The 57,671-nt window shown below is 56.3% G+C and carries 57 protein-coding genes and 1 riboswitch (1 of these 58 running past the window's edge); of the genes, 44 read left to right on the forward strand and 13 right to left on the reverse strand.

Going from position 1 to position 57,671, the window contains the following annotated elements; translation table 11 throughout:
- Positions 1–239 precede the first annotated feature (239 nt).
- The gene (gene hemQ / locus EL26_RS12285) at positions 240–1,046 is read right to left on the reverse strand and encodes a hydrogen peroxide-dependent heme synthase (RefSeq protein ID WP_081857159.1); all 807 of its coding nucleotides are present in this window, start codon (positions 1,044–1,046) and stop codon (positions 240–242) included.
- 167 nt (positions 1,047–1,213) lie between these two features.
- Between hemQ and EL26_RS12290 the strand changes: the two genes are divergently transcribed.
- The 15 genes from EL26_RS12290 (at position 1,214) to EL26_RS12360 (ending at position 20,697) form a co-directional block, all read left to right on the forward strand.
- Positions 1,214–2,971, forward strand: coding sequence for an aromatic amino acid hydroxylase (locus EL26_RS12290; protein ID WP_038089082.1), 1,758 nt, complete (start codon positions 1,214–1,216; stop codon positions 2,969–2,971).
- 244 nt (positions 2,972–3,215) lie between these two features.
- Entirely contained in the window at positions 3,216–4,388 is a 1,173-nt protein-coding gene (locus tag EL26_RS12295) for a THUMP domain-containing class I SAM-dependent RNA methyltransferase (protein WP_038089273.1), read from the forward strand.
- Between the two features lie 387 nt (positions 4,389–4,775).
- Positions 4,776–5,711: a cytochrome c oxidase subunit II gene (gene coxB / locus EL26_RS12300; protein ID WP_038089084.1), complete on the forward strand. Its 936-nt coding sequence runs from the start codon at positions 4,776–4,778 to the stop codon at positions 5,709–5,711.
- A gap of 35 nt (positions 5,712–5,746) precedes the next feature.
- Complete coding sequence (gene ctaD, locus EL26_RS12305; protein ID WP_038089087.1) at positions 5,747–7,378, forward strand: cytochrome c oxidase subunit I; 1,632 nt, start codon at positions 5,747–5,749, stop codon at positions 7,376–7,378.
- 74 nt (positions 7,379–7,452) lie between these two features.
- Positions 7,453–8,418, forward strand: a complete 966-nt coding sequence (locus EL26_RS12310; RefSeq protein WP_038089090.1) for a COX15/CtaA family protein — start codon at positions 7,453–7,455, stop codon at positions 8,416–8,418.
- Between the two features lie 32 nt (positions 8,419–8,450).
- Positions 8,451–9,386: a heme o synthase gene (gene cyoE, locus EL26_RS12315; protein ID WP_038089093.1), complete on the forward strand. Its 936-nt coding sequence runs from the start codon at positions 8,451–8,453 to the stop codon at positions 9,384–9,386.
- Positions 9,387–9,410: 24 nt separating this feature from the next.
- On the forward strand, positions 9,411–10,043 hold the full coding sequence (locus tag EL26_RS12320; RefSeq protein ID WP_038089096.1) for a hypothetical protein: 633 nt from the start codon (positions 9,411–9,413) through the stop codon (positions 10,041–10,043).
- A 267-nt stretch (positions 10,044–10,310) separates the two neighbouring features.
- Positions 10,311–12,050, forward strand: coding sequence for an ABC transporter ATP-binding protein (locus EL26_RS12325; protein WP_038089099.1), 1,740 nt, complete (start codon positions 10,311–10,313; stop codon positions 12,048–12,050).
- Positions 12,047–13,810 (forward strand): ABC transporter ATP-binding protein, encoded by a 1,764-nt coding sequence (locus EL26_RS12330; protein WP_038089100.1) that lies wholly within the window; start codon positions 12,047–12,049, stop codon positions 13,808–13,810. The genes EL26_RS12325 and EL26_RS12330 overlap by 4 nt, the downstream gene beginning before the upstream one ends.
- A 158-nt stretch (positions 13,811–13,968) precedes the next feature.
- Positions 13,969–14,934 carry a hypothetical protein gene (locus EL26_RS12335; protein WP_038089103.1) on the forward strand — a complete coding sequence of 322 codons (966 nt, stop codon included), beginning with the start codon at positions 13,969–13,971 and terminating at the stop codon, positions 14,932–14,934.
- The gene (locus EL26_RS12340; protein ID WP_038089105.1) at positions 14,931–15,914 is read left to right on the forward strand and encodes a hypothetical protein; all 984 of its coding nucleotides are present in this window, start codon (positions 14,931–14,933) and stop codon (positions 15,912–15,914) included. The genes EL26_RS12335 and EL26_RS12340 overlap by 4 nt, the downstream gene beginning before the upstream one ends.
- 57 nt (positions 15,915–15,971) lie before the next feature.
- Entirely contained in the window at positions 15,972–17,015 is a 1,044-nt protein-coding gene (locus tag EL26_RS26020; RefSeq protein ID WP_038089107.1) for a phosphatase PAP2 family protein, read from the forward strand.
- Between the two features lie 94 nt (positions 17,016–17,109).
- Positions 17,110–18,546 (forward strand): cardiolipin synthase, encoded by a 1,437-nt coding sequence (cls, locus tag EL26_RS12350; protein ID WP_202962857.1) that lies wholly within the window; start codon positions 17,110–17,112, stop codon positions 18,544–18,546.
- A 100-nt stretch (positions 18,547–18,646) separates the two neighbouring features.
- Complete coding sequence (locus EL26_RS23780) at positions 18,647–19,729, forward strand: DUF4397 domain-containing protein (protein ID WP_052036304.1); 1,083 nt, start codon at positions 18,647–18,649, stop codon at positions 19,727–19,729.
- Positions 19,730–19,827: 98 nt separating this feature from the next.
- A complete protein-coding gene (locus tag EL26_RS12360; RefSeq protein WP_238546102.1) occupies positions 19,828–20,697 on the forward strand; it encodes an aldo/keto reductase in 870 nt (289 codons plus the stop codon).
- A gap of 115 nt (positions 20,698–20,812) precedes the next feature.
- Here the strand turns inward: EL26_RS12360 and EL26_RS12365 are convergent, their stop codons facing one another.
- Positions 20,813–21,259, reverse strand: a complete 447-nt coding sequence (locus EL26_RS12365) for a YlbF/YmcA family competence regulator (protein ID WP_038089109.1) — start codon at positions 21,257–21,259, stop codon at positions 20,813–20,815.
- Between the two features lie 85 nt (positions 21,260–21,344).
- Between EL26_RS12365 and EL26_RS12370 the strand changes: the two genes are divergently transcribed.
- Positions 21,345–21,596, forward strand: a complete 252-nt coding sequence (locus EL26_RS12370; RefSeq protein ID WP_038089113.1) for a hypothetical protein — start codon at positions 21,345–21,347, stop codon at positions 21,594–21,596.
- A 162-nt stretch (positions 21,597–21,758) separates the two neighbouring features.
- Here the strand turns inward: EL26_RS12370 and EL26_RS12375 are convergent, their stop codons facing one another.
- Positions 21,759–22,055, reverse strand: a complete 297-nt coding sequence (locus tag EL26_RS12375) for a hypothetical protein (protein ID WP_038089115.1) — start codon at positions 22,053–22,055, stop codon at positions 21,759–21,761.
- A 186-nt stretch (positions 22,056–22,241) separates the two neighbouring features.
- Between EL26_RS12375 and EL26_RS12380 the strand changes: the two genes are divergently transcribed.
- The 9 genes from EL26_RS12380 to EL26_RS12420 all read left to right on the forward strand — a co-directional run bounded on the left by EL26_RS12380 (position 22,242) and on the right by EL26_RS12420 (position 31,147).
- Positions 22,242–23,597, forward strand: a complete 1,356-nt coding sequence (locus tag EL26_RS12380) for an AAA family ATPase (protein ID WP_038089118.1) — start codon at positions 22,242–22,244, stop codon at positions 23,595–23,597.
- Positions 23,598–23,603: 6 nt separating this feature from the next.
- Positions 23,604–24,083: a PIN domain-containing protein gene (locus tag EL26_RS12385; RefSeq protein ID WP_038089122.1), complete on the forward strand. Its 480-nt coding sequence runs from the start codon at positions 23,604–23,606 to the stop codon at positions 24,081–24,083.
- A 16-nt stretch (positions 24,084–24,099) separates the two neighbouring features.
- Positions 24,100–24,360 (forward strand): glutaredoxin family protein, encoded by a 261-nt coding sequence (locus EL26_RS12390; protein WP_038089125.1) that lies wholly within the window; start codon positions 24,100–24,102, stop codon positions 24,358–24,360.
- Between the two features lie 55 nt (positions 24,361–24,415).
- On the forward strand, positions 24,416–25,363 hold the full coding sequence (gene uvsE / locus EL26_RS12395; protein ID WP_038089127.1) for a UV DNA damage repair endonuclease UvsE: 948 nt from the start codon (positions 24,416–24,418) through the stop codon (positions 25,361–25,363).
- A 105-nt stretch (positions 25,364–25,468) separates the two neighbouring features.
- Positions 25,469–26,803 (forward strand): copper amine oxidase N-terminal domain-containing protein, encoded by a 1,335-nt coding sequence (locus EL26_RS12400; RefSeq protein ID WP_038089130.1) that lies wholly within the window; start codon positions 25,469–25,471, stop codon positions 26,801–26,803.
- 110 nt (positions 26,804–26,913) lie between these two features.
- Positions 26,914–27,020: riboswitch (TPP riboswitch) on the forward strand.
- Between the two features lie 140 nt (positions 27,021–27,160).
- On the forward strand, positions 27,161–27,748 hold the full coding sequence (locus tag EL26_RS12405) for an ECF transporter S component (RefSeq protein WP_038089134.1): 588 nt from the start codon (positions 27,161–27,163) through the stop codon (positions 27,746–27,748).
- Positions 27,749–27,793: 45 nt separating this feature from the next.
- Positions 27,794–29,380 carry an ABC transporter ATP-binding protein gene (locus tag EL26_RS12410; RefSeq protein ID WP_238546103.1) on the forward strand — a complete coding sequence of 529 codons (1,587 nt, stop codon included), beginning with the start codon at positions 27,794–27,796 and terminating at the stop codon, positions 29,378–29,380.
- Positions 29,373–30,158 (forward strand): energy-coupling factor transporter transmembrane component T family protein, encoded by a 786-nt coding sequence (locus tag EL26_RS12415; RefSeq protein WP_052036305.1) that lies wholly within the window; start codon positions 29,373–29,375, stop codon positions 30,156–30,158. Before EL26_RS12410 ends, EL26_RS12415 begins: the two co-directional genes overlap by 8 nt.
- Positions 30,159–30,262: 104 nt before the next feature.
- On the forward strand, positions 30,263–31,147 hold the full coding sequence (locus tag EL26_RS12420) for a DMT family transporter (RefSeq protein ID WP_038089137.1): 885 nt from the start codon (positions 30,263–30,265) through the stop codon (positions 31,145–31,147).
- Between the two features lie 96 nt (positions 31,148–31,243).
- On the opposite strand, the gene EL26_RS12425 is transcribed toward EL26_RS12420, so the two are convergent.
- Together EL26_RS12425 and EL26_RS12430 are read right to left on the reverse strand one after the other, a co-directional pair.
- Positions 31,244–31,852, reverse strand: coding sequence for a superoxide dismutase (locus EL26_RS12425; RefSeq protein WP_038089139.1), 609 nt, complete (start codon positions 31,850–31,852; stop codon positions 31,244–31,246).
- Between the two features lie 135 nt (positions 31,853–31,987).
- The gene (locus EL26_RS12430) at positions 31,988–32,575 is read right to left on the reverse strand and encodes a TetR/AcrR family transcriptional regulator (RefSeq protein ID WP_038089142.1); all 588 of its coding nucleotides are present in this window, start codon (positions 32,573–32,575) and stop codon (positions 31,988–31,990) included.
- 186 nt (positions 32,576–32,761) lie between these two features.
- Here EL26_RS12430 and EL26_RS12435 point away from each other — a divergent pair, with 186 nt between their 5' ends.
- Entirely contained in the window at positions 32,762–34,063 is a 1,302-nt protein-coding gene (locus EL26_RS12435) for a phytoene desaturase family protein (RefSeq protein WP_081857163.1), read from the forward strand.
- 209 nt (positions 34,064–34,272) lie between these two features.
- The gene (mnmL, locus tag EL26_RS12440) at positions 34,273–35,256 is read left to right on the forward strand and encodes a tRNA modification radical SAM protein MnmL/YtqA (RefSeq protein ID WP_038089148.1); all 984 of its coding nucleotides are present in this window, start codon (positions 34,273–34,275) and stop codon (positions 35,254–35,256) included.
- Positions 35,257–35,310: 54 nt separating this feature from the next.
- Here mnmL and EL26_RS12445 read toward each other — a convergent pair whose 3' ends face one another.
- Both EL26_RS12445 and EL26_RS12450 read right to left on the reverse strand, forming a co-directional pair.
- Positions 35,311–36,045, reverse strand: a complete 735-nt coding sequence (locus EL26_RS12445; protein WP_052036306.1) for a DUF3600 domain-containing protein — start codon at positions 36,043–36,045, stop codon at positions 35,311–35,313.
- Entirely contained in the window at positions 36,035–36,643 is a 609-nt protein-coding gene (locus tag EL26_RS12450; RefSeq protein WP_052036307.1) for a sigma-70 family RNA polymerase sigma factor, read from the reverse strand. Before EL26_RS12450 ends, EL26_RS12445 begins: the two co-directional genes overlap by 11 nt.
- A gap of 110 nt (positions 36,644–36,753) precedes the next feature.
- Between EL26_RS12450 and mnmM the strand changes: the two genes are divergently transcribed.
- From mnmM to EL26_RS12465, 3 genes are all read left to right on the forward strand, one after another.
- A complete protein-coding gene (gene mnmM / locus EL26_RS12455; protein ID WP_038089150.1) occupies positions 36,754–37,317 on the forward strand; it encodes a tRNA 5-(aminomethyl)-2-thiouridylate-methyltransferase MnmM in 564 nt (187 codons plus the stop codon).
- 75 nt (positions 37,318–37,392) lie between these two features.
- Positions 37,393–37,941, forward strand: a complete 549-nt coding sequence (locus tag EL26_RS12460; RefSeq protein WP_052036308.1) for an RNA polymerase sigma factor — start codon at positions 37,393–37,395, stop codon at positions 37,939–37,941.
- Positions 37,938–39,389 carry a hypothetical protein gene (locus EL26_RS12465; protein WP_038089153.1) on the forward strand — a complete coding sequence of 484 codons (1,452 nt, stop codon included), beginning with the start codon at positions 37,938–37,940 and terminating at the stop codon, positions 39,387–39,389. The genes EL26_RS12460 and EL26_RS12465 overlap by 4 nt, the downstream gene beginning before the upstream one ends.
- Positions 39,390–40,579: 1,190 nt before the next feature.
- On the opposite strand, the gene EL26_RS12470 is transcribed toward EL26_RS12465, so the two are convergent.
- Positions 40,580–41,227 (reverse strand): YcnI family protein, encoded by a 648-nt coding sequence (locus EL26_RS12470; RefSeq protein ID WP_038089156.1) that lies wholly within the window; start codon positions 41,225–41,227, stop codon positions 40,580–40,582.
- Positions 41,228–41,412: 185 nt separating this feature from the next.
- Here EL26_RS12470 and EL26_RS26205 point away from each other — a divergent pair, with 185 nt between their 5' ends.
- Entirely contained in the window at positions 41,413–42,180 is a 768-nt protein-coding gene (locus EL26_RS26205; RefSeq protein WP_052036309.1) for an ATP-binding cassette domain-containing protein, read from the forward strand.
- Positions 42,134–42,301, forward strand: a complete 168-nt coding sequence (locus tag EL26_RS26210) for a hypothetical protein (RefSeq protein WP_238546104.1) — start codon at positions 42,134–42,136, stop codon at positions 42,299–42,301. The genes EL26_RS26205 and EL26_RS26210 overlap by 47 nt, the downstream gene beginning before the upstream one ends.
- A 21-nt stretch (positions 42,302–42,322) precedes the next feature.
- Here EL26_RS26210 and EL26_RS12480 read toward each other — a convergent pair whose 3' ends face one another.
- The gene (locus EL26_RS12480) at positions 42,323–43,321 is read right to left on the reverse strand and encodes a hypothetical protein (protein WP_038089159.1); all 999 of its coding nucleotides are present in this window, start codon (positions 43,319–43,321) and stop codon (positions 42,323–42,325) included.
- Positions 43,314–44,663, reverse strand: a complete 1,350-nt coding sequence (locus EL26_RS12485; protein ID WP_038089162.1) for a c-type cytochrome — start codon at positions 44,661–44,663, stop codon at positions 43,314–43,316. Before EL26_RS12485 ends, EL26_RS12480 begins: the two co-directional genes overlap by 8 nt.
- Positions 44,664–44,881: 218 nt before the next feature.
- Between EL26_RS12485 and EL26_RS12490 the strand changes: the two genes are divergently transcribed.
- The 3 genes from EL26_RS12490 to EL26_RS23785 are packed head-to-tail and all read left to right on the forward strand — an operon-like array spanning position 44,882 to position 46,792.
- Entirely contained in the window at positions 44,882–45,748 is an 867-nt protein-coding gene (locus EL26_RS12490) for a sensor histidine kinase (protein ID WP_081857170.1), read from the forward strand.
- Positions 45,714–46,361 carry a response regulator gene (locus EL26_RS12495; protein WP_038089164.1) on the forward strand — a complete coding sequence of 216 codons (648 nt, stop codon included), beginning with the start codon at positions 45,714–45,716 and terminating at the stop codon, positions 46,359–46,361. The genes EL26_RS12490 and EL26_RS12495 overlap by 35 nt, the downstream gene beginning before the upstream one ends.
- A gap of 23 nt (positions 46,362–46,384) precedes the next feature.
- Positions 46,385–46,792 carry a FixH family protein gene (locus EL26_RS23785; RefSeq protein WP_161780717.1) on the forward strand — a complete coding sequence of 136 codons (408 nt, stop codon included), beginning with the start codon at positions 46,385–46,387 and terminating at the stop codon, positions 46,790–46,792.
- Between the two features lie 58 nt (positions 46,793–46,850).
- Here EL26_RS23785 and EL26_RS12505 read toward each other — a convergent pair whose 3' ends face one another.
- On the reverse strand, positions 46,851–47,390 hold the full coding sequence (locus EL26_RS12505) for a hypothetical protein (RefSeq protein WP_038089166.1): 540 nt from the start codon (positions 47,388–47,390) through the stop codon (positions 46,851–46,853).
- Between the two features lie 100 nt (positions 47,391–47,490).
- Between EL26_RS12505 and EL26_RS12510 the strand changes: the two genes are divergently transcribed.
- From EL26_RS12510 to EL26_RS12550, 9 genes are all read left to right on the forward strand, one after another.
- On the forward strand, positions 47,491–47,958 hold the full coding sequence (locus tag EL26_RS12510; RefSeq protein ID WP_052036312.1) for a cupredoxin domain-containing protein: 468 nt from the start codon (positions 47,491–47,493) through the stop codon (positions 47,956–47,958).
- A 233-nt stretch (positions 47,959–48,191) separates the two neighbouring features.
- Positions 48,192–49,793 carry a nickel ABC transporter substrate-binding protein gene (gene nikA / locus EL26_RS12515; protein ID WP_038089169.1) on the forward strand — a complete coding sequence of 534 codons (1,602 nt, stop codon included), beginning with the start codon at positions 48,192–48,194 and terminating at the stop codon, positions 49,791–49,793.
- A 7-nt stretch (positions 49,794–49,800) separates the two neighbouring features.
- Complete coding sequence (nikB, locus tag EL26_RS12520) at positions 49,801–50,748, forward strand: nickel ABC transporter permease (RefSeq protein ID WP_052036314.1); 948 nt, start codon at positions 49,801–49,803, stop codon at positions 50,746–50,748.
- Complete coding sequence (nikC, locus tag EL26_RS12525) at positions 50,745–51,593, forward strand: nickel transporter permease (protein WP_038089170.1); 849 nt, start codon at positions 50,745–50,747, stop codon at positions 51,591–51,593. Before nikB ends, nikC begins: the two co-directional genes overlap by 4 nt.
- 52 nt (positions 51,594–51,645) lie before the next feature.
- Entirely contained in the window at positions 51,646–52,380 is a 735-nt protein-coding gene (locus tag EL26_RS12530) for an ABC transporter ATP-binding protein (RefSeq protein WP_274518882.1), read from the forward strand.
- A 94-nt stretch (positions 52,381–52,474) separates the two neighbouring features.
- Complete coding sequence (locus EL26_RS12535) at positions 52,475–53,113, forward strand: ATP-binding cassette domain-containing protein (protein WP_161780719.1); 639 nt, start codon at positions 52,475–52,477, stop codon at positions 53,111–53,113.
- Positions 53,110–54,207 carry a cysteine synthase family protein gene (locus EL26_RS12540; protein WP_038089176.1) on the forward strand — a complete coding sequence of 366 codons (1,098 nt, stop codon included), beginning with the start codon at positions 53,110–53,112 and terminating at the stop codon, positions 54,205–54,207. The genes EL26_RS12535 and EL26_RS12540 overlap by 4 nt, the downstream gene beginning before the upstream one ends.
- Positions 54,204–55,409, forward strand: a complete 1,206-nt coding sequence (cntE, locus tag EL26_RS12545) for a staphylopine family metallophore export MFS transporter CntE (protein ID WP_052036316.1) — start codon at positions 54,204–54,206, stop codon at positions 55,407–55,409. Before EL26_RS12540 ends, cntE begins: the two co-directional genes overlap by 4 nt.
- Positions 55,410–55,572: 163 nt before the next feature.
- Entirely contained in the window at positions 55,573–56,718 is a 1,146-nt protein-coding gene (locus tag EL26_RS12550; protein WP_038089178.1) for a glycerate kinase, read from the forward strand.
- A gap of 146 nt (positions 56,719–56,864) precedes the next feature.
- Here EL26_RS12550 and EL26_RS12555 read toward each other — a convergent pair whose 3' ends face one another.
- A complete protein-coding gene (locus tag EL26_RS12555) occupies positions 56,865–57,539 on the reverse strand; it encodes a restriction endonuclease subunit S domain-containing protein (RefSeq protein WP_038089181.1) in 675 nt (224 codons plus the stop codon).
- On the reverse strand, positions 57,539–57,671 hold the 3' portion of the coding sequence (locus EL26_RS12560) for an HsdM family class I SAM-dependent methyltransferase (RefSeq protein WP_038089185.1). It continues 1,133 nt past the right edge of the window; only the last 133 of its 1,266 coding nucleotides appear in the window; its start codon lies beyond the right edge, outside the window; the stop codon is at positions 57,539–57,541. The genes EL26_RS12555 and EL26_RS12560 overlap by 1 nt, the downstream gene beginning before the upstream one ends.

The raw sequence follows: 57,671 nt of genomic DNA on the forward strand, positions 1-57,671 counted from the left end.
CACTTGAACGTCGAGGTCGAACATGATTTCCATTAGAATCATTCCTCCTTTACATAAAATGTACTAGGAAGTATGTCTAGGAAGTATTGTAAGTGAAGTTTGGCAAGAGCTGTTGAGAAAATCAGCTCCATGTATTAATGATATCACGATTAATTTTAATATTCAATATTTATGTTATACGAAAAATAGAAAAACCCCTCCGACAGTTTATCCATCGAGGGGGTTGCCATTGCTCTACCTTACACTTGCAGCATCTTGACCAGTGCTTCGTCGTCGAGCAGGTTGCCCACGAGGAAGTCGCCGAACTCGCCGTACTTCGCGGAGACTTCGTCGAAACGCATTTCATAGACGATGTGCTTGAAGTTCACCGGATCGTTGGAGAACAGCGTGACGCCCCATTCCCATTCGTCGAAGCCGACGGAGCCGGTGATAATCTGCTTGATTTTGCCCGCGTATTTGCGGCCGGTCATGCCGTGGGAGCGCATCAGGTTGCGGCGCTCGTCCATCGTCAGGGTGTACCAGTTGTCCGCACCGGAGCGTTTTTTGTTCATTGGGTAGAAGCAGATGTGCTTGTACGGCGCGAGTTCCGGGTACAGGCGTTCGCGAACTTGCGGGTTTTGGTACGGGTCTTCGCCCGGCGCATGCACGTAGTTGGAAAGCTCCACCACCGACACATAGGAATAGGTCGGAATCGTGAAGTCCGCAAATTTGCTCTTGTTAAACGCAAGCTCCACTTCTTGCAGCTCTTCAAAGGTCGGGCGCAGGAACATGAACACCATGTCCGCTTTGTGACCGATGATGCTGTAATGCGCGGTGCTGCCGTTTTTGTCCGCTTGGTTTTGCGCCCAAGACGCGCGCAGGCTTTGGAGTTCGTCCAGCGCCGCTTGGCGGTCTTCTTCGCTTGCCAGTTTCCACGCTTCCCAGTCAATTTTGCGGAAGTCGTGCAGTACGTACCAGCCCTCCAGAGTCAACAGGGCTTCATTTTTCGGCTGCTCCGCTTGGGCCGGAGCACCGTGTCCGTGTCCTTGGGTCGGATGCGTCGTCATGTCTAACATCTCCCTTGTTATGTAAAATCACACCGATTAGTATACCACAAAAAGCCCCTTGCCACATCGAGCAGGTCGTGCTAGGATAGCTTTAACGCTGTTAGGCTTTTATGCTTTTGGGCAATAAAGCGTTCAGCCAAAACCCACGTAATGAGGAGGAAAGTGCGATGACATCCAGTACCTTACCGAACACGAAACACATCCCCGCGCATCTGCGCCCGTTTGTGGTGGAACAGGATTATCCGCGCTATACGCCGGTTGACCAGGCGGTGTGGCGCTATGTTCTGCGCCAAAACAGCGCATTCTTGAGCGAAAAGGGATATGGCTCGTATCGGGACGGGCTGGCGTTCACCGGCATGTCGGTCGAGCGGATTCCCCGCGTCGAAGAGATGAACGAAGTGCTCGCGCCGCACGGTTGGGGCGCGGTGGCGATTGACGGGTTCATTCCGTCGGTCACGTTTTTCGATTTCCAAGCGCACGGGCTGCTCCCGATCTCCAGCGACATCCGCATGCTCCAGAACATCGCGTACACTCCGGCCCCCGACATCATCCACGAATCGGCGGGCCACGCCCCGATGTTGATACATCCGGCGTACGGCGAATTCCTAAAGCACTTCGGCCGCATCGGCGCGAAGGCGATGTCTTCGAAACAGGACGTCGCCGTCTACGAAGCGATGCGACTGGTCTCTATTTTAAAGGAAGACCCGTCCGCGTCCGCCGAGCAGATCACCGCCGCCGAGCGCGATTTGGACGCTGCTCTGGCCGCCAAAACGGAGGAATCGGAAGAGACGCTGATCTCCCGCCTCTACTGGTGGACGGTGGAGTACGGCCTGATCGGGACGCTTGACGATCCGAAGCTGTACGGCGCGGGTTTGCTGTCTTCGATGGGGGAGAGCCGCAGTTGCTTGCTGCCGTCCGTCGAGAAGATTCCGTTCTCGTTGGAAGCGGCGCTCGCCACCGACTTCGACATCACCCGTCCGCAACCGCAGTTGTTCGTCTCCCGCGACTTCGACGAACTCATTGAAGCGGTTGAACGCTTCGCCGACACGATGGCGTTTCGCGTCGGCGGAACTGCTTCTCTGAAAAAAGCGCTGGATTCCGGATCGCCCGCGACCGCTGTCTACAGCTCCGGTCTGCAAGTGAGCGGTGAATTCGCTGCGCTGGAGTTTGACGAAGCGGGAGAAGCGGTCTACCTGAAAACCACCGGCCCGACCGCCTTGGCGGTTTCCGACAGCCAGCTTCCGGGGCACGGCATCGACACCCACAGCGAAGGCTTTGGTTCGCCGATCGGCAAGATTCGCGGAGTGGAAACGCCGTTGGAGGAGATGACCGATTCGCAACTGCGCGAACTGGGCATCGTCGCGCACGAACAAGCGAACTTGGAGTTTGCGTCCGGCGTGCGTGTCGAAGGCGTCGTGAAGTACGTCCAACGCGTCGACGGCAAAGTTGTGCTGATCGGGTTTGAAGACTGCACGGTGACACTGGCGGAGAAGGTGCTGTTCCAAGCGGCATGGGGCACGTTTGACATGGCGGTGGGCCAACGGATTGCGTCTGTGTTTCCGGGCGTTGCCGATCCGGAGCAATTCCATGCGCACGCGTACAAACCGTCGGAAACGCACACGGTGCGCCCGGCGTACAGCGAGCAGGAGAAACTTGTCCACGCGCTGTACCAGAACGTTCGCGATCTGCGCGGGAGCAAGTTGAACAGCGAGGGAATGGAAGCGGGCGTGCTGGCGGTGCTCGACCAAGTGGAGGAACACGGGGTCGGCGACTGGCTGTTGCGCGTGGAAATTCTCGAACTGCTCGTCGCCCATCATCTGTTGCCGCACGTGCAAGCTGCCGTGCGCGCCGATCTGGAGCGGCTTGCGCAGGAGAAGCCGGAATGGGAATCGCTGATCCTCAACGGGTTGAAGTTGGTAAGCTGAGCCGAGCAGAGGAGCTGAGAGTTTTTTTGAGCGGAGGCGTTTTTGAGCTGAGGTAGTTTTGGGTCTCCCGACCCCGCAGTATATTATTGAAGAGACCAGACCGCAGGGCGGTGCTGGTCTTTTTTGTCGAGGTTGGAATATTGCTTGGGAAATAATGTCGAGTTTTTGAGAAACGAGCGGTATAATGGGGGATGGATCGCTCAACACTACATAAGAAATCCAAGAGAAAACGGAAGTGAAGCCCGTGTCGAAAGTCACATTGATCGCTACGGCCCCGATGGGGTTGGAAGCGATTGTTGCCCGCGAAGTTAAAAACCTCGGCTACACCGATGTCCGCACGGACAACGGCCGCGTCGAGTTCGATGCTGACGAGAGCGCGATTGCCCGCTGCAACCTCTGGTTGCGCACCGCCGATCGCCTGCTCGTGAAAATGGGCGAGTTCAAAGCTACCACCTTCGACGAGCTGTTCGAAGGCACCAAAGCGCTGAACTGGCCGGATTGGATTCCCAAGGACGCCGAATTCCCGGTCGACGGGAAGTCGCAGAAGTCGCAACTCTCTTCCGTCCCCGCCTGCCAAGGGATCGTCAAAAAAGCGGTAGTAGAGAAACTTAAGGAAGCGTACAACATTGAATGGTTTGAAGAGACCGGCGCGCTGTACCGCATCCAAGTCTCGCTGCTCAAAGACATCGCGACGATCACGATCGACACGTCCGGTGTCGGCTTGCACAAGCGCGGCTACCGCAAACTGACCGCGCAAGCCCCGCTCAAAGAGACGCTGGCTGCGGCGCTGGTCGATTTGAGCCGTTGGGGTCCGCACCGCCCGTTCATCGACCCGTTCTGCGGCTCGGGCACGATTCCGATTGAAGCGGCGATGATCGGCCGCAACATCGCGCCGGGGATGCACCGCGATTTCTCCGCGCAAAACTGGCCGACGATCCCGCAATCGGTCTGGGACCGCGCTCGCCAAGAAGCCAAAGACCTCGCCAAGTACGATGTGCCGCTGGAGATCATCGGCTCCGACATCGACGCGGAAGTGCTGTCGCTCGCGAATTACCACATTCGCCAAGCGAAGTTGGGGGAAGGCATCCGACTGAAGAATTTGCCGGTCTCCAAGATGAATTTCGACCAACAGTACGGCGTCATCGTCTCCAACCCGCCGTACGGCGAGCGGATCGGCGAACGCAAGGACGTCGAGCGCGCGTACAAAGACTTGGGTCACCTCACGAACCAAAACGACACGCTCTCCGTGTTCGTGCTGACATCCAACTTGATGTTCGAGCAATTCTACGGCAAGAAAGCGGACAAAAAACGCAAACTCTATAATGGTAGAATTGAATGCAACCTCTATCAGTACCTCGGCAAACTCCCGCCGCGCCCGCCGCGTGAAGACGCCGGAAAACAAGAAACCCTCTCCTGAGCAGGAGGGGGTTTTTTGCCTGCAAAAAGCCACGAATTTCGACAAACTACTATCGGATGCCCCGCTTCTCCTGTTATACTTCAAATGATTCAGAAAACGAATGGTTGGAAGGGAGCAGTGAAGCGCGTCCTGAGGGCTTTTTCTTCGTTGGTCCAGGAACTTCAACGGCGGTCTATGAGGGAGTTCCCTGAAGTATGCCTGCAAAAAACGAAGATTTCGTGGCAACAGTCACACTTTTGTCAAGAAAATGACCAAAATGGACATAAAAAAGAAAGCATGAGATACCCAAGAACTAGTATAATACGATGGTAGAATGCTGTCTGAACACGTCGAGAACGCTTGTCTCCGTGTTCCACAGGCAATTATTCGTAGATAGGAGGAGGACAAGTGGGAGGATTTAATTTTGGGCTTCCAGAGGCGCTGACTCAGACCGCAAAGGATATCGACGGTCTGTTTGGTATGATCTTCTGGATCACTCTTTGTGTGTTCGTTCTGGTCGAAGGCCTCTTGGCAATCTTCCTTATTCGGTACAGACGCAAGCATCCGGATAAGCAAGGATACGCGATCCATGGCAGCACCAAGGCAGAAGTTATCTGGACCCTCATTCCGGCCGTAATTCTGGTATTCATCGGGGTGTGGAGTTCCGGGATGGTTTACACCATCCAAACCCCGCCGAGTGACGTCTACGAAATCAAAGTCACCGGTATGAAATGGTCGTGGGAGTTCGAGTACCCGAACGGCGCGAAGTCTTACGGTGAACTTCACATCCCGAACGATCGTAACGTCATGTTCAAAATTACGTCCAAGGACGTGATTCACTCGTTCTGGGTTCCGGAATTCCGCATGAAGCAAGACGCTGTTCCGGGCCGCGTTACGTCGTACACGGTCAATGTCAAGGACATTGCCCAAGCGGGATCCGAGTACAAGGAACGGATCATCTGCGCCGAGTACTGCGGGAACAACCACTCGAAGATGTTGGCGAACCTCTTCATCGACGATGGAAAGAAATTTGATTCGTGGGTAGAGACGGAGAAGACCCGCAAGAAGACCGACGCAGCGTACGTCATCCAAGCGAACGGCTGTACTTCTTGCCACACCATCGACGGCGGCAAGTCCGCAGGTCCGACTTGGAAAGGTCTCTACGATTCGGACCGCAAGCTCGCAAACGGACAGTCGGTGAAAGCGGATGACGCGTACATCAAGGAGTCCATCACCAACCCGAACGCGAAAGTTGCAGAAGGTTTCCAACCGATGATGCCGACGTTCCAGCTTGACGAAGAGTCGCTGAACAACGTTGTGCAGTACATCAAAACCCTGAAGTAACACCAATCACTCAAATCACGTTGGGGGTGTAAAACTTGGCAGCTACGGGAGAGGTTAAACGCAAGTCGTTCTTCCGTGATTGGATCCTCACCGTCGACCATAAGAAGATCGGTCTGATGTACCTGTTCACCTCGCTGGTGTTCTTCTTCGTTGGTGGTGCGGCTGCAATCCTGATCCGTACCCAGCTGGCGCTTCCGAACAATGTGGTTCTTGAACCGCAACAGTTCAACCAAGCGTTCACCGTGCATGGTACGATCATGATCTTCCTCTGGATCATTCCGATGCTGACCGGCGCGTTCGGTAACTACTTGGTACCGATCATGATCGGCGCATACGATATGGCGTTCCCGCGAATGAACGCTCTGTCCTACTGGCTGTTCCTCTTGGGCGGCATTGTGCTGTTCATTTCCTTCTTGGTAGGCGCAGTTCCGGATGTCGGTTGGACGGCATATCCGCCGTACTCGATTCAATCGCAAGGCGCAGGTCTCGATCTGTGGGTCACCTCGGTCCACATTCTCGGCTTGTCCTCCATTTTGGCAGCAATCAACTTTATCGTTACTACACTTAACATGCGCGCCCCGGGCATGACGCTCAACCGCATGCCGCTCTTCGTCTGGGCGAACTTGGTTACTTCCTTCATCCAGCTTTTCGGTACGCCGGCACTGGCAGGCGCAGTCACCACGCTGCTGCTTGACCGCCACGCTCACACCGCATTCTACGATGTGGCAAACGGCGGCGACCCGATGATGTATCAACACTTGTTCTGGTTCTATTCTCACCCGGCCGTTTATGTTATGGTTATCCCGGCGATGGGTATTGTTTCTGAAATCATGCCGGTCTTTGCACGCAAACCGATCTTCGGTTATAAAGCGATTGCATACTCTTCCGTCATGATCGGTTTCCTGGGCTTCTTGGTCTGGGCTCACCACATGTTCGTAGCAGGTATGCAAATGTCTGCCGGCGTTCCGTTCATGATCACCTCCATGATCATCGCGGTTCCGACGGCAATCAAGATCTTCAACTGGCTCGCCACCCTCTGGGGCGGCTCCATCAAGTACACCACTCCGATGCTGTTTGCATCGCTCGGCTTTATCGGTCTCTTCACGATCGGCGGTCTCTCCGGGATCTTCCTCGGTGCGGTTCCGATCGACTTGGATCTGCATGATACCTACTTCGTAGTCGGTCACTTCCACTATGTCGTCTTCGGCGGCTCGATGGTTGCGATCGTTGCAGGTCTCTACTACTGGTTCCCGAAAATTACCGGTCGTATGTACTTCGAGAAGTTCGGCCAGTTTTCGTTCTGGCTGTACTTCATCGGCACGAACTTGACCTTCTTCCCGATGTTCCTGATCGGTCTGAAAGGCATGCCGCGCCGCGTGTTCTACTACCAGCCGGACCTTGAAACGCTCAACCGCGTTGCAACTGCAGGTTCTTACCTGATCGGCTTTGCTTCGCTTCTGCTCGTCGTCAACCTGTTCTACGCGGCGTTCAAAGGTGCGAAAGTCACCTCTGACAACCCGTGGCAAGCAGATACGCTCGAGTGGACCCACACGCAAACTCCGCCGTCCGAGTTCAACTTCGAGGCGCTTCCGCACGTTACCTCGGAGCCGTACAACTTCGGCGAAAAGCGCAAGGGTCATCTCGACGATGACGGTGTAACGGCGTAATTCAGTTTGACCCGTTCGAAGATGGGTCGCTGACGGCTGGTAAATTTGACTGAGAATAGAGAGGAGAATTCACTATGGGTTATCGTCTTCCTTTGGTTACGACCATCGTCACGTTTCTGATGATGATCCTCGGTGCCGTCGTGGTTGGGACGCAGGCGGGTTTCGCCTGCCCTGATTGGCCGCTCTGTCACGGTCAAATCATACCTTCGTTCAATGACCCCCTTGTGTTGATTGAATGGTTCCATCGCACCACAAGCGCATTGGGCGGACTCCTGATCTTGCTGACGGCTGTACAGGTTTTTCGTTACCGCAAGCAAAACCCGGTCTACGTGAAATTTGCCGTAGCCATCGTGATTTGCTTGGCTGTGCAAGCACTGGCAGGCGCGGCGATCGTCGTGTTTAAGCTTCCGGGCTACATGACCACGATCGACGTGACGAACGGGATGTTCTTGGTCAGCATCTTCGCAGCGCTGACCGCACGCGAATACCGCATCCGCGAGGTTGCACAGAACCGCACGACGGAGGAGCAGGACGCGCGTCAAGCCGCGCTGTTCACTCCGGCGGCGGTGCTGGTCGGCGTGACGATTCTGCAAGTGGTTGTCGGCGGTTTGTTCCGCCACACCGGCGCTTCAGAAGCGCTGTTTGGACGCAACGACTATGTGAAGAATCACTTCCAAGACTACATGCTGTCGGAAACGGTCGCGAACGCGTTCCTGATGTTCCACATCATGCTGACCGTCTTGGTTGTCGCCGCCACTGTCTGGGTGGTCGCACAAGCGCTGCGCAACAAGATGTTCGTCACTCCGGCCCTTGTGTTGGTGGCGATCGTCCTTCTGCAATCGTTGCTTGGCTTCGTCACACTGGGTACAGAATTGGCCCTGTCTCCTGCGACGGCTCACCTCGGAGGCGCCGCGCTGACAATGGTAGTGGGTGTCTATATCGGAGCACGAGCTCGCTTTGCGAAAACGGTGAAAGCCGTGTCCAGCAAAAAGGAAGCTGACAAGAAAGTCAGCAACCGCGTTGTCGTCGGAACGAACTAAGCAATTTTTCAACTAGATTGGGGAGGGTATCGATGGAACAAACTGTGCAAACCGCAAATACCAAGCGCTCGAACCCGGTCATGGAACCGGGTCCGCTTTCGGAGACGGGAACGTGGCGTGACTTTGTCTCCGTGACGAAGGTCGGCATTACGGTCGCCAACCTGATGACGGTGTTTGCAGGTCTGTGGTTGTCTTCTTCAGCACAAGCGAACGGCAGCTTGATTCTCTGGACTTTGCTTGGCACGGCGCTGGTCATCATGGCCGGCACCTGCTTGAACAACTATATCGACCGCGATTTGGACCGCTACATGGAGCGCACGGCGAAACGAGCGCTGGCAAAAGGAAGCTTGAACCCGACCACCGTTATGTGGATGGGCATCGGCTTCGCTGTCGTCGGTACGGCGATCTTGACGTTCCTCGTCAATCCGCTGACCGCCATCATCGGTCTGATCGGACTCTTCGACTACGTGGTGGTCTACACCATGTGGCTGAAGCGCACGTCGACGCTTTCCACCATCGGCGGAGCGATCTCCGGTGCAGTGCCGATCGTCATGGGCTGGACGGCGTACTCGAACAGCTTTGATATGGGAGCTTTTTCGATATTCCTGATCATGTTCATGTGGCAGATGCCGCACACGCTGGCGCTCTCGATTCGCCGCTCCCAAGACTACGGCAAAGCGGGCATCCCGGTTCTGCCGGTCGTCAAGGGTTTTGAAGTCACCAAGCGTCACATGATGCGTTGGGTGGCTGCGATGATTCCGGCTTCCATTCTCGTGTTCAACTTCACGCACGCAGACATGGGGTATCTCGTGACGATGATGGTGCTCGGACTCGCTTGGTTCATTCACACCATCTTCGGTTTCTTCGCAAATGACACGATTCGTTGGGCTCGACAATCGTTCGTGATTTCGTTGATCTACTTGACCTCGATGAGCATCGTGCTGATCGTGGAAACATCCTTGCTGTAATCCTGTAAGATTGGAGGGAATAAGATGAGTGCACATCATGCTCCGGATTGGGTGCCGCACCGCAGCGGCACCGGTTCGAAAGACGATGGGATCCTCGCAACGTGGCTCGGGTTGCTCTCGTTCACGTTTTTCTACGGCACTTTCCTCGCAGCGAACGTCTACCTGCGCGGTTGGGCGCCTGACAAGTTCACCGTAGATTTCGGGGCCAACGCCGATCTTCCGGCTCTGACCACCATCTGTCTGCTGGTTGCAGGATTTGTTGTCCTGCTGGCGGGTTCGTTCTTCCGCAACAACCAGTACAAGAAATTCCAAGGCACCATGATCGTTGCAACGCTCGCGTTCTTCGGCTACGCGATCTTGCAAATGTGGCTGTTGGTGGACGCGTACTACCTGGGTACCGCTGCATGGACCACGCACCTCGCGCTGTACTCGCTGCAATTTGCTCTGGCGATTGTCGACATCATCTTCGTGTTGATGATCGGGAAGAAATTCGCAGAGCGCAACGAAAAAGCACTCCGTCGCTTGGTACCGGCTGCAATGTCGGTGTTCATGTACACCGTCTTGGTCGGCATCCTCACTCTGGTCGTGACCGACATGATCACCGTTGGTCAATTCGCTTCGTGGTGCGGTGAGAAACTGACCGCGATCGTGAAGTAATTCGAGGAGGTAGAGTTATGGGACTGATCGGTTTCGCACTCGGTGCATTTGCTTTCGCTGGCTTGGTCTGGCTGACCAGCGTTTATGTATCCTCCTTCGTGACCAAGAAGTAAGGGCAAACGATTCACTTGAAACGAGTAACTTCAAACGAGCATGGAAGACAACCGTCTTGCGAAAAGCAAGGCGGTTTTCTCTATTTTCAAAATCCCTCTTCCATTCCCTGTAAGTCAGTGTTAGAATAACCACTCATAAGAGGGGGGAACTACTGTGGATCTGTTTCGCAAAACATTCGAACACTTCAAACCTTACAAAACTCAGATCACGCTGACGTTTCTCTGCGCTGTGATCGCCGGAGCGGTGGCGACGTTGCCGCCGATCTTGACGGGGAGGTTGGTCGACGAGGTGTTGCCGCTGCATCTGACGAGCGCGCTCTATTGGCTGGTGCTCGCGGTGCTGGGGTCGTTTTTTCTGAAGGTGACGTTTGAGTCCCTGCAAGAGTATATTCAAGTCCGCATCGGTCTCGACGTGATTTCCGACATGCAGATGCGGGCGTTTCGCAAACTGCACCGCGCACCGATGTCGATGTTTGCGACCACGCCGCGCGGCGACATCCTGTACCGCCTGACGCACGACGTTGAGGCGATCCAACAGCTGAACTCGACGGTCATCCCGCGTTTTGTCCAACAGTTGCTCGGCGCCATCGCGGCGTTTGCCGCCGTCATCGCGCTGTACTGGCCGGTGGCGGTGCTGATGGTCGCCGTGTTCGCCATCTATCTCTGGCCTTCCTTCAAATTAGGCAAAAAAGTCCGCGGTCTCAGCGCTACCCAGCGCGACATGCTGGCGGATCTGTACTCGCACGCGCAAGAGAGCATCGAATCGATCAAGCTCGTGCGCACGCTGCACTTGGAGGACCGGGAATACAACCACCAAAACGACGGCCTGCAAGCGTGGAAAAAATTCGCCATCCGCGCCGCTTTGATCTCCAAAGTAAACTGGCGTCTTGGCAACTTGCTGCAAATCATCGTACCGGGTCTGGTCATGCTGCTCGGAGGCTATGCCGTCTGGCGCGGTCAGATCACGGCGGGGACGCTGGTGTCGTGCATCGGGTTTATCCCGGCGATGTTCATGCCGATCCGCTCCTTGGCGGAGAACGCGCTGACGATTCAGCAGGCGATTCCGGCGCTGCACCGCCTCTACGAATACTTCGATCTGCCGGAAGAGCAACCGGCGGGCTTGCCGAAGTTCGGCACCGTCCAAGGCAAGATCGAGATGCAAGACATCTGGTTCCGCTATCCGGGCACGGAAGACCCGGTGCTGCGCGGCATCTCGCTGAACGTGGAACCGGGCCAGCACATCGGCCTCGTCGGAGCGAGCGGCGGCGGCAAGTCGACGCTGATCCAAGTTCTGCTCGGCCTCTACTCGCCGGAACAGGGCCGCGTCGCCGTCGACGGATGCGACCTCAACGAGTACGACCGCAACTCGTTCCGCTTGCAAGTGGGTGTCGTCTCCCAGGAGACGTTCCTGCTCAACGAGACGTTGCGCAAGAACTTGCTGTACAGCAAACCGGATGCTACGCAAGCGGAACTCGACCGCGCCTGTGAAGCAGCCGGTCTCGCGGAGATGATCGACGGGCTGCCGGACGGCTATGAGACGATCGTCGGCGAGCGCGGGTTGAAACTCTCCGGCGGGCAGAAGCAGCGCGTCGCGATGGCGCGGGCGATCCTGCGCCATCCGCAAGTGCTGATCTTCGACGAAGCGACGTCCTCGCTCGACGGCGAGACGGAAGAGCGCGTGCAAGCGGCGCTGGAGGAGTTGATCCCCGGCCGCACCACGATCACGATCGCGCACCGCCTCGTCACCGTGCGCAACTGCGACCGCATCTTCGTGCTGGTCGGGGGTCAAGTCGCCGAGTCCGGCACGCATGAGGAATTGCTGGCGCTGCAAGGCGAGTACCATCAACTCTACACGGCGCAATACAGCGAACTGGAGAAGGGGGAAGCGGTATGACACAAGCGAAAATCAGCGACGGACGCCGCGTCCTGCAACTGCTCCGGCCGGTCAAAAACTGGGTGATCGCCGATGCCCTCGTCATCTTCTTGAGCCAATCCACCGGCGAATTGCTTCCGGCGTTGGCGCAAAGCTGGCTGCTCGACAAGATCCTGCCGAACAACGCGTCGGGCCTTCTCTGGGGCTTGGCGGCGCTGTTGGTGTTTGCGGCGGTGTTCGACCTCGGGATGATGGTCATCGACGAATACTTCTGCCACCAAGTGGCGAAGACGGTCACGATGACGCAGAAACTCCGCCTCTTCCGCCATCTGCAGCTCTTGCCGTTCAATTTCTACCACGAGAACCGCACGGGGGAATTGCTCGCCCGCGTCAACGATGACCCGGACACCCTGCACAACTTCCTCGCGTGGGAAGGCTCGACGCTGATGGCGTCCGTCCAAGGCTCGATCCTCTATTACGCGGTGCTCGCGTTTATCAACCCGTGGCTCGCGCTGGCGGCGCTCGGGTTCGGTGTCCTCTTCTACTGGACATCCAACAAGCTTGGCGACCGCACGCGCCGCGCTTCCGCCGACGCGCGCCGGGAAGCGTCGCGCTACTTGGAACGTTTGCGCGAGTCTGTCACCGGCATCCATCTCTCGCGGGTGCTCGGCGTCGCGGAAACGGAAATCCAAAGCGTCGCGGAGATCCGCAAGGACTTCATCCGCGAAAGCCGCCGCGAGTTGAAAGCGCGCCTGCAGGCGTTCGTCGTCATCGGTTCCTACAACGGCATCGCGCTCGCCGTCGTCTACGGCCTCAGCGCCGCGCTGATCTGGAACGACAAGCTCTCCATCGGGGAGATGATGGCCGCGTCCTCGCTGGTCGCCATCGCCGCGAACCAACTGCAGCGGATGTTGCGCAACTGGTTGTCCGTCCGCCGTACCGGACCGGCGCTCGACCGCTCCGACCTGCTCTTGAACGAGGCGACCTCTCCGGCGGAAACGGAGCGCAAAGCCACCCTCCCGCAAGTGGCGGGCGAACTGCAGGTGGAGCACCTCGCGTTCGGCTATCCGGGCAAACCGGAGCGCGTGCTGCACGACATCTCGTTTCATGTGAGCCCCGGCGAAGCGGTCGCGCTGGTCGGCCCGTCCGGGTCGGGCAAATCGACGATGGTTGATCTGCTGCTGCGCCTCTACGAACCGGAGCACGGCCAGATCCAGCTCGACGGACGTCCGATTCACGAACTGGACGCCCGCTGGCTGCGTCAACAGGTCGCCGTCGTCTCGCAGGAAGTGCAATTGCGCAACGGCAGCCTCGCCGACAACTTGCGCCTCGGCAACCCGCAAGCCACCGACGAAGAACTGCTGGCGGCGATTCGCGACGCCGGGTTGCAGGAGTTCTATGACGCGCTGCCCGACGGCTTGAATTCGTCGGTCGGGGAGCGGGGCAACTTGCTGTCCGGCGGGCAAAAACAACGCCTGTCGCTCGCCCGCGCCCTCGTGCGCAACGCGCCGCTCCTCGTCCTCGACGAAGCGAGTTCCGCGCTGGACCCGATCACCGAACACCTCGTCAACGAAGCGATCGCCGCACGCCGCACGAAGCAGACCGTGCTGGTGATCACGCACCGCCTCTCCACCGTGCTCTCCGCCGACCGCATCATCGTGCTGGAAAACGGACGCGTCGTGGAAACGGGGCACCATGAAGAGCTGCTCCAAGCGGGAGGCGTCTACGCCCGCCTCTTCAAACGCGAAGCAGAAATCGGGGAGAGCGTGTTCGCTTCCTGATGACGCCGGCCGATCCCTCCGCCCGTCTGCTTGAAAAAAAGACCGTGTCCCGCACACTTTTCGCGGGCACGGTTTTATTTTTTCCCATAGCCTCCCAGCAGGAGATTGTCGATCAAACTCGAAATTTAATCAGGTTAGTGGAGTTTGGAGGGGTTTTTGTGAATGAGTTTTGGAGCACGCTGGGCGGCTGTCTGTTGGCAGTTGCGGGAGCGTTTTTGGTAAGTACGTTGACGTGGGGATTGTACCCGTGGTGGAAAGCGCGCACGACGCGCAAGAGATACGCCCGCGAGCGCGTGCGGATGGTGTCCGATGTGAACACGCGGCTGGACGGGTATCGCATCAAGCAAAACCGCATCACGCAGGCGGTCACGCTCGTGCTGTTGCTGGTTTGGATGGTCCTGCTGTACGACCAGCGGGAGATGTTGGAGCTCGGCGTGTTTGCGGCGGGCGTGGTCTGGGGGCGCGACGCGTACGCGCGCGCGCCGTGGCAGAAACTGCAGACGTTCGTGCTGACCAACCAGTCTGTCGTGGTGTTTCTGGCAGGCGCTGGGCGCGCGCTCTGGAACATCGAACCGCGCCAAGTCGTGCGGTGGAGCGACCTCGATTCCTACCGCTACGACGGCGGGTTTGTGCAGTTGTACCGCGCCGAGCAGATGCAGTTGCAGTTCGAGTACAACGCCCGCGACATGGACAAACTCCGCGACTTGCTCTCCGCTCTGCACATCAAGCGCGGGGAGCCCAGCGACCGGATCTGGCTCGGGCAGTTCGACGAGACGGAGTTTTTCCGCTTGGAAGACGAGTTGACAGAGACGGGCTGGAATCTGATCGACCTATACCGCCCGGAGTTGGAGCAGTTGGGACTTCAGCCGGAGTTCGGCGTGATGCGCAACGTGACGGGCGACCGCGTGCATGAGGAATTCTCGCGCTCGTGGCTGCAGTTCAACCTCGTGGACGGCGAAGGCGAACAAAAAGCTTCCAGCACCCTGCCGCTCTGGCAGAGCTCCGGCAGCATCGGGCACTTGATCGGCGTGCGCGGCCAAGACGCGGTGGAACATCTGCAGAAATGGATCGGCAACGTGATCCGAAGCTGCCAAGAACCGCAAGAGGGGAGCGTGCTGTCGTGAGCGAAGGGACGGGAATCGTCATCGAAGTCAGTCTCTTGACGGTCTGCATGTGGTTTCTCATGCTCGGCCTGAACATTCCGGTGCGGCGCTGGCACATTCGCCGGTATGAACAGCAACACGACATGCTGGAGCGCGTGGTCGTCGAGCGCAAACTGCCTCCGTTGAGCAAAGGGTCGATGGTAAAGCTGCTAAACCGCCTCTACCTCTTGGCGCTCGGGATCGGTGTGATTCAGTATGTGTACATCACCCAAAGCGACGACCCGAGCGCAGGCGAACTGGGTGCTGCCGTGCTGTTCGGGCTGGCGGTCGGCGCGGTCGTCGTCGGCGCGCTCTGGTTTTTCTACCGCCGCACGAAGACGGTCAACACGTTGGAATTGCGCTTCGACCGCCGCGGGCTCACGATCTTCCCGGCCCGCCAGCGCCTCTCGGGGCAAGGTATCTACGAAGCGCGCATCGAGTGGAAAGACTGCTGCGGCTACTGGGTGTACAAGGGCTACGTGATCTTCGGCCTGCGCCCGATCGGGCAAATCGAGCAGTTCGGCGGCGAGGAGATCGCCCGCATCGAGCAAATTCTGCACGCCCTCGGCGTTCGCAAGCTCGTCTCCTACGACGTGCTCACCGCGAAAAAACTGAACGACTCGCAGTTGAGCCAGTTGGACAACCGCGTGCAGCGGATGGCAGGCGAAGTGATCGCCGGCTATGCGACGGAATGCGCGATGTTGAACGCGCACGTGGAGGCGGAAGTGGAATGGCGAACGGAAGACGACCGCTACAGCGTGCTGATCTTGCGGATCGTCGCCGAGGACACGGAGTTGCAAAGCATCGAATGGCTGCTCTGGGGCGAGGACGAAAACTCCCAAGAAGCGCTGGGCTTGTCGGACGACCGCCTCTACGAAGGGGTGGACGAGCGCGTGCAGTCGCTCTTGGACTTCCGCCGCAACCAACTGGGGCAAGAGGCGCAACCGGTCTTGTGGCAATAGAGAAGCGAGAAACGGGACAGTGACGTTTTTGAATGAGGCAGAGAAAGGGACGGATGGATGAGAGTTTGGGGTTGGGTACGGAAGCTGGAACTGTATGAAGGGATCGGGATTGTCGTCTCGGTGCTGTGCGTGATCGGTTTTTTCGCGCTCGGTGACGAGATCGACGCCAAGCAGGGGGAGCCGGGCTGGCACTGGTACCCGCTGTCGTGGATTTGGGCGATCTACCGCACGTTTATTCCGAAAGCGCTGGTGTGCGCGTTGCTCGGTCTCGGCCTGCTGGGCTGGATTCGAGAAGCGCGCCGTGAAAAAAACAACTGGCGCCTTGCGTGGAAGCCCGGCCTGCGCTGGGGGGTCGGGCAAACGCTGACGGTCGCACGCTTCGGATTGCCGTTTTGCGTGTTGTTGATCATCTACCGGGCGCTGGATTTCTACATCCCGCTTTTCTCGCCGGTCGACCGCGACGGCTGGCTGTTGAAGGTCGACGCGTGGATGTTCGGCGGCGTGCAACCGTCGGTGTGGTTGGAGCCGCTGATTCGCCCGTGGTTGACCGACTACTTGAGTTTCGTCTACATGATCTGGTTCCCGATGATCTTCTTCACGCTGTTGTTGATGATGCTGAAGTCGCGGGAAGCGGTCAGCGGGTATGTGGCGGCGGCGCTGTTCGCTTTTTACATCGGGTATGTGAGCTATACGATCGTCCCGGCGGTCGGGCCGCTGTATTCGCTTGCCGACACGTACACGACCTCGCTTTCCGGCGGGGCAATCACGGAGATGCAACGCGCCGTCGTCACGTCGCAACAGGACATGAACGTCTCGCGGGACTGCTTCCCCTCGCTGCATACCGCGATCTCCTGCGTCATGCTCTACTTCGTCTGGACGTATCGCCGCAAGTGGTTGTGGCTGTACGCGCCGCTCGTGGTTTCGATCTTGGTTTCGACCATCTACCTGCGCTATCATTATGTGATTGATGTGTTGGCAGGGATTGGACTGGCAGCGCTCACGTGCTGGCTGGGCCGTGCGGGGACGGCTTGGTGGCAGGTTCGTGTTCAACCTTCCGCTGATCGAAAGAGAAAGAAAGCGACCAACGGGGTCGTCTCCTGATGGAGCCCATAAATCGCCTCCCTCATGGAGGCGATTTTTTTCGCACATACTACGGGGAAAGAAGGTTGGGCTGGGAAAGGGTGTGGTTCGTATCGTGTGGACGGTCGCAATCCTGCTTCTCATGGCGGTCGTGGTACTGCTGTTGGTGGGAACCGTCATCTTTTTGGAGAATCGCAACCCGGAGAAGACGGTGGCTTGGATGATCGTCTTGATCGTGTTACCGGTCGTCGGATTTATGCTCTACCTCGTGTTTGGACGCAATGCGCGGAAAAGCAAGCTGTTTCACCACAAGCACATCATCGACAACCAATTGAAAAAAATGCTCCGCGAACAGACGCACCGGGTGACGGAAGAGGACGTCCTGCACCACGGCGGCGAGACGCGGGAACAGCGCTTGGTGCGGTTGTTGCTCAACAGCGCGTACTCGCCGCTGACGACGAACAATCGCGTGCGGGTGCTGACCGACGGGGCCAGCAAGTTTGAGGAGCTGTTTCACGCGCTGGAGCAAGCGGAGCATCACATTCATTTTGAGTACTACATCTTCAAGGAAGACGAGATCGGCCGCGACATCCAGCGCCTGCTGATCCAGAAAGCGCGGCGGGGCGTCGAAGTGCGCGTGTTGCTCGACGGGTTGGGGTCGCGGCAGATTTCGCGGGACTTCCTCGATGATTTGTCGAGCGGCGGGGTGCAGGTGGAGTACTTTTTTCCGGTGAAGTTTCCGTTTCTGACGAGCCGCTTGAACTTCCGCAACCACCGCAAGATCGTGGTGATCGACGGCAAGGTCGGCTTCCTCGGCGGGATGAACATCGGAGATGAGTATCTGTCCCGCAAGCGCGAGATCGGGTTTTGGCGCGATACGCATCTGGTGCTGGAGGGCGAGTGCGTGCATCGGATGCAGACGATTTTTCTCAACGATTGGTACTTCATCACCCGCCAGCGCATCGAGGACATGCGGTATTATCCGGAGTTGGAAGCGGTGGGGGATCAGTACACGCAGATCGTCGCGTCGGGGCCGGATTCGAATTGGGAATCGATTCGGCAGGTGTTCTTCACGGCGCTGGCGACGGCGCGGAACAAAGTCTACATTGAGACGCCGTACTTCATCCCCGACGAGAGCATCTCGATGGCGCTGAAGACCGCGGCGCTCAGCGGCCTCGATGTGCGCTTGATCGTGCAGGGGATTCCGGAGTACCAACTGACCTACTGGGCGTCGCGGTCGTATTTCGAAGAACTCTTGCAAGCGGGCGTGAAGATCTACAAGTATCAAAAAGGGATCCTGCACGCCAAGGTGATCATGGTCGACGATGAGATCGGCATCGTCGGCTCGGCGAACATGGACATCCGGAGTTTTCAGTTGAATTTCGAAGCGAGCGCGTTGGTGTACGACCGCAAGTTTGTGGAGCGGTTGGCGGAAGACTTTCAGCGGGACTTGCTGGATTCGCAACTGGTGGAGTGGGAGTCGTACCGCGTTCGCAAGCTGTCCGACCGCTTTAAAGAGTCGGGGGCGAGGTTGTTGTCGCCGCTTTTGTGAAGTTTTTTGTCGGGTGGGCACGCACGTCTGCTTGGGCGCTCTAATACCTTGATGATGGGAAAGCCGTCATGGCTCCAGATTCAAGGAGGAGGTCCGGGCATTGAAAGAACGCAGAGATGTTGTCACGAGCGAAGTGGCAACTGAAGTTTCGAAATTGGTTACGTTGGTGCAGGAGAGTCAAGAGAACCAACAGGCGTTTTTGACGGAGGCGTACCGTCTGTTGCAAGCGCAGGCACGTGAAGTGGAAGAACTGCAAAACCGCGCGATCTCGACGGAAGCCATCCTCGCCAAGTTGGATGAGATCGGCAAATTTCTCGCCAAGTTGGCGAAGCACGTCAACATCAACGTGACGAAAGTGGAAGAGCAGCCGGGGACGCCGGAGATGCAACCGGGTTCTCCCGCGGTGCCGGGCGGGCAACCGGGGGGTCAGCAGATGATGCCGGGCCTGCAGCAGCCGGACATGATGCCGGAGCCGCAAGTGGTGCCTGCGTCGGAAGGCGGTCCGGCGGTGGACATTTCGGTTTCCGAGGGGGTTGTCACCGAGGACATCCCGATCTCCGAAGGGGTGGGCGAAGAAGCGGTGCCGGTCGTCAAGCCGGTGCACCAACCGCGGGCGCAGGTGCGCTTCTTGCACGCCTCGCCTGACGCCGGGCGCGTTGACATCTACATCGACCACAAAAAATACGCTTCCGACGTCGCCTTCCAAGGCATCACGCCGTACCTGCCGATTGAAGCGGGTCGTCACCGCCTGCAAGTCTTCCCGGCAGGCAAAGCGGCGGGCGCAATCATCGACTCGACGTCGAATTTCACGCCGGGCGGGCACTACACCATCGCCGTCTCCGGGTTCTTGCGCAACTTGCGCTCCGTCGTGATCGAAGACCACCAAAAAGGCGCAAAACCCGGGTACGCCCGCGCCAAAGTCGTCCATCTCTCGCCGAACGCGCCGGCGGTGGATGTTGCGCTGCCCAACGGCAAAGTTCTGCTCGGGCACCTGACGTTCAAGCAAAAGTCGCCGTATTTCCAAGTCACCCCCGGCACCCGCCATCTCGAACTGCGCGCCGTCGGCAAGCCGGATGTGCTGTTGCGCGTGCCGCCGGCGAAGTTCGACCCGAACGTCACGTACACGCTGTACATCTTGGGCATGTCGGGCCATCTGACCACGATGCTGGTGCCGGAAGCGTGAGGCGTGCAGCAGGAGTGAAAAAAGACTGCGGACTTCCTTGTTCGCGGTCTTTTTTTTCATGACATACTAAGAAGAGGAAACGAGGAGGGATTCTCCGCATGATCAAACAACAACCGTTTGGCCGTACCGGCTGGGAAGTGCCGCTGCTCAGTTTCGGGGCGCAGCGGATCGTCGACGAGCACAACTGCACGGAGGAGGAAGCGATTCAGATCGTGCATACGGCGATCGAGCACGGCATCACGTACTTTGACACCGCGCCGAGTTACTCGGACGGGCAATCGGAGTACCGGCTGGGTCTGTCGCTGACGGAGGGCCGCCGCGCGCAAGTCCGCATCGCCACCAAGACGCACGACCGCACGCGGGACGGGTCGCTGAAGTTGCTGGAAGGCAGTTTGAAACGCCTGCAAACCGACTATGTGGACGAGTGGCGGCTGCACAACATCGTGACCGTGGAAGAGCTCGACCGGATCTTCGCCAAGGGCGGGGCGATCGAGGCGCTGCAACAGATGCAAGCGGAGGGCGTGGTGAAAAAGCTTTCGATCAGCGGGCACACCAACCCGCAGGTGCTGGTGGAAGCGTTGCGCCGTTTCGACTTCGACTCGTCGCTGGTGGCGCTGTCGGCGCTGGATCATCATATCTATTCGTTCGCCCATGAGTTTCTGCCGTTGGCGAGAGAGAAGGGCGTGGCGGTCGTCGGCATGAAAGTGATGGCGCTTGGCAAACTCGCGCCGTGGTATGAAAAAGCGCTCCGCTACACGCTGTCGCTCCCGATCTCCACCACGATTGTGGGCATGGAGACGATGGAGCAGTTGGAGCGCAACCTCGCCGTTGCGGAGAACTTTACGCCGATGGACGAGTTGGAGCGGTTGGAGTTTTGGAAAGAGATCTTGCACTTGGCGCGTCCGGAGACCCTGCCGTGGAAAGCACAGGAGTGGGGCGGCGATACGTGGTACAAGCGCGATGCGTAAGAAAAAACGCCCTGCCGGCAGATGGGAACGTGTCGGGCAGGGCGTTTTATTTAAACATGCAAGGGTCTCCCCGCGCAGGGGAGCCGTGGGCTTGCCTTGATTTGTGATTTTGTGATTAGTGGCGTCCGCAACCGCCTGCGGAGCCGCAGCTTCCGCAGCCGCCGGATGCACCGTCGCCGGGTTCTTCCGTTTTTTCCACGGGAACGTCGGACGCGAGGGTGTTGACGATCGTTTGGAGCACGCCTTGGACGATGTCGTTGACCTCGTCTTGGGCTTCCTTGAACTCGTCGATCAGCGGGATTTGCGCGATGCGTTCGAGCACGTCGTCGTACTCCGCTTTGGCTTTCACCGCCGCCGGGTGCTCATAGCCGTGGCGCAGCGAAGTTTGCGAATACGCATTGCGTTTTGCGCGCACGATGAACAGGAGAGCTTGAGCGTCCGCGTGGCGGTTGATTTTATCTTCAGCCTGACGGAAGCGCTGCATCTCTTCCGAACGGGCGAGCAGGTTGGCAAGTTGTTGTGCTTTATCAAGAATGGGATTCTGTTGAACGACAGATTGCATGGGTCAACCTCCTTATCCACTTTCTATTGTACCTGAAAATCGGGTACGATAGTGGGGGATACGCTACGTTTGGAGGGAAAAACTTTTGGCGAGATTGGAAAATGAACTGCGAACCTATGCGGCCGAGCTCGCGGAGCACGTTCCCGGCGGGTATACGGTCGAGGCGTACTATGAATTTTTGCGCGGGCAGTATGACGCGACGGTGCGTCATCACGGCGAGGAAGTCGTGGCGCAGATGAGCGACGAGACGATCTTGAAAGTGTTGAAGTCGCAGGTGCGCGAATTGATTCAGTTGAAGCGCATTGGGAAGTTGATGGCAAAACGGGACCGCATCTAGATTTCTGTCGCGGGACGTGGTATAGTGGAAGCAATGAGCCGACATAGGAATATGCGGAGTTCTCGCTTGCAGTAGGGTTGTGGAGCCCTAAGCGATGAACAGGAGAAAAGCGGGTGGATCGTTTCGACGATCCCCCGCTTTTTAGTTTATGCAGGAATTGTGCTAGGCGCGCTTGGTCTGCCACGTGCGGGAGGTGGCGACGAGCAAGCGGTAGACGGAGTAGACGCCGATGTAGCCTGAGGTGGCAAGGAACAGCGGGTCCATGAAAATTTCGTGCACATGCGTGGTAAATTCGGTGTTCTCCTGTTTGATCTCCAGCACCGCCAGCCCCGCTGCGATGTTGGCGAGCAACACGGAGAGCGCCGCCAACAGATCAAACACCGCCGCCACCGACCGCTGGCGCAACACAAACATCAAGATCGGCACCAAAATCGCCCCCACGATCAACACCAACTGCACCCCCGCCACCTCCTGTGATTCTTGGTAGCGTTAGGTTTTGCAAGGGGGGAGGGAGATATGTAAGGATTTGTTTTGGTGCGTTTTGGATGAGGGGGAAAGGTGTTATGATAGTGGGGAGTGAATATGCAGTATTGCATATACGATAATGCATATTGGGGTACATACATTTGGAGACGGGGTGTTAGAGTGAAAGCCATTCGTCTGATTCGATATAAAGGGTTTGAGGATTCCGGTTGGGTGCAGTTGAATAAGATTACGCTCTTGTTCGGGCTGAACTCGTCGGGAAAGTCGAGTTTGTTGAATGCACTTCTGATGTTGAAGCAGAGTTTGCAGAATCCTGCGCGGAAGGTTCCGTTCACGTTTTCGGATAAGAAGGGCGTGGATGTGGGGAACTATTCGGATGTTTCTTACAATCATGTGATCAACCCGGATTTGCCGGTGGAGATTCATATGAAGTTGGATTTGGGTCGGGATTTTGAGAGTGATGATAAAAGCGTCCAATTTGGTGGGGGAGATTTTGTTTTTAAGGTTAGAATTGGTTACAATCCCAAGAATGAGACGAACATTCTAGCAGGTATTACTTTCGAGGATAATCAAGGTCGTAATATCCTTAGCGTGGATACAAGAGACAATGTAGTGGATGGATCGAATTTTACTTCCGATGTGATAGATGTAGATGGATTAACTCCCAGGACTCTAATGTTCAAGTGGGAAAATTTTCTACCTGTTGTGATAAGGACTCCAATTGATCTATTTATGTTTGCTGAACTTGCGTACTGTGTCCAAGAAAAGGTAACAGAAGCATTAGAGAAAGTTGCACACGTAGGTCCTTTGCGAAGTGAGGCTGAGCGTGTCTACCAGTTCACGGGTGAGAGTCCGAAAGAAGTGGGCCGACATGGCGAAGATGCGTTTACTATACTCTTTCTTGATCGTCATGAATATCAAAATCCCCTAACCGAAAAGGTCAATCATTGGCTACGCGAATATAATTACGAGTTCCACTGGGAAACGTTCGGTAGTTTCTTTCAATTGATCTTGCGGGACACCCGCTCAGGTCTACAAGTCAACCTCAAAGACGTCGGGTTTGGTATTTCGCAAATCCTTCCTATTATGATTCAAGGATACCTCAACAACCCTGAACAGATTGTCCTCATCGAGCAACCTGAAATCCACCTCCATGCGGGAGCCCAAGCCAAGCTCGGAGACCTTTTCATAGATATGGTCAACCAAACGGGCAAGACGTTCCTCATCGAGACCCACAGTGAACACCTTCTGTTGCGTTTGCGTCGCAGAGTAGCGGAAACCACCCTCACAGAAGGCAAAAACGAATTCCCGCTCTACCCCTCGGACATCGCCGTCAACTTTATCGAAAACACATCCAACGGCAGCGTCGTCCACAACATCAAAGTCAGCGAAATCGGCCAACTGGAAAACGTCCCGGATGCGTTCCGTTCGTTTTTTGCCGATGATTTCGAAGAGACGATGAAAATCACCGAGACCATCGCACGTTTGAAACAACAGCGCCAGTCGGGAACGGAGTGAGAAAACGTGCGGGTTGTAGTAGACACCAACATCTTGGTCAAGGGCTTTTCTGAATTTGATATGGTAAAGACTCACCTGTTGTTGCATTATTTCTATCACAAACCCGAAAACAGTATCGTGATCGACCACGGAGATATTGTTCGAAAAGAATATTATGACGAGGTCGGTCATATCGATTTGTTTCAAAAATGGTACACGTTTATGGTATCGAATAACCAAATTGAGTATCATGACGGCAAACTCCCGAAAAAGATCGCCGCTAAACTCAAAGAACTCGGCTTCCACGAACACGAGGACCAAACTTTTGTCGCACTCGCGCTCAATACAGACAACACGATCATCACTGAGGACAGTGACTACGGCAAAGGCAAACCGGAAAAAGCCGAGAAAAACCTCCCCACCCTCCGCTACATGGAAGACGAACTGGAACTCCGAGTCCTTGACGCGGAAGAAGCCACGCGCTTTCTCGAAAGCTTAAATTCATAAGGCAGGTAATGACCACATGCAACCCTATCACATCACCCTCTTCACCAAGGACGGCTGCACGCTCTGTGTGAAGGCGAAGCAGATTTTGGAGCGGCTGGGTCTTTTTTATCCGATGGTGGTCGAGGAGTTTGACATTACCACCGACGAGTCGGTGCACGCGAAGTATGGGGACAAAATCCCCGTGCTGCACATCGACGGCGAGGAAGCGTTCGTCAGCAAGATCGCCGAACATTGGCTGCGGCGCTACTTGGAAGAGCGCAAGTCTGACAAAGTGTAGTCACACATGATCACCTGGCACTCATGGTACACTGTGGGAGCGAGGTGATTTTTTTATGGAAGTGCGGATTGGGTTTGTTTCCCTAGCACTGGCGATCTTCAACAACACCCCAAGTTCGACGTTTACCTATAAACTGTTTCAACAGCGGCCCTATGAGGAAGCGCTAGCCCGCGCCGTCGAGGTCGGGCGCAAAAACCTGCGGGCGACACAGCGCATCCTCTACTACAACGCCGCCCACGGGATCAAGCTTCACCGGATGTCGTCGTCGCTGATCCCGCTGGCGACGCACCCGGACGTGGGGATCGACGTGAAAGCGACCTACCCCGAAGAATTGAAAGCGCTAGGCGACTTTGCCAAGGCACATGATATACGTCTGACGATGCATCCCAACCAATTTACGTTGCTGAACGGCTCGGAGAAAGTGGTCGCCGCTTCTCTCAAAGACTTGCAATACCACACCGATCTCCTCGACGGGATGGGTCTCGATCACCAGCACAAAGTCAACATCCACATCGGCGGTGTCTACGGTGACCGGGAAAAAGCGATTCAGACGCTCTACGACAACTTCCCGCTCGTGCCGGAGAGCGTGCGCCGACGCCTGACGTTTGAGAACGACGACAAAACGTACACCGTCCTCGAAACGCTGGAAGTCTGCGAGAAAGTCGGCCAGCCGATGATGCTCGACATTCACCACGATTGGTGCAATCCGAGCGCGATGACGCCGATTGAACTGCTTCCGCGCATCGCCGCCACGTGGGGCGACACGCCGATGAAGATTCACGTCTCGTCGCCCAAGGACGACTCCGACTTCCGCGCACACAGCGACTTTATCGACCCGGAGCGGCTGCTGGTCTTCCTCAAAGCCTGCAAACAACACGGCCTCCCGCGCGTCGACGTCATGGTCGAAGCCAAGCAGAAGGATCTCGCGTGCCTCAAACTTGCGGAAGACCTCGGGAAAGTTCGGGGGATTAAGCGGGTCGACGGAGCGGTGCTTCTGATGTAACCGGAAAGTCGTGAATGCAACGGAAGAGGGTTTTTTTCTATTCAAAGTTGTGAGCGGTGTGTTACATTATGAGCAGTTGTTTTGGTGAGAATGGAGTGGTGTTGCGTGAAAGGTTCGTGGAAAAAAAGCGCCGCCGGGGCAGGGATGGCTCTGCTCTTCGGGCTGTCCGTTTTGGCACAACCGTCATTTGCCGATCCGGTGTCGGCGGAAACGACGCATGCGTTTTTTGCCGTCAATGGGGAGTGGGCGTATCTTGACGACGGGTATGCGGTGATCTCCTACCAAGACCACCTGTATGTTCCGGCGCGGTTTGTCGCGGAGAACATGGGCGCGGCCGTTTCGTGGGACGAAGCGACGCAGACGGTGAGCTTCCAATCAGGCAAAGGCTCGAAAGCGGAACAAGGTGCGGGCAGTTTTTACAAGTCCGGCCCGATTGCGGCGCAGACGCAGGAGGTGCACTTCGTCTTCAACGGTCAGGAAAAAACGCTCGATTCCGGATACGCCGCGCTTTCCTACCAAGACCACGTCTACGTTCCGGCTCGTTTCGTCGCGGAGAACTTGGGCGCGCTGGTGCAGTGGGGCGAGCACGAAGCGCTGGTGAACGTGGCGTACTTGGAGGGTGCCGACGGGCTTTCTTGGCTGAAGTCGTTTGCAGAGAACCATCCGGGCGAGTTGATCAGCGGCTTGAAGGCGGGGGTGAAGTTTTCCGCGGGGACCGACGCGTACACCGTCGTCGTGACGCACAAGGACGGCAATCTCGCGGGGAATGTCTACTTCGTGAACGCGGACGGGAAAGAAACGAAGCTCTGGAGCAACATCGAGTCGGTCGCGCAGATTCGAAGCATCGCTCAAGGGGATCACAACGTGGTGTTTGTCAACGGCGGGGCGGGGATGCACGGCAGTTGGCTGTACGCGTTTCTGTACGGCGGGGAAGACGGGCCGGTCGTGGTGAAGAGCTTTTTTGGAGATTTGCGGACGGATGTGTTTATGCTTGACGGCAAGATTGAAGTCGCGGAATCCAACACGGACACCGGCAACTCCGATGAATACTTGTACGAGTGGAACCCGGCAAACCGCGAGTTCGTCACGTTGGACACCAGCGTGAAGGAATACACCAAAGCGTCGTTCACGAACCCGATTCTCGGGGCGTACGACACGATCTGGGAGATGCGCGGCTACGTCCAAGGCGACGAGGGCGGCGGAATTCCGAACGAATGGAACCCGCACGCCGCCGAGACGATGAACGCCGCGCTCCCGCAGCTGCAGTGGCTGAAAGAGTACGTCACTCGCACGGATGCGCACGTGCTGACCACGGCGGACGGGTCGACGGATCAGAAAAAAACCTACCGCTATACGCAAGGGGAGCACGCGGTTGATGTTACGCTCGTCTATGCGGAAGGCAGGGGTTGGGTTGTGGATGCGATTCAGCCGGTGAAGTAGGGAACTGTTCATCATGTTGAAAAAAAGCGCTCTCGTGAAGGGGCGCTTTTTTTCTCCTTTACAAACTCTTCGTCCCAGGACTACAATGAGATCGTACCAAATTGAATACGAGCAGTTGCTAGGGGTGCCGAAAGTATGGCTGAGAGGCGTAAGGAGCGCCAACCCTCTGAACTCGATCCTGGGTAATACCGGCGTGAGGAAGTGACGGAGACTGCGACGGCATGTGCGAGCGGAAGACCCGCGGCATGTGTTTGTCGAATGATGTCTGCCACCAAACAACCAATCTTCTGCCGGGTGCCGGGAGGGGATTTTTTTATGCAAATGTTCGGTTCCAACAAATGAAGGGGGTAATGAGACATGAAGACTAGTCGTGTCGCAAACTTCAGAGAGATTATGATCACCGTCATCCTGTCGATGATCTGCGGGGTCGCGTATTTTGGATGGGGCTTTTTGTACAACGTGTTGGACACCGCACTGCCGGGTTCGTCCGAACTGATCTACGGACTCTGGTTCGTCGCTTCGATCCTCACCGCGTACATCGTGCAAAAGCCGGGCATCGCGATGCTTTCTGAAGTCGCAGCATCGTTTGTGGAAATGATCTTCGGAGGCCAATGGGGCTTGAGCACCCTCGTGTTCGGCTTGATCCAAGGCGCTGCCGCTGAACTGATCTTTGCGGGATTCCGCTACCGTACGTTCAACATGGGCACCGTCATCCTCGCCGGGATGGCGTCGGCGGCTGCAAGCTTGCCGATTGACTGGTACCAAGGCTACATCAGCGACGTCACCACGGGCGTGCTCCTTCTCAAAATCGTCCTGCGCCTGATCTCCGGCGCGATTTTTGCGGGCGTGCTCGGCAAAGTCGTCGGCGATCTGCTCGCCAAAACGGGCGTTCTGAACTCCTACCAAGTGGTCCGTTCCAAGTTGGACCGCGGGCCGTCTTTCTAAATGAATACGTTGATGCAAAAGACACCCTTTCTCGCATGCGTTGGGGTGTCTGTGCAGTTTTTTGACCGCGATGCGCCCGTGTTGCGGGAAATGAACGTCTCGATTGAACGAAATCAAGCGGTGCTCCTGCTCGGCCCGTCCGGCTCGGGCAAGAGCACGCTGTTGCAAGTGCTGTCCGGCATCATCCCGCGCTCCATCGAAGCGTGGTTCAAAGGCACCGTCACCCGCCCGGATTCGGTCGGCGTGATGTTTCAAGACCCGGACGCGCAATTTTGCATGTTGACGGTGGAGGACGAGTTGGCGTTCTCCCTTGAAAACCGCTCGGTGCCGCGCGAACAGATGCGTGCCGTCATCGAAAAAGCGATGCGCGACGTCCGCCTCGACATTCCGCTCTCCACCCCGATCCGCGAACTTTCCGGCGGCCTGAAACAGCGCTTGGCGCTCGCCTGCTTGCTGGCGCTCGAACCCGAGGTGCTGTTCGTCGACGAGCCGACCGCGCAACTGGACCCGCTGAATACACAGCTCGTCCTCGACGACCTTCGCCGCTTGCACGGGCAGAAAACCCTCGTGCTCATCGAGCACAAGCTCGACGGCGTGATCGAATGGGTCGACCGCGTGCTGCTGTTTAACGCGGAGGGCCGGATCGTGGCGGACGGCGCGCCGCTGGACGTGGTGCGCGAACAGGCGGAGATGATTCGGGAGTCCGGCATCTGGACGCCGAAACTCTGGCCGGTGACGTGGGAGCAACTGCTCGCACCCGTGCCGCATCCGCTCGCCGAACGCTTGCAAACCCAACTCGCCACCGGAAAAAAACAAACAGCCCGCCCCGCCGCAGACGCTCCGATCCTCGACATCCGCGACGCCGGGCTGCGTTATAAAAACGGCCACGTCGTCTGGCAAGGTCTCAACGCGAGCATCCAGCCCGGCGAGTGGGTCGCCATCCTCGGACCCAACGGGGCGGGCAAGAGCACGTTTTTGAAAATGGTCGGCGGGTTGATCGAGCCGACGCAAGGGAACGTGCAGTTGAAAGGCAAAGACGTGAGCCGCTACAAAACGCCGGAGTTGTACGATACGGTGGGCTTCGTGTTCCAGAATCCGGAGCATCAGTTTATCGCCGACACGGTGTTTGAGGAAGCGGCGTTCGGCGGCAAGGTCGCCGGATGGCCGCAAGAGCGGATTGAGCGGGAGGCGACGCAGTTGCTGGCCGACTTCCGCTTGCAGGAGTTGCGGGACAAAAACCCGTTCACCCTGTCGCAAGGGCAGAAGCGCAGGTTGAGCGTCGCGGGGATGCTGTTGAAGCGCCAAGACGTGCTGTTGCTCGATGAGCCGACGTTCGGGCAAGATGCCGCGACGACGGCGGAGTTGTTGCAGAGAATGCAGGAGCGCAACGAGGCGGGGACGACGATTCTCATGGCGACGCATGACGTGGAGTTGGTGGCGGAGCATGCGTCCCGCGTGTTGGTGATCGGGGAAGGCGGTTTGCTGTTCGACGGGTCGCCGCATGACTTGTTCTCTCAGCCGGAGCTTTTGGAAAAAGCCTCGCTCACAGCACCGCTGGCGTATGAGTACCGGCAGCGAATTCTAGATGCAGGTCAAAAGGAAAAGGTCGAGGAGGGAAGCCTGAGTGTCTAGTTCATACACGGCGGGGCACGTGCATCCGTCCTCGGCCAAGAGCCTCGTCGCCCGCGTCAACCCGTCGGTGAAGCTGCTCTTGCACCTGCTCTGCATGCTCGTGTTCATCTTCGTCCACGACCCGAAGACCGCGTGCGCTCTGATGGCAATCCCGATGCTGCTCTCCGTGACCGCCGCCCGCATCCCGGTCTGGACGTTCGTTAAACGGTTGTCGCCGTTCCTGATTCTCTTCCTCTCCACCACGTGGATTCTCGCCGCCTACGGCAAAGGCGAGACCGTCTGGTGGCACGGCGGCATCATCACGATCACGGAGGAAGGGCTGGTCAAAGGCCTGAACATCGGCTTGCGGATGCTCGGGTTCGTCGCGTACGGCGCGTTGTTCGCGATGACCACCGACGTCACGCTGCTCGCCTTGAGCTTCATGCAACAGCTCAAACTCCCGCCGAAAATCGGGTATGCCCTGCTTGCGGGATTTCGCTTCCTCCCGATGTTCCGCGAAGAGTACGAGCAGATCAAGTCGGCGCACCGCGTCCGCGGCGTCGCCCGCGTGCCGGGATTGCGCGGCAAACTCCAAGCGTTCACCCGCTACACGATCCCGCTGCTCGCCCAAGGCATCCGCAAAGCAGAACGCGTCGCCATTGCGCTCGAAGCCCGCGGATTTGACGGCTCGCGCAACCGCACGTACTACCGCGAGCTGAAACCGGGCATCTATGACGCCGCGTACTTTGTCCTCTTGCTGGCGATGCACACCGTCGTCTGGTACTGCTTCATGCGCTAACAAAATAACAAAAAGAGAGCGCCTTTACCGGTCGCTCTCTTTCTTTTTCCCAACATCTGGGGTACAATGATCTCTTGCCCAAAATCAAGGAGGTGCCCCACCCGATGAACCCGCGCAAAGGAATTCTGCTCAACGTCCTCTCGATTTGCTTCATGGCATTTTCACCCGTACTCAACAAAACCGCCATCTCCGGCGGTCACATCTCGGTCACGAAAGCGGCGTTTCTGAACATCGCCTACTCGCTGCTGCTCGGCTTCGTGCTCGCCGTCATCCGCAAGCAGAAACTCCGCTTCGTCCGCAACAAAGCGATGCTCATCGTCGGCTTCACCAACGCCGCCGGACTGATTCTCATGTACATCGCACTCGACATGATCGGGCCGGTGACCCTCGGGTTTCTGGGGCGTTTTTACCTCATCTTCACGCTGTTGCTCTCCGTGGTGATTCTCAAGGAGCGCATCACGTCCCGCGAGTGGGGCTTGATTGCGCTGGCGATTGCGGGGCTGTTTCTCTTCCAAGCGCAGGGCGGGCTCACCATCTCCTCGTGGGCGGGCGTGGGCATCGCGATGGCGTATACGTTTTTCTTCTCGCTGACGAACATCACCGTCAAGCTTGTGGTCAAGGATGTGGATTCGAACTCGATCCTGTTTTCCAACAACGTGATCACCATCTGCTTTCTCCTCGTCTACGCGCTGTGCACCGGCGAAGGCAACTTGCAGCACCTCGACGTCTCCGGTGCGGGGATGATCTTCGTCTCCGCGTTCTGCGCGAACTTCATGGGCATGCTGCTGTATTACGAAGGCATCAAATACATCGAATTTTCAAAAGCGAACGTCATCCGCTCTTCCGGCGTCCTGCTCTCGGCGGCGATTGCGTATCCGTTTTACCCCGTCCATCTGACGCTCGCCAACATCCTCGGCGCGGCGATCCTGCTCGGCTCTGTTATCTCCCTGAACCAAACGCCTAAGAAAAAACAAAACATCGCCGCGTGAGCTGCCTAAGCCTCCTAAGCCGCAAAAAAGCCGCAAAAAAGCCGCAAAAAAGCCGCCCCCAACCGGAGGACGGCTTCTCTTTTTTCAAAAACGAACTTACTTCGCAGCTGCGAAACGCTTCGCCACTTCGTCCCAGTTGACGACGTTGAAGAACGCGTTCATGTAGTCCGGGCGCTTGTTTTGGTACTTGAGGTAGTACGCATGTTCCCAAACGTCCATGCCGAGGATCGGGGTTTTGCCTTCCATCAGCGGGGAGTCTTGGTTCGGGGTGGAGGTGACAGCGAGTTTGCCGCCGTCCACGATCAGCCATGCCCAGCCGGAACCGAAGCGGGTTGCGCCTGCTTTGGTGAACTCCGCTTTGAAGTTGTCGAAGGAGCCGAATGCGGAGTTGATCGCATCCGCCAGTTCGCCGGACGGAGCGCCGCCGCCGTTCGGGGACATGACTTCCCAGAACAGGGTGTGGTTTGCATGGCCTCCGCCGTTGTTGCGAACCGCGCCGCGGATGTTTTCCGGAACTGCGTCGAGGTTTGCGATCAGCTCTTCGATGGACTTGGAAGCGAGATCTGCATGACCTTCGAGAGCCGCGTTGAGGTTGTTCACGTAGGTCGCATGGTGGCGATCGTGGTGGATCTCCATGGTTTGCGCGTCGATGTGCGGCTCAAGAGCGTCAAACGCGTACGGAAGTGCCGGCAGTTGATGTGCCATTTCGAATTCCTCCTATGTAGAGACAGAGTTTTTATACATAGATATATCATAACTTACTTAGGCAGGGATGCCAAGATTTTTTTCCAATCCCCCCGCACTAGGATACTCAGGCGGCATTCAGTTCATACATCCGAGTCACGCGTTCAGCCCGTTGAACAGATAGTGAATCTTCGTCTGAAAAATTTCCTCGATCGGCCACTGGCCTTCCGCCAGCACCCAGTCGTTGACGGCGTGCAGGTAGATGTTCTCGATCATGTTGCCCGCGATGATCGGGTCGATCGACTCCCGCAGCACGCCGCGCTCTTGGCCCGCTTCGAGGATGTCGGCGAACAAGTTGCGCAGCGAACGGATGTCGCCCTGGATCACCGCCGACGGCGTGTTCAGCGAAGACTTGATGAAGATGCGCACGAGCGGCAAGTTCTCGCGGTTCGTCGTCATTGCAATTTCAAAAATCTCCATGATCTTCTGCTCGCACGTCAAGTCCGGGCGATCCCATTCACTTCGCCGCTCGATGACTTCTTCCAACGGCTCTTGGCCCCAGTGCGCGAGAATCGCTTCCTTAGTAGGGAAGTGTAAAAACACCGTCCCGCGCGCGACGTCGGCGTGCTCGGCGATCATGTCGATGGTGGTGGCGTCGTAGCCGCGCTCTTGGAACAATTTCATGGCGGCGGTGAAAATTTTGGTGCGCGTCTCTTGTTTTTTGCGCTCACGTCGTGTTGGCATGGATTGACCTCCCCTTCGGCATCCTACTCCCTGTATTTTACTAAAAAAATGTGCTGGACACACCCGTCGCTGTACGATTATCATGAATGTACTGAGTCCAAAATGTACTAAGTCCATTATTAGTTTGGGTATTGCGACTTATACTAATATTTCGAGAAGACGGAAAACGGGGGGTCCATGTTTCCCATGAAAAAAACAGCAGTGGTAATCGGCGGCGGTTTGGCCGGTTTGAGCGTGGCTGCGCGATTGGCGAAGAACGGCATGCACGTCAAATTGTTGGAGAAAGCGCCGAAGCTCGGCGGGCGTGCGGTGACGATTCCGCTCAAGGGCTTTAACTTCAACTTCGGGGCGCACGCGATCTACACGCGCGACTCGTCCTACATTCGCAAACTGGAACGGGAATTGGGCATCACGGTCAACTGGCGCGACTTCGACCCGAAGAAAGCCCGCTACGACCTCGGCGAAGAACTCACAGAGATGCCGGCGACGCTGGAAGGTCTCTACAAGACCAAAATTCTCTCGGCGACGACCGCCAAAGCCGCGTTTGCGATCGAAGTGATGAAGACGGTCTGCCTCTTGGAGCGCGGCGAAGAGGGCGTCTCGATCGGCGAATGGATGAAGCGCACGAAGAAGGCGCCGGAAGTGCAACAGCTGATGTTGCTGCTTGCCTCCTCGAACTTTTTCACCCAAGAGCCGGAGCGCATCCCGTCGACGGCGTTCTTCAAGTATTACCAGCGCATGTTCAAAACCTCCAAAGCGGTCGCGTACATCGCGGGCGGCTGGGAGAGCCTCGTCGCGGAGCTGGAGCGCGTCATCGTCCAGAACGGCTCGGAGATCGTGACCAAAGCGAAGATCGAACGCGTGCTGTTTGAAGGCAACCGCGTCAAAGCGGTGGAAACCTCGGAAGGGCTGATCGAGGGCGACGAGTTCGTGTTCGCGTGCCCGCCGAAGGAACTCGCCAAGATCTTCGAAGACACGCCGCTCGCCAATTCCATTGCTCCGTACTTGATGCAGCGCCCGAACACGGTGCTCGTCTACGACATCGGGCTGAAGTCCCGCATCGATTCGCCGTACACGTACATCTACGACAAACAGGCGAAAGTCTTCCTCACCGACATCTCGCACTACGACCCGGAATGCGTGCCGGAGGGCGGGCAATTGGTCCAAGCGATCGCCTACCTCAAGTCGGAGGAAGTCGGCGACCGCGAACACGCGCAAAAGCGCAAAGACGCGATCGAAGCGCTGTTTGACAAGCACCTGCCGGGCTGGCGCGACGAACTGGTCGCCAAGCGTTACACCGAGCGCGCCGCCGCGCAGGAAATCAAGGTCGAGGACGACCAGAAGCTGATGCCGGTGCAGTTCCACTCCTGCGCGAACGCCGTGTTTGCGGGAGACTGGGTGCAGGGCGTCGGGCAGCTTTCCGAGCTGTCGTTCTCGTCCGGCTGGGAAGCGGGCAACCGCGTGATGCACCGCGTGACGCTGTACTAATTTTGTGCGCAGACAGAAAACACCCTCCGTTCGACTGGTTAACGGAGGGTGTTTTTTTCTTCGCCCAGACCTGACTCATGACCCGCTGGTTGTGCTGTATCATATGTCCAGCGTGGGGGGATGGTTCGGCGGACTCAACCGGGAATCGAGATTTTTTCAGGAAAATAGGCTACAATAAGGCGATGAAGTTTTGGGAAAGGAGTCACGACATGGCTCAAACAGAATTCACGCGCACTCCCTTGCTGTGGGGTGATAAGCGCTATCATACGTGGAACTACCATCTGCGCGGGATCTTCGGCGAGAAGATCTTCAAAGTGCCGCTCGACGCCGGGTTTACCTGCCCGAACCGCGACGGCAACGTCGCAACGGGCGGTTGCACGTTCTGCTCGGCCCGCGGGTCGGGCGATTTCGCCGGCGACCAGACGGACGATCTCGTCACGCAATTTCATGATGTGCGCGAACGCATGCACAAGAAATGGCCCAAGGCGAAGTATCTCGGCTACTTCCAAGCGTACACGAACACGTACGCGCCGGTGGAAACCCTGCGCGAGTACTACGAGACGATCCTCCGGCAAGAGGACGTCGTCGGCCTCTCGATTGCCACCCGCCCGGACTGCTTGCCGGACGATGTGGTCGAGTACCTTGCCGATCTGAACAAGCGGACGTATCTCTGGCTGGAGTTGGGTTTGCAGACGATGCACGAATCCACGGCGGAGACGATCAACCGCGCGCATGACTTCCAGACGTATCTCGATGCGGTGGAGCGCCTTCGCAAGCACGACATCAAGGTCTGTTCGCACATCATCTTGGGTCTGCCGGGCGAGACGGACGAGATGATGATGGAGACCGCCCGCGCCGTCGCCAAGATGGACGTGCAGGGGATCAAGATTCACCTGCTGCATCTGCTGAAGTATACGCCGATGGTCAAGCAGTGGGAAGAGGGCATGGTGGAGTTTATCGACCAGGACCGCTACATCAAGTTGGTGTGCGACATGCTGGAAATTCTGCCGCCCGAGATGGTGATCCACCGCCTGACGGGCGATGGACCGCCGGACACGCTGATCGGCCCGCTGTGGAGCCTCGACAAGTGGTCGGTGCTCAACGGCATCGACGCGGAGATGAAACGCCGCGACTCTTGGCAAGGAAAGTACTTCCAGCCGGAAACGGAAGAAGCAGCGGAACCACAAGCGTAAGGAAAAAAGCGAGAACCCTCGGCGTGCCAAGGGTTCTCTTTTGCTTGTGGAAGATTACTTCGAGATCGAAGTTGTGGATTGAGTTTGATGGACTTTCTGGTTGACGGTGTCGAGGATTTCCTTCGCCTCGAGGAAACGGTCTTTGAGATCGGCGGGGAGTTGGTCGGCGAGGATGTCGCGGTCGTACTCGACGCCCGTTCTCGCCATGACAGTCTGATACGTCATCTGCGCTTCCAAGTATTGATCGTACTCCGCTGCCGTCAACACGTCCTTGGTCTGCGCGTTGTGGTTGAGGAAATCGTCGTCCGGCGTCATGTCGGCGTAGATTTGCTTCAGTGTCGCGCGGTCTTCCGCCGAGAGTTTGTCGACGTCGATGTGGCCGTATCGGTCGCCGTGCTCCGTCATGAAGCGGACGAAGTGCTTGCGGATGTCTACGAAATGGTCGTAACGCTCCTCGCCAAGCTCTTCCTTGGCACCGGAAAGTTTCAACCCAAAGCCCACATAGGTCGCTTTGGTCATGCCGACAAACGATTTCTTCGCTTGTTGAAACGACCCGTAGATGTCGTCGCCAAGCCATCCGCTGTCGGCGGCATACCCGACGCTCGGGACAAGCAGGCAAACGGCGGCAACGGCGGTGAGCAATTTCTTCTTCATAGGAGATCGCTCCTTCGATTGTTGTTGGAGATGCAGTTCGTACGATTGACGCACGCGTTCTTTCAATTCAGGGGGCGGCGACAGGCGGGAGGCGTGCTCGACCAAGTCGCGTTGGAGTTGATGTTCAGTAGACATTGGTTCCTTCCACCTTTCGCGGGAGAGTGGGTTCTTCAAACGAGACACGCAGTTGCCGGAGCGCCAGATGATGACGCGACTTCACCGTGCCAAGCGGAATTTGCAACAGGTCGGCGATCTGCTCCAGCGTGTAGTGCTGGAAGTAGCGCAGAATCACGACGACGCGCAGTTTGTGCGACAGGTCTCCCACGCGCTGCACCAGCTCTTGGCGGGTCTCGCCGTCGAGCACCTGCGCTTCCGGCTCGGGCAGGGGTTCGTGGAGATCGAGCGCTTTCTTGCGGTCGAGAAGGCGCAGGCGGCGCCAGACTTTGCGCTTCCAATCTTGGACGGTGCGCACGGTCAGGCCGTGCAGCCAGAAGCGAAACTCGCGCGCGGCGTCATACGTGTCCAGCGACTTCCACATCCGAATGTAGACCTCGTTAACGATGTCGGCGGCGTCCTGCCGGTCCGGGATGAGAAAAGACACGAGACGGTAGACATCGTCGCAGGTGTTCGTATATACCACTTCGAAAGCTTGGCGATCGCCGGCGATCAACTTCTCGATCCAAACTTTCCATTCCTGATTCGTGAAGGGGTCTTGCTCCTTGATTTGGCTCATTGGGGGGCCCTCCCATCGTGCTCATTCACCCGTATCTTCGCTCTGAACCGGAAAAAGGTTCAGTGATTTCTTGAGAAAATTTTACAACATGAGAGGAGAGTTGTCCGAACATGGTGATCAAACCGATGTTTTCGTATGTGCGGGCGTTGCTTGCCGAGGTTTTGCGGGAGGGGGACGTCGCGGTGGACGGCACGGTCGGCAAGGGCCACGACACGCTGTTTCTCGCGCAGTCGGTGGGAGACACAGGCCGCGTGTACGGGTTTGACATTCAAGAGGAAGCGTTGGCGGCGGCACGGACCCGCGTGGAAGAAGCAGGCGTGGCGGAGCGGGTCGTTTTTTTCCAAGAGAGCCATGAGCGGATGCGCGAGTTTGTGGCGGGGCCGGTCCAAGCGGCGATGTTCAACCTCGGCTACCTGCCGGGCGGCGACCCGTCGGTGGTCACGACGACGGGGAGCACGTTGCCCGCTTTGGAGGCGGCGCTGGAGTTGCTCGCGCCGGGCGGAATTCTCACGATCATGCTCTACAGGGGGCACGAAGAGGGCGAAGCGGAGTCGGAAGCGGTGTTGGAATGGGCGCACGCGCTCGACACGAGACGCTGCCACGTCCTGCTCTATCGCTTTTGGAATCAAAAAAATTCCCCGCCGCTTCTCCTCGCCATCGAAAAACGCCGGTAAAGTTGTAACGCAGCGGGCGTGTTCCGCGACTAGATGTGCAAGAGAATTACGCTTAGGAGAGAGAAGGTGGGTTTCATGGTGGAACATGATCTTGACGAGTGGTACCGGCTCTACCACCGGGACGTGTTTACGTACATCGGCTTCCAAGTGAAGAGCCGCCAAGACGCGGAGGACATCGCCCAAGAAGTGTTCGTGCGCGTCTTGCTCGGCGTGGACCGTTTTCAAGGCTTGGCCTCGCCCAAAACGTGGATTTTGACGATCGCCCGGCGCACGGTGGTGGATTGGTACCGCAAGAAAAAGTTCAAGAATCTGTTCTCCCTGAGCCACGCCGAGGAAGTGCCGAGCGACGAGTTGAGCGCGTATGAAACAGTCGAGCGTCACGCCAAGGAAGCGGCGTTGCGCGACGCTCTGCGCGGGTTGAAACAAGACATGCGCGACGTGGTGGTGCTTCGGATGATGCAGGAGTTTTCCACCGAAGAGACGGCGCAAATTCTCGGTTGGACGTCGGCGAAGACACGAACCACCCTGCACCGCGCGATGAAAAAACTGCAACAGCACTTAGGCGAAGACCCGCTGTTTGACGAATGGGCGCACGCCGCAGAGGAAGGAGCGAGAGCACGATGAGCGACCCGCGTTGGAACCACCTGCCCGAAGAACTCAAGTCCCTCGGAAAAAAATCCCCCGACACCCCTTCGGACCCTGCGGCGTTCAAAGAGCGCGTCCTGCGCGAGTACGAGCGCCGCACCCGCTGGCATCTGCGCGCGCGCTGGATGCGGCGCGGGGTGGTCTTGGCGGGCGTCTGCACGGCGGCGCTGCTCGGCGTGCTCGTCGCAAAGCCGGCACTTTCGCCGCAAGAGGCACCGCCTCTGCAGTCGGCCAAGTCTGTCGCGAAGCATGCGCCGCTTACGAAACAAGAAGTCGTCGAGCGTTACTTCAACTTCATCTTGCAAAAACGTCCCTCGCTGGCAGACGCGAATCTCGCCCAAAATCTGAGAGGCAAACTCCCGGTCTTTGGACAAAACCGCACCAACCCGCATCTGACCGGGTATCGCCTGAAAGCTTTGGCGGGCGATCAGTATGAAGTCACGCTGAACTGGGCGACGTACGGAGCGGAAGCGAGGCTGGAAGTTTTGCAAGTCAGCATGGCGCAAGAGAGCGGAAACTGGGTGATTTCCGGGATGAAGCAGACGCAGCAGCGCGTGTTTGCAAGCCGCGACCAAGCGACGGTGCGGGCAGAACTTTCGCTTGGCAGCGGAAAAACGGAAGCGGCCGGCGCCGGGGTCTTGCCGTCGAAGAACGGATGGAGCTTTTTCGCCGCCGATCCGACGGATGCGAACCGCGCGGCGTTCGCTCAGCAGGGAGACCGTCCGCTCGTGTACGTCTGGCAAACCGACCGGAGCGCCCCGAAGCTGACGGCGACGATGCCGGAAGGGGAGATCGGCGAGATGCTCTGGGGCGAAGACGGGCTGCTCGTCGTGAACTTCTCGCCCAAGACGAACTTGAAAGCGCAAGAGATATGGTTCGTGGATACAGCCAAAGGCGACGTGTACATGGACGAGTGGCTGGTCGCGCAACTGAAGGAACGGAACATCTCCGACGCCCATGCGGTGCACATGCTGGCTGGAAATCGTCTGGAGCTCAGGAGCGGGACGAGGGCGTTTTTGGCGGATTTGACGAAGCACGAGTGGTCGGAGGAGAACGTGCCGCCGCTGCAGATGGAAGAGTCGGTGTTTGAGGGGCAAGCGTCGAACTTGCCGACGCAGGAGTTGAGTTTCTTCAGCGCGGAAAGCGCGCAGGAGTGGTTGGGCAAGATCAACCTGCCGCCGGGTCTGCAGATCGACCCGGCGCGGGACGTCGGGTTCTACGTGCTCAACGGCAGCGTGGAGTCGCTGACGCTCGATTCGGGAAGCTTGCAAGTCGAGGTGTCCAAAAACCCCGGTCACTTGCAAGTTCTGCGGGTGCCGCTGGAGAAATTGAAGCAATCCGGCCTGTCCGGGAAGCAGATGACGATCAGCGTGTACGACGAGAGCGGCACGCCGATCTTGGGGCAAACGCAAGTACGGGTGCCGTAAAAAAGAAAAACGTCATGCCCCCAGTAAGCGACTATAAACTGCAAGATGAGGGGAAATATCTCTCTAAACCTCGCATTTGACGGTGTAGAGCTCCTCTGCGAACTAAAGAACCACATATCGTTTGGACTGCCCCTTCGCCAACATGCTGCGGAAGGGCAGTCTTTTTTTGCGATCACCAGGAAGAAGAGTCTTGTGAGAATTTTGTGAGACGGGTTTGGTAGAATGCAGACGCCGTTGCCACGCTCGATACTCCTCCACACTCGGAGTAAACGGAGCCACTTTCTTGGCATCCGTCGGATTGCAGGTGAACCAATGTCTGCAATGATTCTTTCGTCCGGGCACGAGCGATGTTCTCCAAGAGCCTTCCCAACCGAATCGACGTGATCGGAAAGGCGCAGGTCTCGAAATAGACATGTTGCTTCCCGTTCGACAACAACCACAAACTGTAGTAAAAAGTCACGCTGCTCCCCAGAGCGACCAGAACATCCATGTTCGCGCTGCGATGGAGCAACAATCGAAACAACCCGCGAAAAAACCGCCACCCCGCTACAACTTGCAGTTGCGCAGCGAGTATCAACTGCAAGATTGGATGGGAGAAGGCGGTAACAGCAGGCAACGGCACACCGATCATGCGGAGCATGTACCACAAAAAAGGCAGGGGGAGCAGAGCGGGTACACGAACATCTCAAGTTCGGAACGATGACCGCCTTCCTCTGAAAGTTTTCTGTCCGCAGGGGGAACTTTCGCCCTGAAACCAAGACGTTCAATGCGGGCCGCGCACGCTGTACAGGTCATCCCGTCGATCTGCAACGTGAGCTTATGAACTTGTCTCTATGTCATGGACTTGCGCCTCCCTTCTCCTTCAAGTCTATGAGCTTGCCCCGCATTCCCGCATAGCCCGTGTGGGTCAGTCTGCGGTTTGCTGATCGGATCTGGAGCCGTTTGTCCGCATGGTTCGTTGGCGAAGTGGGCGGCGTGGGCGGACGAACGTTTTTGTGAGAAAAAAAGACCGTGCTTCCTCATCAAAAGAGAGGGGGCACGGTCTTTTAGCGCGCTTTGATCTTGGTTGTTCCGCATAGCTCTGAATGCTGCATGTTGCCGCACCCGGTGAAAGTGACTGCGACAGTGAGCAACAAGAGGAGTAAAAAAACTTTTCTAAGCATGAGGAACGCTCCTCTTCGAATGGAGGCTTACGCGCGTTTGCGGAACAGACCTAAGAGCGAGAGCAGCAGGGCAGCACCGGAGATGATGTACGGAACGGTGTTGCTCGATCCAGTGTTTTCGGACGTGGTTGTCGGAGCGGCGGTTTCCTGTTTATTGTCTTCCGTTTTCTTCGCATCATCATGGTGGTCGGCCTCGGCGGTGCCTGCCGCTTTGATCGTGGTGACGGAAGCCGGAGTTTTGGAGCCTTCGTCGCCCGTCCACTCCACGACAGAGTTGTCCGCATAGGTTTGGTAAGCTTTCCACGCGAGTTTGCCGGATCCTGCTTCTTTCGGGTTGGCGCCGATGAAGTTGAACTCGATGAATTCTCCCGGCTTAATCCCGCCGGCGGTTGCCGTCCAGACGAGAGCTTTGTTCGTTCCGTCGGCGTTTTTTTCGAAGGAGTAGTCCCATCCCGCGATCGGTTCGACGGTGGAGACTTTTTCGCCTGCCGGGAATTCAACACGCACTTTGGTGGTGTTGATGTCTTTTTCGACAGGAACTCGAACGGTATATTTTTCATACGCGCCGGTCGTCGTCTCTTTCGGCCAGACGGTGACGTGCGCGCTTGCAACTTGAGTGACGCTTAGCAGGCTGCCTGCTACGACGAGGGCTGCCAACCAGTTCATTTTTTTCATGGTGTGTGTTTCCTCCTAAGGTCTAACGTACACTCCTTAGTCTATCTTGAAGTGTGTTCTGACCAAATAGCCTTTTTGAGCTATTTTACGACCTGTCAAAAACAAGTAACAAGATTAGCCCGGTTGAGTCATATGGCAAAAAATTGCGTCGTGATCGAATCGATCCGTTTTGAAAGGTGGTAAAATTGCCCCCCGGCACCTATGAGGGACCCCTCTCTATACGAAAACCGATTCAGGTCGAAGCGGAACAGACGCGCATCATCTCTTCGAAGAGCGCTTCGTCTGATGAACCGCTGTTGCTCTTGGAAACAAACGGAGCCACCGTCCGAGGGTTGCAACTTGAAGGGAGTCAGGATGGACTCGTGGTTCACGGTGACAACAACCAGATTCAAGATGTCGCCATCACGACCAGCAAAACGGCGGTTAAGTTGGAGAATTCGAATCGAAATCTGGTGCAGAAGTTGCGCATCCGCGGGAGTGCAGCCGATCTTGAACAGCGCGGAAACGGCGCGGGAAAGAGCACCCTCATTAAAATGGTCGTGGGGATCAGCCGCCCTACGACCGGAACCATTCGTGTGCAGGGCTTGGAGTGGCGGCGCAATCGTGAAGAGTACGCGAGAAGGATCGGATTCATGCCAGATGATTTTCAATTCTCCGGCGGCATGAGCGCATGGGAAACCCTCTGTTTTTACTCCGGACTGCGCGGAGTGGGGAAACAGCGGGCGGCCGAGGTGATGGACATCGTCGGCTTGACGGAGGCGGGACAGAAACAGGTTTCCGCTTTTTCCAAAGGGATGCGGCAACGCCTTCTGTTAGCTCAAGCTTTGCTTGCGCGACCGGCTCTCTTGGTGCTCGACGAACCGACCAACGGGCTTGACCCGTATTGGATGGAGTCGTTGGCCGGTTTTGTTTTCGACGCATCAATTGGATGTCGCCGAAGCGGTTGCGGATGAAGTCGTGTTTCTCAACCAAGGGCGCGTGATCAGCCAAGGCAGCGTGCAGAGTTTCCAAGGCGGGCTGACGGACGTTTTCCATACCTCGCTCAAACGAAATCAAAAAAGCGAAGCGGAGTGAACGGCACTCCGCTTCGCTTTTTTAAGATTGTGCTTGTCCGGTTTGGTAGGGCTCCAAGTACAGATCGCGCACTTCGTGGCGCATCACGCCCATCACCCCCAGCAGAAGCACCACGTGCATCCCGGCGATCAAGACCGCTTTGCGGGAAGGCTTTTTCAGGACGTTTCCCAGCACGTACAGCAAGGACAGGCCCAAAAGGAAGGCGCACAAGAGGAGAACCAGATGGAATCCGCTCAACATCGAGGCGCGGACCCGATCGTCCAAGCTGATCAAGAGCAAAGGACCTGCGATCAGTTGGCCGGCTGTGAAAATCAAGGCCACGCGACGGCCAAACCTCGACACAAACTCGTAAGGCAGCGTGGAATTCGATCTCCGCTTCCGGTTCGCCCAGATCAGGAAGTAGATGCCTGTCACCGACAAACTGGCAAACAGGAAATGCAAGTACCGTTGGAAAAGGGTCGGGTACGTGACAAGTGCGGAGAAAAAACCGTGAGTCTCTTGCCAAAGCGCAGGGTACAGCATCGAGACCACGTTGGTGAAGAAGATCAACGGAACGAACAACAGGCACAAGGCTCCCAATGCGCCGATGAACAAGTGCAGCCCTTTCCGGTTTTGCCAACGATCCCACGTAAATTTGTACAAGTACAGCAAAAGGAAGGCTGCGATCAGCAAGGGAATCAGCAACAACCATGCGTTTCCGATCAAGATCGTGGAGGTGTAGAAAAAACGTGTATAGATGGTGCTGATGACCAGCAAGGGGCCGACACCCAGCACGACGGCGATGCTTTTGAAAACGGAGACTTGGGTGGCTAACGCTTTGGCCGTTTGGTTCCATTCCGAACGCTTGGTCATCATCCCGCGAAGTTCGCTGTACACCGCCAAGAGGGAGCCTGACAGCATGAGGTTGACGAACACGATATGCAAGATGAACGCCAGGATGAGCAAGACCTTAAATACGCCGATGTCACCGGGAATCGGCAAGGAGAGATCGACAGGAATCGGATAGGAGGTGTTATTCATGAGCAGTTCCTCTTTCTGCAACTTGTTCGGAGGTTTCTCGCCCTTGACCGACAGCTTCGAGGTATTTGCCAAGCGCTTGTAATTCTTCCTCGTTTCCTGCGAAGGGCGGCATGAAGGAACGGGCTTGGTGCAGGTTTTTCACATAATTGGCGATGTTCTCTGCCGTCCAACCTTGCATTCGTTGGTTCATGGCCCGTTTTGAACGCCATCCGTCGACCGTATGGCACGTCATGCACTGTGCGGCAAACAACTCGCGACCCGCGGTTCTTTCATTGTCCGGCGTGACGTCGTGCACGGTTGTCCATTTTGCGGTTTTGAGAAACCCGTTGCGCTGGAAGGTATCCACTTGGTCGGTGCGGATGCCGTTTACGTACATGTAATCGTAGATCACAAACGGTTTGCGAATCGTTTCCCGGATCATTTCAAACTCTCCGATGATTCCGACAGACAGGAAAGCTACAGTTACACTCAATGCGACCGGGACGCGGGACGGGGCTTTGTACAGGCCAATCCCGATGACCGCGATCAAAATTAACACGGTTACGTTGACCAGAACGAAAAACTCGTTTTGCATACCGGATGCCCAAACGATCAAATTCGAGGCTTCCGACGGCAAGTTACAGCTGTACCAGATGGCGCCGACGATCAAGAAAGGGAAACAAAGCAAGACGATCTTGCCAAAATCTCGCAACAGCCCTGCGGCGTTGGCTTTGTTTTTGACACCCAGACGAATGAAGGGGGCAAACAGCCCGACACCCAGCGTCAACGCGACAAACGTTCGGAAAAACAGCGAAGGCAGCCACGTGGGGTTCACAAACGCATCCCAGAAGGAAAGCGTCGCGACCCACTTGCCGGGAGTCATCTGGCAGGCCAGAATCGCTGTGATGATCGTCATCGTCAGCCAAGAGGCCGCGACCAGTGCAATCCCGGTTCGGATGTGCAACTTTTTTTTCTCGCCTTTCCAACGATCCCACGTGTAGAAGTAGATGAGGATCAGCACGACCTCGGAAATGAACACGATCCACTCGGCGAACCAGGCCCAGTGGAAGATGCGAAGCAGCGACCCGATCGCATAAGGCTGAATGACGGTGGTGGAGAACCAAATTCCTACACCGGTCATCGCGCCGACGGTTGTGGTTACGATGAGAATCCATTTGCTCATCGTTCGAGCGGTGCGCTCTAATTCAGGATTGTTTGTGCGGTGCGCTTTTGCTTCCGTCCAAACCATCAAGACGGACCCGCCGATCGCGACGGCGTGGTTGATGACAACGTGTACGATGGCAATGACCGCAATGAGGGTTCCGGCACCAAACCAAGGAAAGGTGATGACGGGAAACTCCATTTCTTTTCACTCCTTTGTTTACATGCAGTTGACAACGTCTCTCAGAATAGCATTGGATTGGGAAGAAGAGATGACCCGTTGGAGTGACTGACTCCTTAACGAATTTTGTCAACGCGGGGTCCAATGGGGCTATTGCTTGGCAGATTAGCCAGCATGGGCTATAGGAACAATGCTTGGAGCACGTTATGATGTAACCTGTGATGAAGGGAGCGATCGATTTGACATATAAACAACTGAAATGGTTGATTCTCATCATTCCGACCGTTACCAACGGGATTTGGGAATATGTGAGGCATGCGTATCTACTGCCCTATATCTCGATGGATATGGGAAATTGGTTGTCTCCGCTGATCGTATTGGGGGTCACTCTAACGCTGTTGCTCGGCCTGTTCTCTCGACTGGAGCGTTTGCAAGACGAGCTGAACCAAGAACGGGCGGCGAAAGTGCGCCTGCAAGAGCGGGAGCAAATTGCGCGGGAGTTGCACGACGGGATCGCGCAGTCCCTGTTCCTGCTTTCTGTAAAAACCGATCAGTTGAAAAAACTGCAGCCCGGAATGGATGTCAACGTCGAAGGGGTAAAAGAAACGCTGCGGCGTGTGCACGATGACGTGCGGCAATCGATTTCAAACCTGCGCAATCCGCCTCGGCTGGATGCGCTTCCGTGGGAACAGACCATCCAAGAGATGATCCAAGACTTTCGGTTGGCGACGGGAGCCGGTGTGAACGTCACGTGGGAAGTGCCGGAGGGGAGTCTGACGGCGAAGGAAAAAATTGAGCTCTCGAATACGTTGCGCGAGTTTCTTATGAATGTCCGCAAACATGCCGAAGCCTCCCGCGTCGAGGTAGAGTTTTCTCTCGGAGATGCAGGGGACAGTTGGGCACTTCGCGTCCGCGATGACGGCATCGGGTTCACGGAAGATCCGTTTCAGAAAGCGTCCTGTTATGGATTGCGCATGGTGAGGGAGCGTTCGGCGGAAATGAAGTGGGGGTTTGAAATTCGCCGGGATTCCGCGTGGACGGTGTTGGAAGTGAGAAAGGGGGGACGGGTTTATGAACCAAATCTTTCGCGTGCTGATTGCGGATGACTCGGAGCATGCGCGGGAAGGGATCCGCTATATCTTAAGCACAGACCCGCGATTTGAAATTATCGGAGAAGCTTGTAACGGTCTGCAAGCGTTGGAGATGACCGAGAGTTTGATGCCCGATCTGATTCTCATGGACATCAACATGCCGGTGATGAACGGATTGGACACCACCAAGGAGATCAAGATTCGGTATCCCTACGTAAAAATCGTGGTGATCACCGTCTCAGACGACGTTTCGTATCTGTTTGAAGCGTTGAAAAAAGGTGCGCAAGGGTATTTGCAAAAAAACCTGAACCCGCAATCATGGGTGGAATATTTGGTCTCCGTGGTGATGGATGAAGTGCCGATGACTCGTGGATTGGCAACGAAATTGCTTGAGGAGTTTATTGAAGTGGAGCGCCGGCCAAGCAAGAAAAACCCGCTTTCCAGCCGCGAGCAGGATATCTTGAAGCACGTGGCAACAGGGTACACCAACCGCAGGATTGCCGAAGAACTCTCCATCTCCGAAAATACAGTGAAAAATCATCTAAAAAACATCCTGCAAAAACTCCACTTGGAAAACCGCGTGCAACTCACCAATTATGCGCATGAGCAAGGGTGGATTCAAAAATAGAACTTGAGGAGAAGAAGATGAACATGAAACCATATCTGTTGTGCGCAGCCGTTGCGCTCTCATCGATCTTGTTAACCGCTTGCGGCGGCGAAATGGACCATGATCACATGATGATGCATGAGACGAACGGCACTGTGAAAAAAATGGACATTTCCTTTGAAACGAACCCGCAGTCGCTCGCTGTAAACCAAGAGGGGACGCTCAAGGCCAACGTTTCGGCAGGCGGCAAGCCGGTTTCTGATGCGACTGTGGAGATCGAGACATGGGCGGACGGAGACAACAATCATGAAACGACCAAAGGCAAATCGGACAAACAAGGCGGTTATACCGTCCAAAAGAAATTCAACAAAGCGGGTAAGTACCACGCGACGGTGCACGTCACCACCAGCGAACTGCATCAGATGCCCACGTTCGAGTTTACGGTAGAGTAAGAGTCGAGAAGCAAAAATTTGACATGTGTACCCTTTAGGGGATGGATGTCGGAACCAATCAGCCGGAATTTTTTGATTGATGGGCCAAGAGATAGAGAGACATCAAATGCTTTTTGTCCCGCTCTCCGTCCAGTGGCTTCCGAAACTCTTGCCGGGCGCCGTCTTCCGCGAGGCCTTGTTCGAGCGCGCTTTGCAAGAGAGAGTATGCCCGAATTTGTAAGAGCTCTCGGACATCCTCGCGGCTGAACACCTTCTGTTGGTCCGCTTTTTCCTTCAGGCGATGAATCAAAAGTTGCTTCCGAATTTCTCGACTGTCGGATGCGCTCCGAATCCTCTCGACCTGCTCCGGTGCCAGCCTGTTTTGTTTGATCAGTTGCACCCAAACGCTTTCCAGCACCAGATTTTGATCGGGCAGATAGAGGTCGAGAATTTCCTCAAACAGCTCTGTGGAGAGGGGAATTGTTTCGGTCAGCAATGTGGTCGAGTAATACCTCCAGAGGGCATGCTCAATGTCGTTTTTTTGATCGGAACCAAGCTGGACCCGCTGTTGAAAAAGCTCTTTCAACGCGACTGGACTCAAACTCTCGAAATCGTTCAATAGTAAAAGCCTCCCTTCGCTTCTGTATCCTATTTCGATGGGAAATGGATGGAACCTCCATCGCAGGGAAAACTACCTCTCAAAAGGAGGTCTGCCCGCGATGAACTACAGACGTTGCCGCAACTGGTTGCTGGGCGCGACGGTCGTCCTGTTCGCTGCTGCGCTGACAGCGCCGGACTACGTGCGCGCCGAGACGCAAACCTATACGCATACGGCGCACATCGCCGAGAAAAAAGCCGAACCCAAGCAAGAGTTCTGGATCGTCACCAACGAGATCAAGTCCGCCGCCAAAGACGGCGTGCCGGAGATGGAAGTGTACCGCTGGGACCCCGGGTTTTTGGTGGTGCAGCGGGGAAAGCCGGTCGCCCTGCATTTTTACGGGGTCAAAGGCAAATCCCATCCGTTTGAAATCCAAGGTCTCGGTATCAAAGGCGATGTCCAAAAAGGCAAAGTCACCACCGTTACCTTCACCCCGGACCAAGCCGGCACGTTCCCGGTCGTCTGCCTCACTCACCCGACGATCAACCAAAACGGACCGATGATCGGTTATCTACGCGTGGAAGACTAAGCACCAGGGGCATAAATTTTTGTGAACATCTTCGAATGTTACAGCGAGAGCAGCCATAGCTCGGTATCAAACCGGGCTATGGTTTTTTTGTTGTATTTGGAATCGTGCATGAGATTCGCGTGAAGATGATCTTCTTTTTAATTCGTAACAAATATAGCCTAGTAGGGTCATTCACGATTTGCTCTTATTGATTTACCATGAGTATGCCATGAATAAAGTAAGGGGTGCATGAGTTGAAAACAACACATAAGAAATTTGCGGTGCTCCTTTTGACAGCGACCGCATTGCTCGCGGGCTGTACAAGCAAAGAGTATGCGGTCGATTCCTCCGCAGCCAACAGCCAAGCTTTGAACTTCGCGTGGAATGCGGACATCGGGGATCTCAACCCCCATCTATATGCGCCGAGTCAATGGTTCGCTCAAGCGATGGTCTTCGAGCCTTTGGTGCAGTACGGAGAGGGCGGCAAGGTGCTGCCGGCGCTGGCGGAGACTTGGGACGTTTCTCTGGATGGAAAGTCGTACACCTTCCATCTGCGCAAAAACGTGCAGTTTTCCGACGGGAGCCCGTTCGATGCCAAGATCGTCAAAAAGAACTTCGACGCGGTGCTCGCCAACAAGGAAAAACATGATTGGTTGGAGTTAATCAATGAGATTTCCAGCACTGAGGCGGTCGATACAGATACGTTTCGACTGAACCTGAAGAATCCGTACTATCCGGTGCTGCAAGAACTGGCGTTGGTTCGTCCGCTTCGCTTCCTCGGGGAGGCAGGGTTCGCGGACGACGGGACCACAGCGAAAGGCATCAAAAAACCAATCGGCACCGGACCTTGGGTGTTGAGCGAGTACAAAAAGGACGATCACGCGGTGTTCACCCGCAATGAGCATTACTGGGGGACCAAGCCGAAGCTGGAAAAAGTAACGGTAAAAATTATCCCTGATGCGGAGTCCCGCGTGTTGGCATTCCAAAAAGGAGAGGTCGATCTGTTGTTCGGAAGCGGGCAGATCTCGACCGACTCGTTCAAGATGCTGCAGGACAAAGGCAACTATGAGACCAAAGTCTCGGAACCGTTGGCAACACGTGTTCTGGCGGTCAATTCCAATCGGGGCGCGACGAAGGACTTGAATGTTCGACAAGCGCTGGAATACGGTTTCGATAAAAAGACGTTGATCGATAAGGTTTTCTACGGATATGAAAAACAAGCCGACACGTTATTTTCACCGAATTTTCCATATTGCGATCTGAACCTAAAACCCTATGGATACGACGTGGAGAAAGCGAAGCAGTTGCTGGACGCGGCCGGATGGAGACTGCCAGCGGGAAAAAGCGTCCGCGAAAAGGAGGGGCAACCGCTCAGTTTGGATCTCGGATACGACAGCGGCGACCAAGTGCAAAAGACGATCGCAGAGTTTACACAGGGCAACTTGAGTAAGCTCGGCATTCAAGTGAACCTGATCGGCGAAGAATACCAGACGCACGTGAAGCGGCAGATGAGCGGCGAGTTCAATCTCATCTTCAGCGAAACGTGGGGTGCCCCGTATGATCCGCATACGGTCGTCGGGTCGATGCGCGAGCCTTCTCACGCGGACTACCAAGCACAGGCGGGGTTGGCAATGAAAAAGGAGCTTGATCAACAGATCACGCGTGTGCTGGTAACGACCGAAGAGACGGAACGCCAGAATCTGTATCGTTCGATTCTCACCACGCTGCACGAGCAGGCCGTTTACCTTCCGATCTCGTACATGGAGAACGTGGCGGTCGCTCGGAAGCAAGTCACGGGCGTGAACTTCCTGCCGACGCAGTACGAAGTTCCGTTCAGCACCATCGAACTCAAGTGATGCTCTCATGTGGAGAGTTATTGCGTTTCGATTCGTTGGAGGCATACCGTTGTTGGCGGCCGCCTCGTTGGTGACGTTCCTGCTGGTCCATCTCGTGCCTGTCGATCCGGCCGAAGCCTATCTGCAGGCGTCGAAAATTCCAGTGACGCCTTCGGCGGTCGCTGCTGCGCGGATGGAACTCGGTTTGGATCAGCCTTGGGCAGTGCAGTTCGCAAACTGGTTGTGGAGGGTGCTGCACGCCGACTTCGGGTTCTCGTATCTTTCCAGACAGCCCGTTTGGCAGGAAATGATGACGCACATGCCCGCCACGCTGGAGCTGACGGCCGCCGCCATATGCTGGGTGATGATGCTTGCCCTGCCGATCGGGATCTATACGGCGCTCAAGCGCGGTACGTTGGCGGATCAGGCGGGGCGGCTGTTTGCTTACATCGGCGCTTCCCTGCCGAGTTATTGGATCGGCTATCTTTTGCTCTACGCGTTTGCTCTACGATGGAACCTGCTACCTGTAACCGGCAGCGGAACCTTCGCTCATCTGCTGCTTCCGTCCTTTACGTTGGCGCTTGGGCACATCGCGATCGTTTCCCGCTTGTTGCGCTCCACTTTGCTGGAGGAATTAAACAAGCCCTATGTTTTGTATGCGCGTGCACGAGGGTTGCATGAGCGAACCATCTTTTGGCGGCATGTGTTGCGGCATGCGCTCGCGCCTGTCGTGACCGCAATCGGAATGAGCGCCGGACATTTGCTGGCCGGTGCGGTTTTGGTGGAGAACGTGTTCGCTTGGCCGGGACTGGGACGTTATTTTGTTACTGCTGTCTTCTCCAGGGACTATCCGGTTATCCAATGCTACGTGCTGCTGTTGACAGCGATGTTCGTCGGGGCCAACTTGTTGGTTGATGTTGTGCAGATCATGCTGAACCCGCGTCTGCATGCGGTGAAAGGGGGCTCGCGAAGATGAGAGTCTTTTGGCGCAACCTTTGGAAGCGGCATGAAGCGCGCGTTGGCGGAATCATACTCAGCTTGGTCCTGTTGGCGGCTTTGTTTGCCCCCTGGTTGGCTCCACATGATCCGACTGCCATTGACCTTAGCTTGAAACTGCAGGGCCCCAGCTGGGACTACCCGCTCGGAACAGATCATCTCGGCCGCTGCGTGTTGTCCCGTCTGCTGTATGGAGCTCAAGTCTCTGTAGGAGTTGCAGTGTTGGTGATGGGCGTCACCATGTTGCTGTCGCTTGCAATCGGATTGCTCGCCGGGTATGCGGGCGGATGGATCGACGCGGTTCTGATGCGAATCTGCGATGTCTTGCTGGCTTTCCCGAGCCTTGTCCTTGCACTGGTCTTGGCGGGGTTGCTTGGCCAAGGACTGTTTAACATGATTCTCGCGCTGATTCTCGTGCAATGGGTAGGGTACGCACGGATCATTCGCGGCTTGGTTATGGAAGCGAGGCAGCGTTTGTACGTACAATACGCCCGCGTGGCGGGCACTTCTCCTCTTCGAATCATGACGAGCCACCTGTTGCCCGGTCTTTTGCCGCAAGTGATGGTGCTTGCTTCCTTGGATCTTGGTTCGGTCATCCTGTCAATGGCGGGCTTGTCGTTCCTTGGCTTGGGCGCGCAGCCTCCGACAGCGGAGTGGGGGGGAATGATTTCCGACAGCAAGGCGTATCTGCTCGGTCATCCCTTGCTGATGGCGGCGCCTGGTTTCATGATTGTGTTGGTCGTGATGGCGTTCAATCTGTTGGGAGATGCGTTGCAAGATTCTTTTGATCCAACGCGCCAAGGTGGTGAACTGGATGGAGCCTGAAGCATTGTTGCATGTCCAAGATTTGAAAGTGGGGGTGCGAGTCGGAAAACGGATGAAGTTTGTCATTGAGGAGGTCTCCTTGATGATCCGACGAGGGGAGGTTCTGGGTCTGGTCGGGGAGAGCGGAAGCGGGAAGTCGTTGATTTGTGCTGCTCTATTGGGTCTGCTTCCGCCAGCGGCCGATGTGCAGGCGGGTCAAGTCTTGCTGGAGAGCATCGATCTTTTGCGTCTGCCGCCGAAACGTTTACGTCAGATTCGGGGTGCGCAGATCGCGTTCATCCCGCAGAATCCGATGACCGCTTGCAACCCCTCCTTGACGATTGGCCAGCATTTCCTGGAGACGTTGCGCGCGCATGGCAACAGCGGGTCTAAGCGGGAGAGGCTTGAATGTGCAGTCGCCATACTGGAGCAGGTCGGACTGCCGCGTGCCGGTCAGATCGTCGGGCTCTATCCGTTTGAACTTAGCGGCGGCATGTTGCAGCGGGTGTTGATCGCGTTGGCTGCTGTCCTGCAGCCGAAGGTGCTGGTCGCAGACGAGCCGACAACAGCGCTTGACCCGGACAATCAAGAGTTGGTGTTGTCATGCCTGCGGAACTTGTGCGCGGAGCATAAGATGGGAATGCTGCTCGTCTCGCACGACTTGCATTTGCTGAGTCGCTGCGCTCGGCAAACGGCAGTCTTGCATACGGGACGGATCGTGGAGAGCGGGTTGTTGTGCGATGTGATGCGCGATCCCCAGCATGCATTCACCCGCGCGTTGGTCAACGCTGCAGTCTCGAAGGTGTAGAAGGTGTAGAAGGTGTAGAAGGAGGGGCGGCATGAGTTTGCTGGTTGTGAATTGCGTGACCAAGAGCTATCCTCTTCGCCGCGGCGGTTGGTCCGTGAAGCCTAAGCATGTCCTCGCGCTCCAACGGTTCTCCCTCCGGGTGGAGGCCGGTTCTTGCGTGGGGCTGGTCGGTTCAAGCGGCAGCGGCAAAAGCACGCTCGCTCGCCTCATCCTCGGTCTGGATCATCCGGACGAAGGGCAGATTTTGTTTGAAGGAGTGGATGTGCATCGGGCAGGCGGAACCGTGCGGCAACAACTGCGCCGCGACATGCAGATCGTATTCCAAGACTGCTGGAGCGCTTTAAATCCGCGCTGGACGGTCGGGCGGTCAATCGTTGAGCCGATCCGCAACTTCGAAAAACGGACTGAACACGAACAAGCGCTGCGCGTGGAGGAGCTGCTGGAGCTGACTGGACTTCATGGTTGCGATCGGCACAAGTATCCGCATCAAATGAGCGGAGGACAGTTACAGCGGGTCAACATTGCGCGAGCGATTGCGCTTCATCCTAAACTGCTCGTGCTGGACGAGGCGGTCAGCTCCTTGGATCGGATCGTTCAGGTGCAGATCTTGAACTTGCTCCGAGAGTTGCAAGCGCGGTTTGGGATGGCTTATCTATTCATCTCGCATGATCGAGAGGCGGTTCATTTCATGGCGGACCGCGTCGTAACTATGGACAAGGAGGCAAGATCATGAAGCAGCTTACGCAACTGGTCGGCGATACGCCGATTGTTCAACTTCGCAATGTAACGAAGAGTCGGGAAGCGGTGGTTTGGTTGAAGATGGAGCGCACGAATCCGGGCGGGAGCATTAAGGATCGACCGGCGCTGTACATCGTGGAAGAGGCGGAACGTCGTGGTCTGCTGCGACCGGGCGGGACGATAATCGAGTCGTCTTCCGGCAACTTCGGCATCTCGCTGGCGATGATCGGAGCTGCGAGGGGGTATCGCGTCATCATCCTCGTGGATCCCAAGACGACCCCGGTAAACTTGGCCATGCTCAAAGCATACGGAGCAGAAGTCATCGTCGTGACGGAGCAGGATGACAGCGGTTCGTATCACAAGACTCGCATCTCGTTGGCGAACAAGTTGCACCGTGAGATCCCTCATTCGTTTCGCCCCGATCAATGTTTCAATCCGTGGAATGGTGAAGCTCATTATCGGCAAACGGCTGCGGAGTTGTGGGAGCAATGTGACGGGGAGTTGGATACGGTGATCTTGACGGTCAGCACCGGCGGTCAGTTGGGCGGGTTCTCACGCTTTTTTCATGAACACGCACCGCATGTGCAGGTGATCGGCGTAGACGCTGTCGGATCGACGGTCTTCGGCGGGACTTCGCATCCGTACTTGTTGCCGGGGATGGGTCTGAGTTGGACGCCGACGAACTTGAGAGACCTGAGTTTGATCGACGAGGTGTACAAGGTGCCGGATGAAGATGCGTTTCTCGCCTGTCGTACATTGGCTAGGCATGAGGGCATCTTGGCAGGCGGTTCGACCGGTGCGGGCGTGATGGTTGCGATGCGGTTGGCGCAACAACGATCTGCAGGATCGCGCATCGTCTGCATCGCCTCCGACAACGGAGAGCGGTATCTGCCGACGATCTACAACGACGAATGGATGGCGGAACATGCAATGACGCTGAACGCGGAGCCGGAGGAGCTGCGCCGCCGCGCCCGCCTGCTGGAGCCGTACAGCCTCAATCCGATTGAGACGGCCAACTACAGAGCCGACCTGGCGGAAGCGCTCGACTCTCCGAGTCGTTCCATTATGGAAGGAACGATGACGGGATGAGCCAGACACAATCTCCCATCAATCTAGGAACTCGGGATAACCCTTTCGCTTGGCAGTCGGTACAGGTGTATGCCGTCACGATTTTCTTCTACGCAGTCGTCTACATGGTGTTGATGATCCTGCCGTTCTATTCGTTGACATTCGGCGCCACCCAGACGGAGATCGGCGTAATCATGGGAGTCACCATGTTTGGGTCTATGCTCGCCCGGCCGATTGCAGGGAGTATCATTGATCGGCATGGAGCGAGTCGTGTCTTTGTGATCGCTTTGTTGGTCTTCATGTTGTCATTGACAGGGTATTTCGTGCCGAATTTATGGATGTTTGGAGCGGTTCGTCTGATTCAAGGCTTGGTCGCGGCGTTTTTCTCGACATCGATGGAGATCATCACAATCGATCTCTTGTCGGCCCGAGTGCGCGGACAAGGATTGTCGATGTATTCACTGGCGACGATGGTGCCCTCCACGTTCGGACCGGCCGCAGCCCTCTGGCTGAAAGGGACGGTCTCGATGACAGCGATCTTCCTGTTGTTTAGCGTGATGGGGGCCTTGAACTTCATCTTCTCATTGGTGTTGACCCGTAGAAGCGGAACTCTGAGGGCGGCCGGTGCCGCCACTCTTGGTCGCAGGAAGCGAGAGCCGGGTTTGTGGAAGAATCGAACGCTCTTGGTGTCTGCCGGCAGCATGTTGTTAGCTTCCGTGGCGAACGGAGCGATTTTCACATTTTTGCCGCTGTATCTGGAATCGAAAGGCTCGACGTATGATGCGTTGTATTTTTTGGTGCAGACGTTGGTGTTGGTTGGGTGTCGATTCGTGTTCGGCAAGCGCGTCCCTTCGGACGGGAGAGCGCCTCGTCGAGAAGTGGTTTGGACAACGTTGCTCGCGGCGGTTGGTACTGTGATTCTCAGTGCTTTCACTTCGTTGCCTGCTTTGCTGGTCGCGGCAGTATGCAACGGGTCGGCGTTTGCGATGCTGTACCCTACCTTGTTGACATACGTTTCCTTCCATGTGCCGGATTCAGGGCGCGGCTTCCTGCTGGGATTGTTCATTGGAGCGGCCGACCTGGGCTTTTCATTCGGAGCGCTCTTGATGGGTCCTCTCGCAGAGCTCACATCGTATCAATGGATGTACGGGTGTTGTGTCGTGTGCTTAGTGGTCGCTTGCCTGTTAGGTGCGGCGCTGAAGAGCATAGGGAACAGCCGCTGACCGCTCGATCTTGGTTGGTCTTGGGTGACCGGTTTAATCAAACACTTTGAATTCGCGTTGAATTAAGGCAGCCGAAGCGGTTGCCTTGTTTCTTTTTGAAGCGGCTGGCACCGCAAGCGGTGTAAGATATAGGGAGAAAGGAAGAAAAGGAAGGGGGATTCTGATGAAGTTTGTGCTGGCACCGGATTCTTTCAAAGAAAGCCTGACTGCCAAGGAAGCCTGTCTCGCAATGGAGCGGGGGATTTCCCGCGTGTTTCCCGAGGCGCAGTGCGTGCTCGTCCCGATGGCGGACGGCGGAGAAGGCACGGCGGAAGCGCTGGTCGATCACAGCGGAGGACGGATGTTGCAAGCGGCTGTCACCGGCCCGCTTGGCAAAAAAGTCACGGCACAGCTCGGCATCTCCGGCGACGGGGAGACGGCGTTTCTGGAAATGGCGAGTGCGAGCGGACTTGAGTTGACGGCGAAAGAAGAGAGCAATCCGCTGTTGACGACATCGTACGGCACGGGCGAATTGATCAAGTTGGCGCTCGAACAAGGCGTGCGGCGGATCTTGATCGGGATCGGCGGCAGCGCCACGAACGACGGGGGAGCGGGGATGCTGCAGGCGCTCGGAGTGTCGTTTCGAGATCGCGAGGGTTGCGAATTGCCCGTTGGCGGCGGGGCGTTGCGGCGGCTTCATTCAATTGATGTGTCGCGAATGGATGCGCGGTTGAAGAACGTTGCCGTGGAAGTGGCGTGCGACGTGACCAACCCGTTGATCGGCCCGAACGGGGCCTCGCGCGTGTTCGGCCCGCAAAAAGGCGCGACTCCGCAGATGGTGGAGGAGTTGGAGTTGTGCTTGACCCGCTATGCGGAAGTGATCCGCGAGCAGTTGGGGATTGCGATGGCCGACGTCCCCGGTGCCGGAGCGGCAGGCGGGACGGGTGCGGGGTTGTTGGCTTTTTTCCAAGCGCAGTTGAAAAAAGGCTTTGAGCTGGTCAGCGGGTTTACCGGATTGGAAGAGAAGATGGCGGGGGCGGAGTACGTGTTTACCGGAGAGGGCAGTCTCGACGGACAGACGCTGTTTGGAAAAACACCCTACGGCGTGGCGCAGATGGCGGCGAAGCAGGGCATTCCGGTGATCGCGTTTGCCGGGCGGGTCGGCGAGGGTGTCGAGGCGCTGTACGAGCACGGATTTACCGCCATCGTCGGAATTCTGCGCGGCGTGGAACCGTTGGAAACAGCACTTGCGAACGGCGGCGCAAACTTGGAGTTTGCGGTGGAGAATGTCTGCCGGATGATCCAATTTTATCAAATCAAATTAGGGTGATAATTAATAAATTACAAGCAAAAACATGCCTTCTATTTCGTTTGCTTTTTACAACAATTGAAAGAGGGCATAAAAAGACCGAGTTTCATCAAACTCGGTCTTATCTTTACGCTGCATTATGTTTCTACGATAGGTGTTTGCAGAACTTATGACAGAGAGTATTGGATTGAGTCTTGAACTTCTCTTTGAGCATCTTTCATACCTTTTTCGTATAAACGAAATTGCTCAATTGCAGATTCAACTTGTTTGGATAGTAGTTCTCGCTTTTCAAGAAGCTTTTTTGGCACGGATAAAGTCATCAGAACACTCTCGTTAAAACGTGGATGTTGTCCACCTTCAATCGAATTTGCTAGCACTGTCTGCACTACATCAGAGAGTAAAAAGGGTACAAGATAGGCAATGGATTCATTTGATTTGGGACTTAGAATATAAAATTCTGTGGAGCAGACGAGATCTACGTCTTCTTCATAGATGTTTGCATCGATGAAAGCGACTTGTCGAAGATAGGGTCGGAGTCTAGAGATAATGACATCACCTGGCTTGATTATTTTTTTGTTACTTCTTATTTCCGTCACAAATTCCTTGATTCCAGTGGTTTTCCCTTCCGAAGCATCTCCAGTATCAAACACTACGACTCGTTTTTGCTGTTTCTGAACAGATGCGGGCGATATTGATTTAGAAGAAAAAGATACAAGGTCGCTTAATATAACGCTAGCGCTGTCTTTGTTGAATTGTAGCTGTCGCCCAGGATGGTATCTTTCTGGCGCTAAAATGATTCCCTCATCGAGTGAGAGAGAAGAGCGTATCGTGGAAATTGCCATTATCTACACCAACCCACTTTCTCGTCTCGTAAAAATGATGTGAAAGAGCGTTCGATTTCATTTAAATCGTGATCAATATTATTCCAACTCGGGTTATCCATCGAGATAAATTCAAGAACCCCTCTCGAGTCC

The organism is Tumebacillus flagellatus (assembly GCF_000714935.1).
In the GTDB taxonomy this organism is placed as follows: Bacteria; Bacillota; Bacilli; order Tumebacillales; family Tumebacillaceae; genus Tumebacillus; species Tumebacillus flagellatus.

What these genes read in the sequence shown, in the direction of transcription:
- EL26_RS12465 (WP_038089153.1), top strand. Translation starts at nt 37,938, where the DNA reads ATGAGCGACCCGCGTTGGAACCACCTGCCCGAAGAACTCAAGTCCCTC.
- EL26_RS12485 (WP_038089162.1), bottom strand. Translation starts at nt 44,663, where the DNA reads ATGGAGTTTCCCGTCATCACCTTTCCTTGGTTTGGTGCCGGAACCCTC.
- EL26_RS12550 (WP_038089178.1), top strand. Translation starts at nt 55,573, where the DNA reads ATGAAGTTTGTGCTGGCACCGGATTCTTTCAAAGAAAGCCTGACTGCC.
- EL26_RS26020 (WP_038089107.1), top strand. Translation starts at nt 15,972, where the DNA reads ATGAGAGTTTGGGGTTGGGTACGGAAGCTGGAACTGTATGAAGGGATC.
- EL26_RS12290 (WP_038089082.1), top strand. Translation starts at nt 1,214, where the DNA reads ATGACATCCAGTACCTTACCGAACACGAAACACATCCCCGCGCATCTG.
- EL26_RS12445 (WP_052036306.1), bottom strand. Translation starts at nt 36,045, where the DNA reads ATGTCTACTGAACATCAACTCCAACGCGACTTGGTCGAGCACGCCTCC.
- EL26_RS12425 (WP_038089139.1), bottom strand. Translation starts at nt 31,852, where the DNA reads ATGGCACATCAACTGCCGGCACTTCCGTACGCGTTTGACGCTCTTGAG.
- EL26_RS12540 (WP_038089176.1), top strand. Translation starts at nt 53,110, where the DNA reads ATGAAGCAGCTTACGCAACTGGTCGGCGATACGCCGATTGTTCAACTT.
- EL26_RS12435 (WP_081857163.1), top strand. Translation starts at nt 32,762, where the DNA reads ATGAAAAAAACAGCAGTGGTAATCGGCGGCGGTTTGGCCGGTTTGAGC.
- EL26_RS12480 (WP_038089159.1), bottom strand. Translation starts at nt 43,321, where the DNA reads ATGAATAACACCTCCTATCCGATTCCTGTCGATCTCTCCTTGCCGATT.
- EL26_RS12450 (WP_052036307.1), bottom strand. Translation starts at nt 36,643, where the DNA reads ATGAGCCAAATCAAGGAGCAAGACCCCTTCACGAATCAGGAATGGAAA.
- mnmL (WP_038089148.1), top strand. Translation starts at nt 34,273, where the DNA reads ATGGCTCAAACAGAATTCACGCGCACTCCCTTGCTGTGGGGTGATAAG.
- EL26_RS12390 (WP_038089125.1), top strand. Translation starts at nt 24,100, where the DNA reads ATGCAACCCTATCACATCACCCTCTTCACCAAGGACGGCTGCACGCTC.
- EL26_RS12330 (WP_038089100.1), top strand. Translation starts at nt 12,047, where the DNA reads ATGACACAAGCGAAAATCAGCGACGGACGCCGCGTCCTGCAACTGCTC.
- EL26_RS12460 (WP_052036308.1), top strand. Translation starts at nt 37,393, where the DNA reads ATGGTGGAACATGATCTTGACGAGTGGTACCGGCTCTACCACCGGGAC.
- hemQ (WP_081857159.1), bottom strand. Translation starts at nt 1,046, where the DNA reads ATGACGACGCATCCGACCCAAGGACACGGACACGGTGCTCCGGCCCAA.
- EL26_RS23785 (WP_161780717.1), top strand. Translation starts at nt 46,385, where the DNA reads ATGAAACCATATCTGTTGTGCGCAGCCGTTGCGCTCTCATCGATCTTG.
- EL26_RS12405 (WP_038089134.1), top strand. Translation starts at nt 27,161, where the DNA reads ATGAAGACTAGTCGTGTCGCAAACTTCAGAGAGATTATGATCACCGTC.
- EL26_RS12310 (WP_038089090.1), top strand. Translation starts at nt 7,453, where the DNA reads ATGGGTTATCGTCTTCCTTTGGTTACGACCATCGTCACGTTTCTGATG.
- EL26_RS12430 (WP_038089142.1), bottom strand. Translation starts at nt 32,575, where the DNA reads ATGCCAACACGACGTGAGCGCAAAAAACAAGAGACGCGCACCAAAATT.
- nikC (WP_038089170.1), top strand. Translation starts at nt 50,745, where the DNA reads ATGAGAGTCTTTTGGCGCAACCTTTGGAAGCGGCATGAAGCGCGCGTT.
- EL26_RS12495 (WP_038089164.1), top strand. Translation starts at nt 45,714, where the DNA reads ATGAACCAAATCTTTCGCGTGCTGATTGCGGATGACTCGGAGCATGCG.
- EL26_RS12510 (WP_052036312.1), top strand. Translation starts at nt 47,491, where the DNA reads ATGAACTACAGACGTTGCCGCAACTGGTTGCTGGGCGCGACGGTCGTC.
- cntE (WP_052036316.1), top strand. Translation starts at nt 54,204, where the DNA reads ATGAGCCAGACACAATCTCCCATCAATCTAGGAACTCGGGATAACCCT.
- EL26_RS12470 (WP_038089156.1), bottom strand. Translation starts at nt 41,227, where the DNA reads ATGAAAAAAATGAACTGGTTGGCAGCCCTCGTCGTAGCAGGCAGCCTG.
- EL26_RS12360 (WP_238546102.1), top strand. Translation starts at nt 19,828, where the DNA reads ATGATCAAACAACAACCGTTTGGCCGTACCGGCTGGGAAGTGCCGCTG.
- EL26_RS12555 (WP_038089181.1), bottom strand. Translation starts at nt 57,539, where the DNA reads ATGGCAATTTCCACGATACGCTCTTCTCTCTCACTCGATGAGGGAATC.
- EL26_RS12530 (WP_274518882.1), top strand. Translation starts at nt 51,646, where the DNA reads ATGAAGTTTGTCATTGAGGAGGTCTCCTTGATGATCCGACGAGGGGAG.
- EL26_RS12320 (WP_038089096.1), top strand. Translation starts at nt 9,411, where the DNA reads ATGAGTGCACATCATGCTCCGGATTGGGTGCCGCACCGCAGCGGCACC.
- EL26_RS12365 (WP_038089109.1), bottom strand. Translation starts at nt 21,259, where the DNA reads ATGCAATCTGTCGTTCAACAGAATCCCATTCTTGATAAAGCACAACAA.
- mnmM (WP_038089150.1), top strand. Translation starts at nt 36,754, where the DNA reads ATGGTGATCAAACCGATGTTTTCGTATGTGCGGGCGTTGCTTGCCGAG.
- uvsE (WP_038089127.1), top strand. Translation starts at nt 24,416, where the DNA reads ATGGAAGTGCGGATTGGGTTTGTTTCCCTAGCACTGGCGATCTTCAAC.
- cyoE (WP_038089093.1), top strand. Translation starts at nt 8,451, where the DNA reads ATGGAACAAACTGTGCAAACCGCAAATACCAAGCGCTCGAACCCGGTC.
- EL26_RS12420 (WP_038089137.1), top strand. Translation starts at nt 30,263, where the DNA reads ATGAACCCGCGCAAAGGAATTCTGCTCAACGTCCTCTCGATTTGCTTC.
- nikB (WP_052036314.1), top strand. Translation starts at nt 49,801, where the DNA reads ATGTGGAGAGTTATTGCGTTTCGATTCGTTGGAGGCATACCGTTGTTG.